This is a genomic window from Methanobrevibacter thaueri (assembly GCF_003111625.1).
GTDB lineage: Archaea > Methanobacteriota > Methanobacteria > Methanobacteriales > Methanobacteriaceae > Methanocatella > Methanocatella thaueri.
Genome location: NZ_MZGS01000028.1, coordinates 1 through 57,671, shown reverse-complemented (window position 1 = coordinate 57,671; position 57,671 = coordinate 1). Strand labels below are relative to the sequence as shown.

The window sequence follows — 57,671 nt, the reverse complement described above, 5'->3', positions numbered from 1 at the left end:
ACTCCATATTAATATCTACAAAAAATATTAAAATAAATGAAATAATTAACGGGACTCCAATTATTTTAGCCTTATCTTCACTATGAAATTTAAAAAAATCTCTAATTATAAATCTGGGAGAAAATTTAGATTTCATAAGTATCACCTGTAGTATAAGTTTTAGAAGTATAATATAATTTTTTATTTATTTAAATCTAACCTTATTTAAATTATACTATTAATTCATTAAACACAATGAATATGACTTATATTAGTATCCTCCTTTCTAAGTTTAATAATATTTATTCTAAATTTTTAACTATATTCTCGCCTTTATCAGTTAATCGGTATAATCTACCTTTTCTAACTTCGGGATTAATACATTCTACTAGTTCATGTGCTTTTAATTCAGACAATACCTTTGAAATATGATTTGTTCTAATCCCAGAATCATTAGCTATGGCAGTAGGTATTTTAACATCACCATCTAAAGACTTCATTACTTTTTCTCTATATTTTGAAATTTGCACATAGCTAATTTCTGTTAACATTTCATCCGACAATTCCATAATATCACTTATGAACTTCTTACAAAATAAATTGTATCATTATCATAGCTACTTAATGCATCATATGCTGCCTGTGTCATGAACCTAAACTTTCCAAAGACGCCATATTCAACACCCATATAGACCGGTCCCGTTGATTTTGCCAAATACATCTGTATGCTTCCAGAATGCTTTAATGGTATCACAGAATACGGATCAAGAGATTCAGTTTCCCAGGAAGTTCCATTATACTCTTTAATGGCCATAACTGAACTTGTACAAATAGCTACACGATAACCTGCACTAACACCTGTCGGTAATGTTGTTGTAGTTAATATCTGATCTACAGGCAGTTTCCATCCTGCTTCCTCATCACTGCCCTGACCAGTAGCTCCAGTTGCACCGGTATCGCCAGTATCCCCTTTAGGCCCAGTTGCACCAATATCTCCTTTAGGTCCAGTGCTTCCAGTATCACCTTTTTCTCCTTTTATGTTTCCTATGTTTTCCCAATCATTCCCATTCCAAACATAAAGAGAGCCGTTGACTATATAGCTGTCTCCTTGATTACCTGTTGGATGTGCAGCAATTAATTCATGGTAAGTGTTATACGAGCCTTTAATAGTAGTAGCAGTACCAGTAGCTCCAGTGTCCCCAGTCGCCCCGGCCGGTCCAGTATCTCCAGTAGCTCCTGTGTTTCCAGTATCTCCCTTAGGTCCTGTGTCTCCTTTTTCTCCAGTTGCTCCAGTCTCACCTTTGTCGCCTTTATCACCTTTCGCACCAGTTTCTCCTTTATCACCTGTATCACCTTTTGGTCCTGCTGGCCCTGTATCACCGGTTTCACCTTTCAATCCTGCCAGTTGCTCTGGTGTGAAATCTTCATATGTAAATGCATCACCAGTATCTCCTTTTTCTCCCGTATCACCTACTACTCTTCCGATTGTTATCCATTCTTTATCTGCCATGTTTATTCCTCCTCATGTGTCCATGGTTCAACTTCTATGCTTTCAAATTGGATGTGTCCTCCAGCATCATAAATCATTACTGCAGGATAGAAAGTGTCAAATGTTATCTTATCGCTTGCATCTCCTTCATAAGTATAGACATTAGTTGTTCCTGCCCTTATTGTTGCTTTGACATATCCGTTGTCATAATACAAGTCAAAATAATAGAGCTGTGAATCCAAAGTCAGTTGCCCTGAACTGACATTCAAATCTCTTACTACATGATCTGATGTTGAATATTTCAATCCTTTATTGCCAGGATATGCTCCCAGTTCCAGGATTTTTGTATCTCTGTAATGGCTTAATGATTTTGAATTGACTAATGCAATGGCATCTCCCCATCCTTGGTTGCTGTCCTTTTTCTGATAAAGTGCTACTTCAATATGGATTCCGTTAGTGCCTCCAATACCGTTGGCATACACTTTTGGTATTGCCATTACAACGCTTGAACTTCCAACGTCCTTTGCAAGATTAAACACTTCAGAATAATTCACCTCGCCTATGTTGAATGTGTGTGAAATGCTTGTTGGATATTTTACAATGTCAAAGTTTTCTGGTTCATAGTTCCATGCGTAATCTGAAAAACTTTCAAATGGAACGCAGGAATAATTAATGTTTATGACTTCCTTTTTTCCAACTTTACAAACAACAGTTCCTGTTGCATCCTGAACATATTGTACTGTAATTGCTGATTTTCCATTAGCATCTGTTCTCACAGTGCTATGAACTCCATTAATCCACCAGTCAACCGGAACTCCATCATCTTCCAATGTTACACTATACTCAAATCCTCCGGGAGTAACTATATTTGACTTTACAGTGCTCAATACTGTCACTGCAAACATCAGAACAAGTCTTTCAACAAGTTCAAATATTGTCAGTGAATTGTCCCACCAGATATTATACTCTGTCAGTTTGTTTCTGATTTTTGTTCTGGTAGTTCCGAGTCTTGTGTTTTCTAAAATAACATTGCTGGCTATGCTCACATTAACATCCTCCTATTCCGGTTCATAATATATTCTGGTTGCCCTTGTATTGCATGTAGTATGGCTGTTTGATTTGTAGCCATCAGATCCGAATGCTCCAAATACTATTTCATCTGAATTCCATGTGTCAAACGGATCCCATGTTCCTGACAGCAGTTCAACACCATTTGTGTTTTTGAAAAGATAGTTCAACTCATAGTCATCACCTTTTTCTAGTATCATTGTTCCTTTGGCGAATGGATGATCCTCATCATATACTGAACTTCTCTCCAATCCCCATCCACTGTCAAGTGAAAAAACTCCCGGATATCCTCCAACTGAACCTATGAATGTTCCTGTATATCCGTCAGCATTGTAATCTTTAACCAAACCGGATTTACTGTAATTTGCATCTATTAGAAAACCTATTCCCATCAATCCGTTCCATCCGTCGGTTATATCATATTCTGATTCGATTCTCCATCCGTTATTGTCACCATAATAGAAAGTTCCTGGTGTTGTTATGAATTTGCCGAATGCTGCTGTATAGTACCACCCATCTTCTTCGAACTGGTCTTGAGTGGTGTCATTTGTATATGCAACATGATATTTTCCGTTGTTGGAACTTGACCATGATGCGGCACTGATGTTTGCCATCTTATATAATGTTCCAAGTTTTCCGGCAGTGTTTGGATTAACATTAACGTCTGTTTTAAATATTGGAAGAATTTCGTACCTGTCTATTAACTGATTAATGGTATCGGATTGGCTATAACTTATTCCGGCACTTGTTAATCCTGCTCTTAAGTTATTTCTTAATGTTGTCAGTCTTGAATTCATTGTCTGTTCATTGGCTAGAATCTGTGAAAAGTCCGGTGGTGTAAAAGTCATTTAGTTAGCTCCCAATAGATTTAAGTTAGCAGTTTGTGTGGATGTTATTGTTCCAATACTTGTTTGTAAGTTTTCAATAGCTGTAGCTACCGGTGCATTTTTAATGGCATTGGTTGTATCAGTAGTATCCAAGCTACTTGCAAGATTGACTGGTCCGGTTGCTCCTGTGGCACCAGTATCGCCTTTAGCCCCAGTATCACCGGTAGCTCCAGTCGCTCCGGTTGCACCAGTGTTTCCTGTATCGCCTTTTGGTCCGGTGATTTCATCGAAATAAATAGTAGCACTTGTATTTACGCCTGAGAATATTATCTGTCTGTGGGCATTGTCTTTGTATACATCAATACTTTCACCATCATCTCCAGTGTCTCCCTTAGCTCCAGTATCGCCGGTTGCTCCTGTATTTCCAGTATCACCTTTTGCTCCGGTTGCACCAGTAGCTCCCGTATTTCCTGTATCTCCTTTCAGACCAGTTTCACCTGTTGCTCCGGTATCTCCTTTTGGTCCTGCAGGTCCTGTGTCTCCGGTGTCACCTTTAGCACCGGTTTCACCTGTACTTCCAGAACTAGCTATTTTAAAACAATTAACGTAATTGTATTCATCTGAATCTGGCACTGGATGTAAAGCTATAAAGTCACCTGAAGAATCTTTAATAGCTCCATTTTCACTTAATTTGATTTTATCTGCTGGTGAAATGTCAGTAATGCCACTGGCTAGTTTGAGTCTGTATAGTTGGCCTAACACTAACACACTAGCTTTTCTCTGGCCATTGTCCATAACTACTGGATCATTAACGATTATGCCTATTGGCACTTCATCATTATCTCCGGTGTATTTTTTCACCATTTCTTTTCCTATCTTTGAATTTGGAGAAATTGCAACTGTATCTTCAGGATAGAGTTTAGCAGTGTATTCATAGCCGATATCTTGACCAGTTTCAGTCACTACTTCCTTTGATGTTATATCTCCATCATCCAGGAGAAAAGTAGTGACTTCTTTTCTTGCTTCCAATAAAACTATTTGATTTGACATTAACATCACCTATTTTACATTAACACTTCGTATATGTGGTCACCTTTTACATTTGGGTTGCATTTGATATTCATTCCGTATTTTCTTGCTTCACTGCAGAAATACAAGTCTTCAGACAATATTGTGTCATTATCATAGATTACATACTTGAAATATGGATATGCCATTTTTCTAAAGACATTAACATTAACGAGACTGATTCCAAGTCCACCACCTTTAACTTCAAACGGATCATTAAGTTCTGACAATGTTTTTGCATAAATCATGTTTTCACCTGTGAAGTCTTTTCCAAAATCAAAGATAACGGATTCATCTGTTCTTGTTCTCTTCTTGAAATACCAACCTAGGGCAATGTCTGTTTCACATTCCAATAGCTTAACAAGAGCATCCTTTGGTACACTAACGTCTGAATCTACCATTAACACATAGTCAAAGTCATGTTTGATTGCAAGTTTTGCTATTTCGTTTCTTGCACGTGCACAGTCATATCCTTTCACATAATCGAAATAAAGATTAAAATCCTTAGGATTTACAAGGCCATAAATACTTTTGAAACATTGCGGTTTGATATTTTCAAATGTTGGGACCGCAATTAGAATCTTACCTTTCACCATCTACATTACCTTCCAACTTTTCGATTCTATCTTCCAGTTCATCCAAATTAACCTTATCCTCTTTTTCACATCTATACTCATAAATGTCAATTAATGCGACAATAACAATGGCTAATGTAAATGGCAATAGTCCTTCAATTAAAGCATACTTTGTTGCATTGGTCATGATAATGTTGATGGCTATTGCTGTTAAAACAGCACTTGAAATTGTTTTGGTAAAGTTACATATGAATATCTTCTTTTTTATTCTGTTCATGATAACAATATCCTCCAAAGAATCTTATTTTTCTTCAAGGAATCCCAATACTCTTTTAGCTTTTTGTTTGGCGTCTTCAACATCTCCTTCACCCCTTATCCTACTTGCGTAATGACTAGCTATTCCTAAGATTATCATGAGAATGCAGTAAGGAATTGTATTTTCAGTAATTCCTAATGCTTCTGAATAGAGCATGACAATTGGAATGGCTGTAACAAGAAATGAAGTTAAAATGTCAATGTCCTTTCTGTTTCGCTCCAAGAATTCATAAATCATTTAAATTTCCTCCTCTTTGTATGTGTGGCTGAGAATTATTCCGTCAACACAAATCTTTTCTTCGCTTTGGTATACCTCTTCAGCGTTTTCTTCTACTTTCATCCAGGACTCGTACTCTTTGATTGTTTCAAAGTATTTTATGTATTTCATTGTGCCTCCCAAGTAATTGAGTAATATAATATTCCATTTTCGATTTTAAATTCAATAATGGGTTTTACAGCGTAAGGATAGCCACTATCAACATATCTAGTGCCGTTCCAGTAAAACCAGTGGCCTGTTGACTGGTCAATGTACGGGCCTTTGTTTTCCAGAGTTCCTACCAGTTTCCTTATGGTCATGTTATAAACCTCATTATGATATTATATTTTTTATTATATATTTTATTATATTATTTATTATTTATTTTATATAAAATATACATTTTGGCCGTCATCACATCCTTCCCATTCCATGTAGAGTTTGTTGTCTTCCCATACGAAACGGACGTTATTGACAATAGCTACATCAGGAAGCTCACAATAGGTGACACCGTCTGCATCCTTGACATAATTGGCCTGCGCCATGATGTTTGACTCTGAAGGCACAATCATATTAACGACATGAGTTATTTCATCCTGTTCAAAATTACAATCGCCAAGATCAATACAGTTCTGAGATTCCGGATACATTTCAACCTCAGACATCTGACGATAAACTCTAATGTAATCAGTATCCTCATTATTTTGAAGATTAACGATTGACAATAACCTTAAGTCATGACCTTCCACAGGATTACATTCACCGTCACTGTCAATGTAGATTCTGGTATTAGGCAATATATCTTCAGCTACTGGCCTTTTGAGTTTCAATCTGAATACATCACCTAACACGGCCACAGCAACTAATGTTAATCCAGATGTTTTAACCTGGACTTTACCTAATAGATAGCCAAAGGCCAGTTCGCCTGCCTGGGCTTTCCTAACTATTGTATGTTCCATAGTTGAGGACATGTCTAAAGTCACCATGTCGCCGACTGCACATTGATTGGAACAAATCCAAGCCGTATGTTCATCATTAACGTATGTCCTTTCGCCCTCATCTAAAAGACAAGCTATTACGTCCATTTTCTCTGTATGTTCAAGGCCTATCGGATATCCACGGCCATGTCCAATTGTTGAATTTACATCATAATCAATAATCATTTTAAAACACCCAATCCCAATTATGGTTAATTATTTTATCTGGAATATGAAGTCCAGTATCGTCCATGTCACTATCATCAGCATTCCACATTAACGTCGAGCCTTTGTAGGCTTTGGTATATTCATGACTTCCTTTATATAATCGAATGCCCATTTTATCCCTTGTTGTTACTGTCACCTGCGGAATTCCATTAGCTGCGAATAATGGTGATGGAAATACCATCATCCATTTCAAATCAACATAATTGAAATCTTCAAAGTCCGTTGTAGCATACAATGTTGGAGAAACTTCAATCTCAGCATAATTGGATTGATAAATTTTAGTTGGATTATTTCTGCTGAATCCTTCAAGATAATCTGATGTATTCGATGTTCCTGTTCCCACACGATCATGAAAATGATATTGTTTCCAGTTTCCCTCTTCATCACTTCCCTGATTGTAAGCATCAAATGAACTGGCTAATACTAAAGTCTTAGCACCAGTGAACATGCAATAATCTTTTTCTCCGCCCCAATAGTTGACGGTAGCTTTTACATTAGGCTCATCAGGTGAAAGAGTTCCATCAATTTGCATCATGATACCTCCAATGGTTGAACCATGATATGTTGCATTATCATTAACAAAAACATTACCGTTAATGTATTTGAATCTGGCTACAACAACACGATTGTTGGCTAATGGTTGACCTGAAGCAAATGTGGTAAACAAATCAGTTGGGGAAGTTCCTTCAAGGTTAGGAACAAATCTGGCTCTTAAGAAATGACCTCCGTCTGTTGAGTCATTGTTTGATGATAAACCTAAGTAATTCATGAAAAATTGTGAGTATGTATCAGAATTTGCATCAAACATTAATACTTCATTACCTGTTGATAAAGTGCTATTGAAGGTTGTTCCTGTATCATAGACGTCCAGCAATAGCTTTGTGGTTTGTGAGATTTGGCCAACAGGAACTCTTGCAAGTATTGCTGCGCCTTGTGATCCATAAGCTGGAAGGTATAATAATTGACATTCAGTACCATTAGTGGTTTTGATCTTCAGGTTTTTCAAATCACTTCTGAAATAATTTGAGTATGAACTGCTTGCTAAATTATCCAGGAAGATATAATCATAGCTTGATGAATAGCTACTGCTCCTCTGGTTGTAATTGCTCATGACAATATTGATTTGTAATTTCTTTTGCAATGTCATGATTAATATTTTATTATCTATTTTATATAAAGTATATAATAAAAAAAGTAATAAAAAAAGATTATTGGTGAATGGTTTATTTTAGTTTTAAACAAAATTAAAGTTAATCAAGCATTGCACTAAATCCAAAATCAAGATAATTTCCACAAATTGGACATTTTATTCCATGAAAATTTCGATATAATCTTTTACCACATTGAGGGCAATTAATTTTGCTATTACTGTCAGAGTCTTCATAGAATGAATTTTCATCAAAAGGCTCATAAAGAACTATTGACAAAATATTTTCATTTTTCATGAATTTTTTAATAAACTTATTTGGTTTTTCCCCTTCAAAACCAGAATAAAACTTAATTTGTTCTTTATCATTAATATCTGAATTTTTAATTATTTCTTCAAGTTTATTTATGGATTCTTCTTCTGAATATTTTGATTCCGCAATTATATATGTTTTAATTAATTTATCACAATCAGGACAATATGTTCTCTCAATATGTCCGGACATTTTATTATCTTCATCAATTCTTGTCATCATTAATAGTATGTATTCTATAAGTTCATCAGTATTATGGTCTACATAGAAGCTATCAATACCTTCAAGAATTATTTTAAAATCACAGTGCGAACATGACATTCCATTAATACTTCCCATAAAAACACCCAATATTCAATTCAATGATAATATCTTGTATATAATAATTATTAACATTAACGATTCAAGATTCGGATTTTGTTCTCTCCTGCACTTCGATACCTAACAAACATTACATTTCAGACAAGATTGACCATAACTAATTACTCCACTTTCGGGACAATGCTTTATCATTGAACACTGTTTTTTCTTGGCATTCAGTTACTTCACTTATATTTTCCTTGAAAAATTTCAAGCAATAATCTTTTTTCGGACTGAAGTTGTCACAGTTCAAGTGAATGTTTTCTTTGCAGTTATCGCAGGTTATGTCTGTGCCCGTTTTGTTCTTACAGTATAATTCATTGTTTTCAGTGAAACGATATTCACAATCTTTAAACACTATGTTATCCATTTTTTTACCTCTTAAAATGCATTTTGAATAATTCTCTACAAAACATTCGATTTAAACTAAATCTTCTTTCTTTTTTTCTTTTTTTTCATTGAAATTTTAATTTATATAATTATTTTTAGAGGGATATTTTTTTTAAAATGAGAGTGTGGTGTTTGAAGAGAGTGAATCTCTTCTAGATTGTTGTAACTGTACAGCCTTCTTTTTCGATGATTACGGTATGCTCTTTTTGACTTACAAAGCAGTCTTGCTTTTCACGTTGCGGAGCATATGGATAAATTGCCATGGCATCTGATAACTGTTTTAATGCTATCGCTCCTTTTCTCTCGCCAAACTCGTCAGTAATCCATCTGCCTGAAAACGGAACGTATTGGTGGTTGTGTTGAATATATTTTAGAACCTTTTGTGTACTCCTCATTCTGAATGGTTTGTTTGCAATATATGAGAAGATATATTGGCCGGGAGCGTCATTTACAATGCCTTCGCCATTTGTTGCAAATGGTTCGATAGCTATTGCTTGACCTTCTTCTAAAATATAGCCATCATTATTGTCATAATTTGGAATAGAGATTCCTGCATGTAAATTATATTGTTCCAGACTGTGTCCTGTTAAATTAAAAATAGGGTTTAATTTGTATTCTGAAATTGCTTCATGAACTGCAGCGCCAATTTTTGATACTTCAATTCCTGCTCTTGCGGTTGCGATTGCAGCTTCAAGACCAGCATCTGATGCCTCGATTATTTCTTCATGCAAGTTAATTTCATCTTGGGTGTAATTTTCATCAATATTTCCACTTGCCACAACAGTGATAGCAGAATCTGCAATATATCCATCAACCATTGCACCTAAATCCAATTTAACCATGTCTCCTGCCTTAAATTTAGTTTCATCACTTGCAGGGGAAGTATAATGTGCTGCAATTTCGTTTATTGACACGTTACATGGGAATGCAATTTCAGCACCGGATTTTAAAATTTCACTTTCTACATAATTTACTAAGTCTATAACCAAAGCCCCATCAGTAATCATTTTTGAAGCTTCGCTGCGAATCTTGGAAACAATTTTCCCAGATTTTATATAAGATTCTATCATAAATTTTTACCTTCTTTACTAAATAATTAATTATTTATTTGATAAAGTTTATATAGTTTTGAATATTACTCTACAAAACATTCGAATCTAAACCAAGTGATACAATCAAACGGTTGATGAATCATACCATCTTCGAGAAGATTCCTCACGAAAATTGTGTGCGAATCCGGAGTAGCGCGGAATACAGAATGGATGACTGTCTCTTATTATTCCTTCATGATATCGACAACTTGTTTTTCAAACTGCATAGCCTCAGCATATAGGTCATTCAGTATGCAAATTACTTCTTCATCTGTTGATTTGCTAACATCGACGAGTTTTGTAGAAAATGGAACCCTCCATTTCCAATTTTTCCTCTTCACCCGTGGAGGATAATGCTCTGTGATTATTTCGCAAATCACCTTTAAATCATCTGGAATATTCTCGGCGCTAAGAGCCATTTTAAGGTACAGTTTTCCTTCATCTGTATTAGCAATTTCATAAAAGTAATGGTTTCTTGTTTCCCAACCGCTTTTGGCATCCTTAGCGTCAGGAAGAATCCCGCTCATAACATCTGTGGTGAATCTGGTGTAAAGTTTAGTGCAGCGGTCTGGATTGAGATGTATTTCTCCAGCCTCATCCTTTACACTAGCCCAACCCATTATAAGTGCAGTCACATGATCTCTTGCATCCATATTCTCGTCGTTTGATGGAATAATAATATCTGTAATGTTCTCCTCAGTTATTTCCGGAGGTATATCCCTTCCATCGTTTACAAAAGAAATATGGAGCAGTTCTTCTTTCTGTTTTGTGTCTTCAAATTTGAAATCCCAGCGAGTTTCCATGAAGGATAGGAGTTTCATTCCCCTGTCATAAATGTGTTTTGCATCCCAGGAATCTTCTTTGGAGATTTCAACTTCACAATGACATCCATTCGAATATCCTCTGGCCTTTTTGTCATCAAAACTGTCATTTTGCAGCTTTGAATTGATGCTCTGAGATAGTGGCAACATATTACCCAATGATGCGGACAGAGTCTTAATTTCTTCTGGTGTGAACTGTCTGAAGTTGTTACGCCAGTATAGTTTTGTTGGTGTCTGAGGCAAAATATGCTCTACCGTAATTTTGTCCTTTACAACCTTTGTCAAATCAGCCCATGACAACTTGTCGAGCTTATACTTTGATGCCAGTGAATACTCATACTCGTATAGGAAATAGCGAAGCTCTCTCCAACTATAAAAACCATCCTGCGAGATAAACCGTTTGTTCATTCTTGTAACGAAAACTCTCACAGCATCCGCCGCATTTTCATTTGTTGTATTTATGAGATCTTCTGTCACATCAGAAAGAGACATATTTTCCATGTACACTTCGCGTGTTTTACGATAATAATCGCTACTCTTATAGCTGGACTGATACATTGCCATACGGAATGCGATAAATATGAATCTTTCTACAGCCTTATAGAATGTGATTCTCTCATCTTTGGAATATCCAAGCTTTGGAATCAAGGAAACAGCAACAATAGGTCTGAAGTATCCGATACCAATACGATTCAATTTCTCTATCCACACTTGCTCTTCTTCTGTTATATCTGAGCATTTTTCCGGATAGAAAGTATAATACCAATACTCTGCAGTCTCTTTGAGACTGTTCACATAATCTATTATTTCTTCAGGTTGTAGGAACTCGTCTGTCACACTTTTCTGTGATGAAACTATTTCCATATCATCATCGTCCTGCTGATTAGAGATTAAAACTGTAGGCTCCTCTTCATCGGGATCAACTTCAATGATGTTCTCGAAAATGGATTTATGCGAGAACTTTCTTAATAGGAATTTGATGTAGTCATCTCCACGCTTTCTGGAATATGAATAATACATAATCCAGTGAGCTCTAAGGAATTCATCATCGGAAAGTAAATTATTCTCATTTCTTCCAAGCTGATAGTATACCTCACTCCATGCTTCGTTAATACGTTGCCTCAAAGCGATTTTGTTTGTTTCGTCAAATATATCGTTTGAGTAGAGTGTGGTCAAATAAATAAGGCGGTTTTTTAAAAGTTCGAGATTAGTCAGTCTCTTACCTCTGTTGTTCATAGTCTCAAAAGCGACAAACACATCATAGTCATCTTTTATTTCATGGATATTGAACATGAGCTTCAATGTGAGTTTCCGATACAAATCATTAATTCCTTCTATTCCTTTTTTCTCGTAATGCGCCTGGAGTTCTTTCCCGAAGAACTCTTTGGCATACTTAAGATTCTTTGTATAATAAGTCTCTTTGATAGTGCCGCCATACTCCTGACCGAGCACTTTGTATTTTAGATATTCTGCGCTCGGATTGTCGTTTTCATAACCGAACATATAGGTGATGATAAGGTTCTCTGGCGGTCGTTTCCTGCTGATGTATTTTGCTTTGATGTCTCTTATATTATCAAATCCAAGATATATCTCATCATCGCTTTTGCCGTTATTGTCCGGCAATTTGCATGTGAATTCGATAATTTCATTAAGCATTATCACAAAGGTTGTAAGCCTCTGTTGCCCATCAACAATGTGGTATGCATCAAATCCACTGTCAAGGAGCCATGAATCATCATTGCCTAGTTTCCTGCTTTCTTCTTGATTCAGTTTCTTTAGTGATAGAAGTCCGGTGTAGTGGTATCTATCAGGCTGAAGGTTAACTATGTCTTCCCAAAAATCACGAAGTTGTTGGCCTTGCCATGCATAGCCTCGTTGATAGTCAGGTATTCTGAATATCCTCTTATTAAATATTTGTGATAGTGATTGTAATTCGTTCATTTTATAACCCAACTCTTACTTCAATTCAAATTCTTCCTATGAAACTTTTAATCCATATACATATTATTTTTTTCTTCTTTTACTTAATTAACTTATGTTTAAGATGATTATATTGTGGGGACATTTACGATGATAGTACAACAGGATTCAACATTAACATTAACGATTACAATAGCTATTTCAGTATATCAATATCACAATAATGTTATTTGTTGATAAGTTCAAATTGATAAATATGAAACGAAGAATAAAATTCCCTGAACATTATAAATTTCCAAAAACACGCAGAACTGATTTTACTAGAGAAGAAAAGTTGGAAATCATAGATTGTTATTTGTACTATAAACCAATGTTTGATGAATATGTTAATAATCGAGAACATTATCCTGAAATGGATCCAAGGGATTTTGCAGCCTTGTTATATGTCTATGACATTATCGATGTCGAGTATCCGGATAATGTACAAATAATCAAGAAAAAGTATGGAATAACTTCTTATGATGTAACTAAAGAAAAATTGGATTTCCTTGAAGTAATAACTGTTTTTACAGAAATTCATAGAATGGCCCGTAATGATTGGGATTTGGAAGATTATTGTGTGAAAAATGACATATATTATAACCTGCTATGCAGATTGGAAGAAATTAAAAGCGAATTAGAACAAGAAGAATAATATTTATTGATTTTCCAGACCAGAGCAACCTTGCCATACCAATGTTATAAGCGAGCCAATTCGCCCAGGCCGACCCGATGCCGACCGAAGGGAGGCATCTGTGGGAGGCCTGGGTGAATAGAATTGGCGAGCAATACTATAGGATGCAATCGACTCTTATATGGGTTGTGTATGTAAACAACTAATAAAAGATTATGTTCCGTCCGAGCGTGAGCGAGGACTGGACGCCTTGAGCGTAAGCGAAAGGCCATACTATAGGCCTGACAATAATTGTTTTGTCAAGTCCGAGGAACAGGGGCTTGTCCCCCTGTTCCGAGTTTATGGATTTGGAATAGATGAATTTGTCAAATTTAAGAACCGACCCTTTAGCGGTCGGTTCGGGGTTAAGTTTGGTAAACTTTATTTTGTTTGCATTGGCATTCGTGGGTAATTAAAAGGGGGCTTGTCCCCCTTTAATTAGGCATTAAGGGTTTCAATGCACGATATTTTAGGAGAAGTGAAAACACCAAACACTTCCCCATTGAATAACGAGTTTTCCTACATATCAAAAATTTTAGCTCCGGTGAAAAGCAATAAAGCACCATCATCGCTAAATTCTGGTACGATTAAAACCCATATCCTTCAATATCTTATTATATTCTTCACGAGTTGTAAAGGATGGTGCATTTTCATCTCCAGTGCTGCCAGTTTCACCACTTTCTCCAACATCACCAGAGTTTGAAGGGTTGCGACCACCAGGAGTTGAACCGTCATTACTAGCTTCAATTTTAATTCTTCTTTCAGCCAATTTTTCCATTAATTCCATATCAACATCACCAGATAATAGCTTATCAATTATCTCTTTATCCTGTGCGTTTTCATTATAGTTAAAGTTGTATTTAGCTTCGTACTCTTTTATTTTCCTTTCATTTTCAGCTTTTCTTAATTCAGATAATTCTTTTAAAATATCGTCTTTAGAATCTATAAATTCCTTATTTTCTTCAATAGCTTTTTTAATCTCATCATATTTTTTAGATTCTTCTTTAAGATTATTTATTTCATCCTGAAGCTTTCCAATCTCTGCATCCTTACCTTGAAGCTTTTCTAAAAGCAAGCTAGTTGCGACATTAGCATCTTTGCTAGGTGCAGGCTGAGGTTGTCCTTGTGGTGCAGGATTTGGATTTCCTGTTGCACCGGTTTCTCCAGTTATTTCAGAATTCAATAAGGTAATTTTTCTAGGGTTTTTAGTTACACCGACGTCTATTAAGCTCATAGTATCAATTCCAAATGAATCTCCTTTATCTTTTAATAAGACATCAACTTTAGGAGATAGGCCTTTTCCTCCCATATCCAGTTCGTCCGGAACTTCAATGAATAGCTTTCCTTCCTCATATTCAATATTATTTCCGATGCCCACATAGATATTGTCATGCTCTGAAGTTAGTGGAATTCCTCCACGGTAGTTTTCAGCTATTAGCTTTAGGTCATCTTCAGTCCATTCAACAGGTTTGTCAAGTCTATCATCCAGGTCGGAGTAGTCATAGGATCCAACTTCAAAAAGTTCATGTCTCATCATTATCACTTTTTATTATATTATTTATTATATATTTTATTACTTATTTTATATAAATATTTATTATACTTCAACACCACTTTCAGTTACAATCCTTTCACCAACAGGCTGTTCCTCTTCAAAGTTACTTAGATAATTCTTATAGATTTCATCACCTTCGGAAGAAAGTTCCATAATGTATCTTAAAACATCATCTCTTGAATAGCTGAAGTAAATATCTAAAGTTTCACTGATGCCCATTAACTCCAATTGCAAGTTCAATAGCTGATTGCAATACTTTAACACCCATTTCTGGTCGTTGGCCACATTAACAATGAACCCTGTAATAGCTGAATCGTTAATGTACTCAGCCACGTTCTGATTAGATTTTTCATTACCTGCCTGTGACTGAGGAGTTACAAAAGTTCTTAAAATATTATTCCTAAATATTTCAGTTTGTCTGGTATAGTCTGATTGGTAGTTATTTCCCCCAAGTATTTTAGATTCAATTCCTGGAGGTACAATAGCTACATTACTTCCAGCAGTAGTTCCATAATCAGCATAAAGATTTTCCTTAGCAGTGGATGAAAGTTCAGTGATATAAGGTTGCCCGTTTGCATCCATTGCAGGTTTAACTTCAATAATATTATCCTTGTTGATACGTTCCACTTGATTTCGTTCCAAATTACACTTGTGGTATATATCATCAAGGCAATTTAGGATAATGCTTTGAGCTTCACAATAAATTTCATTATACATGAAGTTAATAACCTCTTCAGGTTCATATTTCACAGTTAATGTTCCCTCTTCGACACTAACATAATTATCAAACTCTTCTGGAGATCCATTAACAATATCCTTAGGCATTTCATGAAGGTATAGCTGCACTTCATTATCATCATTAAACTCTTTTTTAAGGCCATAACCGTGTGCACCTATTTCTAAAAATACTGGTTTAATGTATTTGCCAATGCCTTTGTCCCAACGCTGCACAGGTTTAATTAGGCCTTCACCATCAACCATTCCACCCTGCAGAATATTTTTAGCTACTTGAGAAATGTCAATTTTTCTGGCCCATAAAATTAAAGTTAATTTCTGCTCTTGAGATAATTTATTTTCCTTATCAACAAGCACCATATTAACATTAGCTTTATCAATTCTGTTTTTTAAGATACCTGAAGTGTAACCGTCAAGTTTAACAGCATAACGAGCATTAGCTATTGTTTTATTAATAACTGGGGGAAGTGCATCTGGCAAGTCAAGGCCAGTATTGATTCCATCAGTTCTAGGTTGTCTTTCATCTTCACCCCAATAGCTGCGCTTGGTGTTGTACTGTTCCACCCTATTATTCAGTAGTCTAGTTTTAATGTAATCAGTAATTCCCATAATAATCATTTCATATATTTTATTATATTATTTATTATATTTTTTATATAAAATAAGTAATAAAATTAATGTGGGTGGAATATGAAAAATGATTTTTATGAACTGTAAGTTTTTTAATGGAATATTCTAACTCTTGTAGAAAAATTAATGATAATGTAAAAATAAATAGGTAATTATGGTTCAAAAAATTCAATTAATAAAATATCCTCCAATAAATAGAGATAATTTTCCAGACATAAAAATTAATCAAATAACTCATTTTGAAGCATTTGATACATTTGATTATAATTTAATTAGTTTAAATGAACCTAGTATATTTAAATATGCCAATAATATGTTTGCAAGAGCTAATGATTTTAGTTCAATAAGCAAACGTCTAAAAAAACCATATTCAAGCGAAGTTATTATCTTATTGCCTCAAAACAAATATATTGACAAGATAGGAATCAAAGATAAAATTAACATGGTTTATAAATTTTTAAATTTATATTTTAATTCACCTCCTTTCGAATTAATATTTGAAAAAAATAAAACAAAAATTGGCAATGTTGAATTAACTGCTGATTTTTATTTAGATATCAATATAGACTCTTGTGAAATAATCACTAAAAATACTAATGATAATGCAACAACAATTAAACATGAAAATATAATTTATACTACTTTAAATTTAGAAAATAATAATAACATTATTCATTTTATCAAAGAAATTGAACCCAAAGAGATTATTGATATCCCCGATTGGTTTGATGAAATTGAAATGTTTGATGATGAAGAAAAAAAATTATTTATAGAACAAAGAAAACAAGAAATACAATTGTTAGAAGAAAAAATTACCACTGCAGAAAATAAACTTGAAGAAAATAATTATTACAAATCAATATTGTATAAACAGGGAAAACCATTAGTAAAAATTGTTTTTAAAATGTTAGAAGAAATGCTTAATTACAATTTATCTGAATTTAAAGATGTTTATAAAGAAGATTTTCTAATAGAATTTAATGATATTACATTTATTGGTGAAATAAAAGGTGTTAATAGCAATGTAAAAAAAGGACATCTTGCACAGTTAGATGATCATGTTACCGATAGGGAGGACTATTTAGATGAAAATAATAAAGAAGAAATAATTAAACCTTTATTAATAATTAACACATTTATTAAAAAGAACCCTTATGAACGTGAGGAAGTTGATGAAACAACTATAAAAAAAGCAGAAGAAAAATATGAAACACTAATTATTACATCCGTAGCTTTTTTAAAATTGTATGAAAAATTTAAAAACAATGAAATAACTACTGAAGAAATAAAAAATAGATTCAAGGATGAAATTGGTTTGTTTAAATATGAAACATAATCCAAAGAAAATTTTTAATTTAAAAATCAAATAAAGTTTTTTGTTTTGGCTCAATATACCTTATTACATTTGTTTCAATTAGTTTATCATTTTCCTTAAGATGTCCAAGCAACAATGGCGATTTCTCATCATGCAATTTTATAACATTTTTTGGAATTTCAGGTTTTCGATTAGCGTAGCAATATTTACATTCACTTAAACAGGAATTATATGCTCCTATATCCCGTGAGGGAATGCAGTGACAGTTTTCTCTAATTCCAGTTCCTTTAACATTTTTATAAACTACATTGTGTGCCTGTTCTAAAATTTCCCGAGTTGTGCAACCTGCTGCATGAATACCATATTTTTCATAGCTTTCATTTGTTGCACATGATTGAGTGTAAAGATTATATCTCTCTGATATCTCACCAATCCCTTTCAATAGCTTCACTTTATCTTTTTCAGTAAGTGGAATTATTTCAGGCATGTTCTCTTCAACTTTCTTATACATATCAACAAAGCTGAATATGCATCTGTAAACAAAAGGTGATATCTTTTCGGCCATATACTCGAATGTTTCCAAATGTTTTTCAACAGGGTATTTTTCAGTAAGAAGTATCGGATCATATCTCCAGAGAATCTTATTGCTACCAACAATATCAGATAATCGTTTCAACGTTTTAATAGAATGATTTATTGATGGGACTTTCGGTTCTATGTCCTTGCCGTATGCAGTAATCGTGTAGTTGCACAATATATTGTACTTTTCATCAATGTCACCTATATGTTTCAGTATAGGTTGGTAGTTTTTGGAGCAGAACAGAAGACAATCCACATCTTCAGGCTTTAAGCTTAACTTGTAAACATTCTCTCTTGCAAATGGATTTCTTGAATATGCATATCCTTCACTAAGCCTGTTCAGTAGCCATGGTGTGTAGTAGTTCACTATATCTGTTCTTCCGCCGACATTTATTATCATGTTATCACTTACTATATCTGGTGACATTAACATTTCTTATTTGTGTTTTGACCAGCCTTATGTAACCAATTCTGATAAACAATAACTGTTCAAGACAACATTTTTAATCCTATACATTCACCAATATTTTTATTTTATATCTGAATATATGTTAAAATTCTACGATTTGAACGAATTTCCAAAACTTTAATTACTGAAGAAAATAAAATTAGTATCTGTAGTGAGAGAAAAGTAGTAGATAATTTCTATACTATTGGTTATTATAATGTAATCACTGAAAAATATCAGACAACTCCGGCTTATGAATTAATAAATAAAGCTGTAAGAAATCTAAATGAACCTTTCTTTTTAATTTTAGATGAAATGAATCTTTCACATGTCGAAAGATACTTCGCAGATTTCCTATCTGCTATTGAAAGTGGGGAGGAAATTCCATTATATGGTAATAAATATCCTTTAAAACTTTCAAGTAATCTTTTTATAATCGGAACTGTTAACGTTGATGAAACAACGTATATGTTTTCACCTAAAGTATTAGATAGGGCAAATACTATTGAATTTGACACAGTCTCTGCTTGGGATTATATGTCATTAAAAGAAGAATATGATGATTTTAAGGGAGATATTGATTACTTACAATCTCCATTGGAAGGTTCAGATATTTCTAAATTAAATATTGATGATTTAAAAGAAATATTGTCTGAAATTACTTGTGGTAATGATTGTTTATGGGAAATTTTAGCAAAAGAACTCACGGAATTACAAGAAATTCTAAAAATTTCAGGATTTGACTTTGGTTTTAGAGTAATTAATGAAATCTTGAGATTTATGATGGTTGCATGGAGATATGAAAACTCTCCAGGGGAATGGGATAACTGGGAGAGGTATTTTGATGCTCAGATCAAACAAAAAATTCTTCCAAAACTGCATGGATCTGAAAAAGCTATTGGGGCTGTTTTAACAAAGTTATTCAATACCTGCCTTGAAGAGAGAAACAATAATGAAAATCCTAAAAACTTTGAAATATCCAAGGAGAACTGCAGATATTATACTTCTGCGTTAAAACTAAAAGACATGGCTAAAGTATTGTCTGATCAAAGATATGTTTCATTCATTAATTAAGATTTAAATGATCGAGCAAAAAATTATTATTCATTTGACTGATGAGGATTCACTGGATATTGGAACATTAACAGTCAGTTCTCTAGACTATAAAGGTGATCTGGAGTCCAACATTAACATTTCACATTCACTAACCCTGGATAATGTTCCAATTGTTGATGAACCGGATAATTTAACTCCGGTTCAGTATTGTCCGGATATTGGAGCCAATTTTGCCAAATTGATGCTTTTGGAAGAAACAGAATATCAGATATTATTCGAATCAAATGATCCTAATGCTAATTTTGAAGTTTTATATTCATTAACTAAGAGGAATGATAATCATTTTAAACCATTCAGATTCAAATTGGGGGACAATAAGCAGTTTAAAATTGTAGGAACACTCAACTTTAGAAGTTATGTTGGAAAATCATTTTTAGATGTTAGAAAGGATGGAATAAACTCAATAAGAATACCAATTGAAGTCAGATCTAAAAAGATAGATTATTTCTCTCAATATTCAGCAATGATTGCGGATTTGTCACAACACTCATTAAGTTTGATATTTGAGGTTAATTCACCGCTGTACCAGGAATTTGAAATTAGCACAAGACAAAAAGAGACTTATTATGAGGATTTCATGTTTTTAGAATACTTATTTAGGGAAGAAAATTTGCCGTCAATATTTGAATACTTGTCTAAAAACCTGCACTCACAACTCAAAAACCACACTGAAACAGTTCCGATTTTATTCGCATCAAATGTTAACCAGAATACTTTAAAAAATATCATATCAAAGCCAAACAAGCTATTTAAAACAGATTCTCATCTTGAAATCGCTGATAAGTTAAATGGATATCTGCCTTATGAAATTGAGCAAACTAAGCATGAAGATGTAATTGACATTCCTGAAAACAGATTTTTCAAATACTTTCTGGAATTAATTCGAGACTTGGTCGAAAAATTACTTGAAAACTCAAAAGAAGGATACATCAAAGATAAACTTAGGTATTTCAGTGATGAAATTGAATATTATCTCTCTAGTAAGTTCTTTAATCATATTTCTGCAATGGAATTTGTCCCGTTCAACTCCCAAATATTGCAGAAAAAAGAGGGTTACAGGGAAATCTTCCAATACTTCTTAATGCTTGAATTTTCATTTAGATTGAGTTGGGATGAAATCAACAATCAATTCAAAGGGTTTGAAAAGAAATTATCCGAATTATATGAATATTGGTGTTATTTCAAGCTATTGAAAGTTTTAAATGATTTAAGTATTAAAAAAGTTAGTTTTGAAGATGTTTTTAAAATTAACAAAGATAATTGGTCAATAAGCATTAAAAAAGGTGTTCAGTCTAGGAAAAGATTTTATTTGAATTTATATGATTATGACATTGAAATTGAATTGTTTTATAATTTAAGATTTTCAGATAAATCTCAATATAGGTCATATTCTCTTGCATTTAAACCTGATTACACATTGCTTGTGACAATTGGCGAGTATAAACATTATATTCATTTTGATGCTAAATATAGGTCTGAATTGGAGATTGTTGACTTTTATGAAAAAATTGATGTTTCTAGCACGGAATTAGATAAAGAAATTGAGGAAAGAGATAATCTCGAAGAAAAGGAATATGTTTTCAAAGATGGAGACATTTATAAAATGCACACTTATAAAGACTCAATTTTAAAAACAGAAGGATCTTATGTTTTATATCCTGGAAATAAAACCAAAAGATTCTATGAATCTGATAAAATCATCCCCTCTGTTGGAGCGTTTTCACTAACTCCTGGAAATGAGGAAGTTGAAGAGGATAAACTTGAGAGATTTATTAAAGATGTTTTAAAAACTTTCTTGTTTAATCATGGTTTAATTACTTTGGATTTTGTTAGCGTGGCATATTAATTATTATTTCTACTTTTATGAATCTTAAAAAAATAATAAGAACGTTAATTAGTCATGATTAAATATTGTCAAATGTCTTTTTAGGAAATTAATTTTTATGTATTATTAATCATTGTTTTGACAAAAATTTTAAGAAAAATAATTATTAAATTATAAATATTATACTCACAAGATATATAACTATTAATAATATTTTTATAAGGAGTGAAATGTATGGATAAAGGTTTGTTACTAGTTATTATTGGAGGATTATTGAGCTGTACTATTTACGGAGTTTTGATTGGTGCACCATTAACATTAATTGGAGCATATTTATTATATAAAAAATTAAAAAATCCCAACAAAGAGATTGAAGATGAATTATCTAAAAAACAAGCAGAATTGGACAGAATTGATGAAAAACTAAAACAAATGGAATTGGATAAAGAAGCTGAAATCAAACAAAAATTGAAAGAAAAACAAAATGAATTAGATAACATTCAACAAACTTTAGATAAACTGGAAGCTGAAAAAACAGTTGAAATAGAAGAAAAACTAAAAAGTAGGAAAGAAGATTTACACAATATTGATGAAGAATATGAGAAAATCGCAAAAGAAAAAGAATCAGAACTTGATGCATCATTAGCTAGTAAAAGAAAAGAGGAAATGAATCTAAAGTATGAAATTAAAAAACTTAAAGATGAATTAATTTTTACCACTGATGAAGTGAATCTTCAAAGTTTTGGATTATACGAACCGAAGTATCCATTTATGGATTCAACTGCTTATAAAGAAAAACTTGATGATATAAGAAAACAACAAAAACAAATGATTAAAAATAAAACCGCAACTACTGACAACCCTAGAATGACTTTAGATGGGGATCTTAAAAAAGGACAAGCTATGATAAGAGACACAATAAAACAAATTCTAAGGAATTTCAATGTAGAATGTGAAAATGTAATTAATAAAGTAAATCATAAAAATTATGAGAATAGTAAAAAAAGAATTAGAAAATCTTATGAGCAGTTAAATAAATTAAATAAACACTTAGGTGTTAATATTAAGCCCCAGTATCTGAATCTTAAATTAGAAGAGTTGCAATTAGCATATGATTATGCAATTAAAAAAGAAGAGGAGAAAGAAATACTAAAAGAGGCTAGAAGAAGAGAAAAAGAAGAAAAACAACTCCAGAAAAAATTAGAAAAAGAAAAGAAGAAATTTGATAAGGAAAATAGTAAAATTACTTCTGAAATTGAAGAAGTTAAGGCGCAATTGACACAAGCAGCGGCTGATGAAAAAGCAAAACTTGAAGCAGAAATAGCAAAACTCCAAGCAGCACTAGATAAAAATAATGAAGAAATTAAAAAAATTGATGAGTGGAGAGAAACTCCCGGCGCAGGATATGTTTACATTATTTCCAACATTGGCAGTTTTGGAGAGGATGTTTTCAAGATTGGTGTAACTCGACGTGATGATCCTGAAGAAAGGGTTCGGGAGTTAAGTAGTGCTTCTGTTCCTTTTAAATTTGATACTCATGTGTTTATTTTTAGTAAAAATGCATATGATTTAGAATCAGAATTACATGAACGTTTTAATAATAAACGAGTTAATAAAGTAAATATGCGTAAAGAATTCTTCCGTATAACTATTGATGATGTAAAACGAATTGTTGAGGAAAATAAGGGCCAAGTCCATAGTTTTGTTGAGCATCCTGATGCTGAGGAATACTATGATACATTGAGATTGGAACAAAGGTAATATTTTATTTACCTTTTCTTTTTTCTGAAAATTTAATTTGATTTAATACTTCTGTTATCCCTTTTTTAATCAGTAATAAATAATTTTTTATTATTTAAATAACATTTATAACGTAAGCTGCCCTATATTTAATCAGGAGAATATTAATCATGAAAACTTTAAACGTAGTTGCAGCCATTATCAAAAAGGACAATCAAATCCTTGCAACCAAGAGGGGCTATGGTGAATTCATAAATATGTGGGAATTTCCAGGTGGAAAGATAGAAAACAATGAAACAAAAGAGGAAGCTCTCATAAGAGAAATCAAGGAAGAATTAGATTGCACAATAGAACCCACAAAATTCGCCTTGGATTTAGAATACCAATATCCTACTTTTTATCTTAAGATGTCATGTTACGAAGCCATCATTAAGGAAGGAACTCCAAAATTATTAGAGCACAACGACGCCAGATGGCTCACCAAACAACAACTAAACGAAGTAAACTGGATTCCTGCTGATTTACAAATCATCGATTATTTAAAGGAAACTATGGAGTAAATAAAATGTCTGACAAACGTTTAGAACTTGCACAGCAAAAGCTTGAAGAGCTTGAAGCCAAACTTGAAAAGGTTAAGGGCACACCAAGAGAGGAAGAATTCCAAATCCAAGTTGACAAGTTAAATCAACTTATTGAACATCTCAAGGAAGAATAGCTATGAACATTGATGAAATCATTAACGGAGCTAGAACAGCATTCATTGACCAGTCCCTAGACTCCAGTTCTGATTTCAGACCAAAACTATTGTACAACAGCCATGACACCAAGGTAATCAACACCATCAAGGATGAGCTGAGAAACTGTGATGAGTTCCTCATATCAACCGCTTTCATCACAATGGGTGGCATCACTCCTCTTCTGGAGGATTTCAAGTACCTTGAGGACCACAACATCAAGGGAAAGATACTCACAACCGATTATCTGAACTTCACTCAACCGAAAGCGTTAAGAAAGCTTCAGGAATTCACCAACATTGAAATCAAGCTTTACTCTCAGGAAAAGGAGGGTTTCCACACTAAAGGTTATCTTTTCAAAAATGGAGATTTCTACAGGGGAATTGTTGGCAGTTCCAACCTGACGCTGAACGCCCTTATGGTCAACAAGGAATGGAACATTGAGTTCACCTCACTCGATGAGGGCGAGATGCTTTTGAAAATCAAGGAGGAGTTCAACAGCTTATGGGACCAGGCCGATGACCTGGAGGATGTATTGTCCGAGTATGAGAAAATCTATGAGGACACCAAACGCTTCACGGATTTAAGGTCAATCACTAAGGAAATCAAGGAGAAAAACATTACCTTGACTCCGAATTACATGCAGGAGGAGTTTCTAAAAAACATCCGGCAACTGATTCAGCATGGTGAGGACAAGGCAATTCTCGTATCAGCAACAGGTACAGGTAAGACCTACGCTTCAGCATTTGCGGTTAATGATTTCAAGCCTAAACGATTTTTATTTTTGGTTCACAGGGAACAGATTGCAAAACAGTCAATTGAGGCCTATAAGCATGTCTTCAAGGACCATGAGAACTTCGGATTATTGTCCGGAAACTCCAAGGATTATGATAAGAACTATCTCTTCTCCACTATTCAGACAATGTCAAAGGATGACGTCTACACCAGGTTTTCAAAGGATTATTTTGACTATATTGTTGTTGATGAGGTTCACAAGGCCGGTGCAACATCATATCTGAAGGTTATAAAGGATTATTTCAAACCGAAATTCCTATTGGGAATGACCGCTTCACCTGAACGTACCGACGGATTTAACATCTATGATCTCTTTGACAATAACATTGCCCATGAGATTAGATTGCAGGAGGCAATGGAGGAGGACCTGCTTTGTCCGTTCCATTACTTCGGAATCACTGATGTTGAGTTTGACAACGGCGAGATTGATGATGATTTTACTGATTTCAATCTTCTGGCCAGTGACAAGCGTGTGGATTACCTAATCGAGAAGGCGGAATTCTACAGCTATTCAGGTGACAGGCGTAAGGCATTGGTGTTCTGCTCAAGAAAGCAGGAAGCCAAGCTATTGTCCGAGAAATTCAACCAAAGGGGTTACAAGTCAACTGTCTTGACCGGTGATGACTCACAGGAAAAAAGATTGGATGCAATCGACAGGCTGACCAATGACGACAACCCGGACAAATTGGAATTCATTTTCACTGTTGACATATTCAATGAAGGGGTGGACATCCCTGAAATCAATCAGGTATTGCTTGTAAGGCCAACAGAGTCTCCAATCATTTTCATCCAGCAATTGGGACGTGGCTTAAGGAAATATCAAAACAAGGAATATGTCGTTATCCTGGACTTCATTGGAAACTACCGGAACAATTTCATGATACCTATTGCCCTTTCAGGGGATAGGTCATATGACAAGGATAAAATCAGGAAATATCTGATGGAGGGAACCAAGGTCATTCCCGGAGCATCTTCCATTAACTTTGATGAGATTTCACGTAAGCGTATATATGAGTCAATAAACAACACTTCATTCAACAGAAAGGCACTGTTTAAGGAAAAGTACAACCAATTAAAATACAAGTTAGGAAGGATCCCATCATTATATGACTTCGCAATTAACGCAGAATTCAATCCGGAACTTATCCTCAATCACAATGATTATCCGACATACCACACATTCCTTAGAGACATTGATGACGACTACAACCGGGAGATATCCGATGAGGAGCTGAACTCACTTAAACTGATTTCAAAAAAACTCCTTAAGGGAATAAGGCCACATGAGCTGATCATTCTAGAATGTCTAAAGTACAACAAGTACTTCACAGTATCCCAAATTGAGCAATGCTTGAGAGATAATTTCGGTTTAGAAAATCAATTCGACTCAATAAGAGGCGCAATCAACTTCTTAAGCCTGAATTTTTACCTGAAGGAAAAGGGCGAAGGCTATCAGGCAAACACAATCACAAACATTGTTGACGAGCCGGAAAACCTATTCTTCAATTATGATGAAAATGTCTTTAAGGACCTGAAAAACAATAGGGATTACAAATTCGAGATATCCAATCACTTTAAAATGTGTTTAACCAATCCCGCATATTATGACCACTTGAATGACGCATTGAAATATGCATTCTACAAGTATGAGGCAGTCTACCGCTCAAAAACTCCATTCAAGCTCTATGAGAAATACTCACGTGAGGACGTGTTGAGAATCCTCAACTGGAAACGCTTCATGAATGGGCAAAACATCGGTGGATATAAGATAAAATACAATACCTGTCCTATATTTGTAACATATCACAAATCAGAGGACATATCAGAGACAATCAACTATGCTGATCAGTTCATTGACAAGAATACATTCTCCTGGATGAGCAGAAACAACCGTAAAACCTCATCACCGGAACTTGAGCCATTGATAAACTACACTGACTTGGATGTTGAACTGTTCATTCAGAAAAACAATGATGAGGGAATAGAGTTTTACTACATTGGCAAGTTGACTCCACTGAAATACAAGCAGGTTTTCAGAAACATCAACGGCAAGGACCAGCCTATTGTCAACTTTACATTTGAAATCTTGAGCGAAGTTAAGGACGAGATGTACAGCTATTTTGTAAACGACTGATTTTTTACGTATTTTTTGTCCCGTAATAAACGGACATGGATGATTAGTTGGCAAGTGTTTTTTCGACGAAGTCTTTGCTTACGTTCACTGTTTCGATTATTTCATCTATAGTAAATCCTTTTTCGTTTAGCTTGATTATGATTTGTTCGTTATTTTTATTTACTCTGTCTTGCGCATATCTTTCTACGTTGTCCATGTTTCCACCTACTATATTTGTTATTTTGACGTTCAATGTTTCATCTTCAACGAACTTGTCGCATAACATCAGCACTATTCCTTTTGCGAATTGTGCCATTTCTTTTCCTAATCCTGGAATGCGAGTTATAAGTTCCGCTGAGTCAAGAATCGTTTCTTCTATATCTCGTGTGCTTTTCATGAAGCAAAACAAGGTTATCATGAGTAACTCTTTTTCAGTGAAGTGCTCTTCATGTGTTATTTTTGTATACATCTTACTAATAAAATTATCTCCATCAATGCTTTTTAGGGAGTGGATATATATCGGGAAGAGTGAATCTGGATTTATTTTGTAGTATTTGGTTTTTTCAAGTTCTGCTGTGCTTAAGACATGCACTTCAATAGGCTTTTTTGATTTCACCTTTACTTGATCTATAATTGCGCTGTAGAAGCGGAATCTTCGCTTATCATTAACGTCCACATAGCTGCTTTGAAATTCAAGGATTACTATTTTGTCTTCCAGTTCAAAAACAAGGTCAGGCTTGTACATTTTAGGGTCAACGATTCCATATTCTGTCTGGTGCACTTTCAGGATTCTTCCTTTAATGTTTATGATTTCTATTAGTTCCTGTCCATATTTTTGACCTTCAATCTTGAAGATTGTATCTTCGTGAAATCTCATTAATTTCACCTCATTAAATTTATTAATTATTCTTTAATTTGAATTTTAATGATTATAAATCTTTTGATATGATTTTAAAGCAATATTATTATTGTAATAGAATAAAATAAGTATAATTGAATATTAATCTTAAAATAAATTAATTTGCATTGAAATAAATATTGCAGTTATTTGTTGAAAATGAGGTGTCACGATCGATGACTAATGTTTAAAATAAGTTACGTATATTTTGCCTCAAAGGATACGTATTATCCATTTAGATATTTATTTATAATTAAAAAACCTATCTTTAACCATGAATGTTAAATATATTCTATTGATTTCAATGCTGATTTTTCTAACCTTGAGCACGGTCAGTGCAGAGGACAATGTCACTAGTGATATTTTAACATCTCCAGACTCAGACGTCAACGTCACTTTCGACGAGCAGATGTGGAAGGAGAACTTAACGGATATCCATGTGGAACTGCCTGAAGACTCAGAAGGGGATTTCTGCATCAAGATAGATGATGAAGTCATGTACAACGAAAGCATCACAAACAGGACATTCGATGTCCCTGTCAAGCTTCCGAAAAGGCTTCATGAGTTTTATATCTCAGTTTATCCTCCGATCGACTGCAGGCCATATAAGATAAGTGCATTTCTAAACGGCGTTGATTTGAACATCAACAAGACATTGAAGGTCATGACATATCCTCCGGACTACAACATTATGCATTTCCCGGAAGAGATTCTCAAGAATGACCCTTACATGCCTTTGATGGTCTTTCCGAGATCCGCCAACGGCACTGTGGAACTCTACATTGATGATAAGCTCTTCAACAGAACCACAGCAAGGCCCGTGTTTTACTGGAAGGACAATCCGTTCTCAACACTGCCTTTGGGAAATCACACCTTCAGGGTGGTTTATTATGGCGACAGCTACTATAAGCCGTTCAATAGGACATTCAATTTCACGGTAACCGATGTCGTAATCCAAATTCCGGAAATAATCAATATCGGCCATGACGATTGCGTGTCTGTTAGAACCTCAGACAAGGCTCAGGGCACAGTCAAGGTCTTCATTGATGGCGCATTGATTAAAACTTCAAAAACAGAGGATGGTGAATTCATACTGTCCCTGGAGCAGTACATCAAATACACCAATCATGAGGTTAAGGTGGTCTACTCCAGCAAAAACCTCTCAAGAACCAAGATCCGAGAGGTCAACATGACCTACGATTTCGATGTATTGTTGGACTATTTCACCTATGGCGATGGGGAGACCCTGGAAATAATGCTTCCGGACACACTGAACAATAAATTGCTTACAGTAACTGTCAACGGAACCAAATACTCATTCAGGCATTCTGCCGGAATCGTCAACAACATCATTGAGATTGACATCTCAAAACTTCTAGCAGGAAATTACACACTGAACATAGATTTCCAAGGTGATGACAAGTTTTACCCTCTAAACAAGTCCTATAATTTCACAATCGACTATAACTTCAAAATCCCATTCTTTGTTGAATATAAGGATACATCAGTAATCTCTTTGAATCTTCCGAAAGACGCAAATGGACAACTGGTCGTTTATGTGAATGGAAAGCTCTTCAAGTCATCAAGAATGAACAATGGCCATGCTGAAGTCAGAATGGATTCATTGGCTCCGGAGTTATATAACATATCCGTAAGATATGACGGCAATGACTACAGTCTCGACAGCGTGGACACTGTGATGTTTGCATCTCCAAAAGTCACAGCGCCATACAAGTTCAGGGCAGGGGAGAACAAGTACGTCCAGCTGGAAGTTCCGAAAACCTGCAAGGGATATGTGATCTTTGACATAGACGGCAAAAAGCATAAGGTCACCATAAAGAACGGAATCGCAAAGTACAGCCTTAAAAACCTGAAACCTGGCGAACATGAAATCTATGCCGATTACTATGGAGCTGACGGCTATGAGGACCTCTCAGGCTGGGTTGATGTAACAGTCAAAAAGCCATTGGTCAAATTGACACTCAATAAGGTCAAAATCAAAAAGTCAGCTAAAAAACTGGTGTTGAAGGCTACATTGAAGGTCAACGGCAAGAAGGTGAAAGGCAAGGTTGTCAAATTCAAGTTCAACAAGAAGACCTACAAGGTAAAGACCAACAAGAAGGGAATTGCCAAGTTAACAATAACCAAAAAGGTTCTCAAGAAACTTAAGGTGGGTAAAAAAGTTACCTACAAGGCATCCTACGGTGGAAAAACAGTCAAAAAAACAGTTAGAGTCAAATAGGGTTTCACAACTCTATTTGCATTTCATTTTTTTTTAACGATAATCCCTGAAATCATCATCAATAATATGTTATCTTAAAATGACGCTTTTATTTGCCACATATCTGTTAATGTTGCTGATGGCCATATGAGGATATCTGATTTAAATTTCCGATTTTAAGCCATTTTACTTGAGTTATTGAATGAAATTTTTATTACAGTAAATCGATTATTTCGATTTGAATTCGATTTTCAATTGAATTATTTCTCATTTTTATCAATGAAAATTGTCATGGGAGTATTTTTTAAAAATCTGAACTTTAAAGGCTTTTTGCAATTGTAATAAATATCATACATTTTCACAAAAATCTCGACGATGTAAGGTAATTTTAACGAATTTTCACAAATCCAAAGGAATTGACGTGATATTGCCTGAGTACTGTTGAGATGGACTATCTTATCAAAGTTGCTTCAATAAATCAACAGGGACATCTTCAGCCCAACCCTTGCCAGTTACTGTAAAAAAATTCATTGTGAGTAAGTCCAATTTTTGACCATGTTTCCAATATAGCCCATTAATCTGTAAATTTTTCCATTGAAACATTCAATTCAAGCAATTTATTAATTTTTGATTATTTTAAGACATATTTTCATTTTTTTTAAATGAATCAGTGAAATCAGGCCTTTACACTTGAAATCCACCTCTCTTTGGGGGAAAATTTTAATAGATATTCAGACATAACATATATTGATGAGTGAAAAGTACATACGTGAAAACAGGAATTCATATGTCATCATCAAGTCCTCCAAAAGCTATGGGAAATTTCAAAGTATGGATGACGCAATATTCGCAAGGGACCTGCTTGTTGAAAATGACTGGGATCTTGATTCAATCGATGAGGTTCAAAAGGTCGATGACACATATGTCATAACCGCAGTCATTGATGAGAAGCTGCATGTCATAGCAAGGTTCAGGAAGAAACCTGATGATGAAACTATTCAAAGGCTGATTAAAAAACGAATGAGAAATCCCAACTACTCAAGGTATGGGCTCAACATCACAAGGGTCTTTGACACCTTCGTCATCAAGAAGAGGATTGCAGGTGATGACTATGTCTTCGGATATTATGACAGTCTCGCCGATGCCGAATTTGTGAGAAACCATCTTCTTGAAAACCAGTGGAACATCAACTCATTTTCACAAATCATGCATGATGCGGAAAATAAAAATTACAAAATCACTGAAATTATATGTGACAGGGTATATGTGTTGGATACATTTACATCAATTGATGAAATCGATTTGGACAGGGTTCATGAGGAATTCCTCACAAAAATTTCAAAACATAAGTTGGGACTTGCATGCTACCCTCACCTTGATGAGCTGACAGGTGAGATTCCCACACTTGAGGAAAGGTTCAACGTCAAGGTTCATGATGACAGCTGGAATCTTGAAGATGCAAGTGACCCCCTCAACGACATAATATTCACACTGACCCCTTGGCAAAAAACAGTCTATGATGCGGTCAATGATTCGACAATTGAGGAGATTGAAAAATCGCTTCAAAGGTACAGGTCAAAAAACTTCACCAGAAAAATAGAGAAAAACCTTGATGAGCTTATCGAGATGAATCTGATTTCAAAAAATCAAGAAGTTTATATTAAACGAAATCCATAAATTATATTGTATTTGACTTGTCAAATACTAGTTCTTTTTTGGTTTGAACTATTCGGGGAGCTTGTCATTCTCCCCACATAATTCAAATTATTCCCTATCGCTCAATAGTTCGCCTGCAACACCGATGCTTTCCTTTTGATATGCTTGAACCAAAACGGTAATTGCTTCAATAGGCAAATCGTATGCTTCAGCTACTGTTTGGGATACTTTTTTAACCATTTCTCTTTTTTTCTCGATACTTATTCCGTCGTTTCCGGCAATTGTTATCACTGGCATTTTATCACCATTTAATTATATTACCTAAGTCAAATATATAGATTATTAAAGGATTTGATAATATGCTTGGTGAAAAAGAACTTGTTAAACTGTTTCCGGATTTTGCAGATTTGGTCCAGCCGTCAGGAATTGACCTGGAACTGGACAGGATTTATGTCCAAAAGACCGGAGGGTCCCTAATCGACAATGAAAAGAACCTTCCAGAAATCGAAGAGCTTGAAGGGGAAATCTTCACATTGAAGCCACATACCGCATACCTTGCAAGCATCAAAAGGAAAATCAAGATTCCAAAGGGATACACAATGCTCTACCTTCCGCGCTCAACACTTTTAAGGTCATTCGTCTCAGTCCAGACAGCAGTGGGAGACCCTGGATTTTATGGAACATTGATGTTCATGATATACAATCACGGCGATTTTGAATATGAAATCAAGTCAGGGGACAGAATCGCACAGGCAGTTGTGTTTCCGGTTGAGGGTTCAGGGGAATACAACGGATCATACCAGGAGGCTGAAGAGTGAACGTTGCGGACAATATTGTGAAAATCCTTGAGGAGGAAGGCATCGACACCGTCTTTGGGATTCCCGGCGAGCAGATAATGCCGTTGTACAAGGCACTGTCCAATTCAAGCATAAATCACGTCCTGACAAGACACGAGCAGGGAGCGGCACATGCTGCAGACGGATACACCCGTTCAAGCGGAAAGATCGGGGTCTGTATCACAACCGCATCACCGGGGGCGCTTAACACCGTAATGGCAGTGGCAACCGCATACAAGGACAATGTCCCGATGCTGGTATTGACAGGCGACAACGATCTGAAGTACAGGGACACGGACCACTTCCAGACAACCCCTCAGCTTGAAATCCTAAAGCACATCACACAGGCATCATACAATCCGCTCAACGGAACCGAGGCGATGTATGTATTGAGAGCAGCGATTTATGAGCTTAAAAACATTCCAAAAGGCCCTATTCACATTAACTTGTCAAAGGATATCCTGCTTCAGGAGGAATTTGATGATTTTGATTTGTGCTACCTATGTGAGGATGACCTCTCAAACATCTCAAAGGCTCAGGAGCTGATCGACTCCGCTGAAAGGCCATTGTTCATATTGGGTGCAGGCGCAATAAGCCAGGCGGAATCAATAAATGAAACAGTTCATAAATACAATATTCCCACAACCACAACATTTCATGGAAAGGGAATAGTTCCAGAAACGGATGAGTTGAGTCTTGGACTTTGCGGAATACGTGCAAAGCCTCAGGCAAGATATGCGTTTGAAAATGCGGACTGCATTATCGGACTTGGAATCAAGGCAAGCGAAAGGACCTTGCCGAGCATGCCCGACAATTTCATTCATGTAAACATCAACAGGGACGTGCTTGTGGGGGACTATCCGATTCATGGAAAGGTTGAGGATTTCATGTCTGAAATAGAGTTCCATAATGTTGACTGGTTAGGCGAAATCCTGGAGCATGATGGAGAGTATGATTTGGAAGGATTGGATGATGATGCAAAGCCACAGTCAGCAATAAAAAGAATCCTTGAGAAATTCTCTGATAACATTATCGTTTCAGATGCGGGTTCGCACACCACCTGGACAACACTGCTTAAAAAATCACTAAGGCCAAGGCAGCTATTGTTCTCAGGTGCGATGGCTCCGATGGGTTACGGCCTGCCTGCGGCAATCGGTGCAAACATTGCAACCGGCGAGAAGGTCATTGTCATAAACGGTGACGGCGACTTTCAGATGAACCTTCAGGAACTGGCGACAGTCAAGGAGAATGACCTGGACGTCATCGTGTTCATCCTGAACAATTCAGAGTTTGCAATCATAAGGCAATGGGAAGAGCAGTTCTATGATATGGAACCTTATCAGGTAAATCTTGCAAATCCAAACTTCATAAAACTGGCCTCAAGTTATGGCATTGATGCGATACGTGTGGATAACCTTGATGATCTGGAAATGATTCTTGAGAAGGACTTAACCGGACCGCTTGTCGTTGAGGTCATTGTCGAAAGTGAGTTCATTCCACTACCTGAATGATTCACCTTTCACAAATTCCTTCACAACTGCCGTAATATCAACAACTTTATCTAGGGGTGCTAGGTAATATTCGCCATTTTCTTCATAGATTATTCCGACAGGTTTTATTTCACTGAAAGTCAATCGATTATCTAGGTAAACTATTTTTCTCATGAAGGCAAATGTGAATCCGTAAATATTGCGAAACTCATATTCCCGTGTCTCATCAATCTTGAGAACCTTTTTTAGTTCATCTTGCATCACGAACACCCCTTATTAACATTCGCACTTCCTTTTTTGAAATAAACCTTATTGTTGGAATCAACAGTTTCAATGGATAGATATCAAATTCATTTTCACCGAAAGCATCAAGTACGCTACCGCTAAAGCGGGGTTCGGCACTTAACTGTAATTTTTTATTAAATGAATTTATGAATGCCATGACTCCCCAGATTATCCCGATGTATTTTCCGGTATCCGCATAGCTGGTCATTCCGAATATGAGATGGTTCTTTATTTTGGTGATTTCAATGCTGTTTAGAATTGATTTCAAATATGCTTTTATGTCTTCAAAACAAGGTTTGGCCAGTTCAAACAGTTCCTTGATGTTCCTGTCCTTTTCCTCGTCTTCCTTTTCATCGTCCTTATCGTCATCGGAAGAGGGAATATTGTATGTGTAAACCTTGATTTTTTTAAAAATGAGTATCTTTAAACATCCTTTGACTTCACTGCCTTTTTTATTATACTCAAATCTGATTTTAATTCCGATTATGAGTAAAATAATAATAAATAAGATGATTATGAGTATAATCATCCCTAGGATGTTTAACATGTAGTAAAGTCCTATTCTTCGATTTGTTCTTCTTCGTTTGTGCTGAATTGAGGTTCAATGAATTCGGATTCATCGTAGTATTCGTCGTTTGATTTCTGTGAATCCAGGAAGCTTTTCACGAGATCGGTGATGATCAATCCGATGTCTGAGATTGCCTTGTTGGTTTCTGATCCTTTACTTAGGTCAAGTACGCGAACTCCTTCTGCGTCATTTCCTTTTTTAGGAATCATTACCATGGAGATTGGTTCCACACCTGCTCCGGCTCCTGCAGCATCGCTGCCTTCGCCACCTAAAATGTTTTCTCCTGCTCCGAATCCTACTCCCATTTTCATTACTGGAATCAGTATCTTATCTTCGGTTTCGATTGGAGTGCCTATTACATTATCAACACTTATTAACTTGCGTAATTCTTCTACGGTTGTTTTAATATTGTTTGACATATTAATCACATCCTATAATATTATTATATATTTATGATTTTTGTAAGTTAAATAAGTTTACTTAAATTTTTGGAGTAATACTTTTTTCACTTATAAGACATAAATTTCAAGTGTAAGTTTTTAGTTATAAGTGCCATTCAAAATTTTTCGAGAGGTCAATTTCAAGTGTAACTTTTAACTTATAACTTCGAAGTCAAAAATGTGAGACATCAATTTCAAGTGTAACTTTTCACTTATAAGTTCTCACCAAAATTTTCATGTCAAAAATATATTACTTATAACTTTTAACATGCATTTCAAGTGTAAAAAAATCCGTTGCTTATAACTTATACTGTAAAAAATATATTACATAAATCAGGATAAAAAAAAGAAAAAAAGAGAATCATAAGTATGATTCTGCTATGGATGCAACACCTGCACCTGCGTCATCAATTGCACCTAAACCTTTTAAGGTCATACCGATGGCGGCAAAGGTTTGTGTCAATTCCTTGTAGGAAATGTTTCCCATGTGTCCGATTCTGAAAATGTTTCCTTTAAGGTGATCTTGACCGCCAGCCAATTCAACGCCATATTTGTCACGGGTTGTGCCTCTAAAGTCAGCATCTGTGATTCCTTCAGGCATTTTTACGGCTGTTACGGTAGCAGATGAAACAGCTTCATCAGCGAATAATTCTAAACCTAAAGCCTTAACCGCTGCCACACTAGCTTTAGCAGCTTTGTGGTGACGTGCAACCCTGTTGTCAAGTCCTTCTTCCATAACCATTTTCAAAGCTTCATTCATTGCGTAGGTGAGTGAAACTGAAGGGGTGTATGGGGTTTCAGGAGGCACTTTGCTTCCACTTTTTCTTGCTGCTTTCAAGTCTAAATAGAAGGTATTGCTTTCTACTTTGTCGACTGCAGCCCATGCGTCGTCACTTAATGTGATTGCAGCCATTCCAGGCGGTGCGGCAATACATTTTTGGGATCCGGTAAGACAGACGTCAATTCCGAACTTGTCAACGTTAACTTCATCCCCTGCAAGTGAGGATACGGTATCCACGATGTATAATGCATCATAGTTTTTCATTACCTTACCGATTGCTTCGATAGGTGCAGCTACACCTGTTGAAGTTTCGTTGTGGATTACACTGACAGCCTTGATGTCTTCGTCAGCTTCAAGAGCTTCTTCTACTGCTTCAGGTGTTACGGCGGTTCCCCATTCGACTGCTAATTCCTGTGCGTCGATTCCATGGGTTTGTGCGATTTTCATGAATCTTTCACCGAATTTTCCACCGACTACATTCAACATTTTTTCACCAGGGGCTACAGTGTTGGCAATTCCTGCTTCCATCGCTGCAGTTCCAGATCCAGTTAATAAATAAGAATCATTTTGGGTTTGGAAAACTTTACTCATCAATTCAGTTGTTTCAGTTAAAATTTCTCCATATTTTGCTCCTCTGTGGTTAACAACAGCTTTTGACATTGCATTGAGTACTCTTGGAGCCACTGTTGTTGGTCCAGGAAGCATTAACAAGATATCATTCATTAAATTTCCTCCAATAAGTAGCTTTATTTAAGCTATGTTTATAATTATGGTTGTTATACTTATTAAATATTTTTGATATGTCTTTTCATTCAGTTAATAGACAATTCCATAGTACATTTTCGTACATTGTTCAATTCGGAATAATTATTCTCAATCATTGTTTAAATGATATCATGTGTCTATGCATGATGGCCAATGGTCAAACCCTTGGATTTAAGAAAGAGATTATATAAATAATATAATATGATTAAGAGGATTTGTTCATTTGTTGTGGGATTATTAATAATGTCATTCGGTGTGGCATTCTCAATCGTATCCACCCTCGGAACAACTCCGATAAGCTCAATTTCCTATTCTTTGACACTGATTACAGACATCAACATCGCAATCACCACCTTTGTCTTCAATGCGGCACTGATTTTAGTCCAATTTCTGATTCTGCGCTCACAGTTCAAAAGGAAAAGGCTACTTCAATTGATAAACTGCGTACTCTTCGGCTATTTCACTGATTTGGCGCTGTATCTGGTATCGTTCGTCCCATTCGACGGATCCATCTTGATGTGTGTAATATTCCTGGTTTTAAGCATTTTCCTCATCGCCTTGGGGATATTCATCTACATGCCCGCAAACATAGCGCCGCTTCCGGGCGAGGGATGCGTGGAGGCCATAGCCATCGTGACAGACTGGAGGTTTTCCACAATCAAGATAGGCTTCGATGCGACAATGGTTACAATATCCCTCATAATGTGCGGATTGTGGTATACAAGCATTTTTGGTGCAGTAAACATCGGAACAATCATTTCAGCGTTTCTTGTGGGATTCACATTAAGGCAAATAGCCAATCTTTACAATCACATCACCGGCGAGAATATAAATGTTGTGAATAGATAATTATTTAATCAATCAGTTCTTAAACTAAATATAGTGAGGTTTAAATATGGAATTTGGACTCTGGGAAAAATATTATACAGAAATTCTTGACGATTTCGGTTTTTCACGTGAAAACGATGAGGAATCCGCAAGGCTGTTGGATGAAATCCTATCTGTTGAAGGATGCCTGACATTGGATGATTTGGGTGAGATTGTTGGCTTTTCAGACAAATACATCGTATTTGGTGCCGGTCCGTCCCTAAAGGAGCATATCCAATTGCTAAAAGAGGATTATGATTTGAAGGATTATGTCCTGGTTGCGGCAGATGGTGCAACAACAGCATTAATTGAGGAAAAAGTAGTGCCTGATATAGTTGCAACAGATCTTGATGGTAAGCTTGATGACATACTTCTTGCAAACATAAGAGGAGCTAACATTATTATACATGCTCATGGCGACAACATCGAAAAAATCGCATCTCTAAGCTCATTCTTTAACAATGTTTTGGGAACCACACAGGCCCAACCTATAGGAAACCTCTACAATTTCGGAGGATTCACAGACGGTGACAGGGCACTCTTCCTGGCCGTGGCACTTGGAGCATCCCAGATAACCCTTGCAGGAATGGATTTTGGAGACATAGTGACAAAATACTCAAGACCAAACCTCGAAAGGGACACTGCCGAAGCCGATGACTTCAAGAAGAAAAAGCTGGTCTATGCAGAGAAGTTCACACAGTGGATAATTGACAACGAAAACGTTGAAGTCATTAATCTAAAGCAATAGTTAATATAATACTTAATATATAATATGATAACATGGGAATAGAAGATATTTTAATGCATGATGAGAGTCTTTTTCAAAACATCAATGCCTTTGATCCTGATTATGTGCCTCCAAACTACAATTTCAGGGACACACAGATGGAAGCAATGGCGATGTCAATAAGACCTGCAATGCGTGGAGGCCAACCATCAAATGCGGTTGTACTGGGCTCTCCGGCAACAGGAAAGACAACTGCAATGAGAAAAGTATTCGAATTAGTTGAAAAAAACACAGAAAAGGTAGTTTGCGTGTACATTAACTGTCAGATACACACAACACGCTTTGGAATCTTTTCACAAATCTACAAGAAGATATTCGGACACACTCCGCCTGAAACAGGAGTTCCTTTCTCAAGGATATATGATCAAATCATGAAGGAACTTCAGAAAAACTCAAAATCATTAATAGTTGCATTCGACGATATCAATTATCTATTCCAATCAAACAATGCTAATAAGGTAGTATATGATTTGTTAAGGGCATATGAGGAATATCCCGGAGTGAAATCCTCTATTTTTGCAATCCTCTCAGACCTTGAGTTCAAGTATGCCTTCGACAAGAATGTGAACACAGTCTTCATCCCTCAGGAAATCATATTCCCATTGTACACTTATTCTGAAATCGAGGCCATCCTTGGAGACCGTGTAAAGGCAGGATTCTTCCCTGGTGTGCTGTCTGATGATATTCTCGAGCAAGTCTCAATGTACACTCTTGAAAATGGTGACTTGAGAGTGGGAATCAATCTTTTGAGAAGCTGCGGTAATATCGCAGAGGCAGACGCAAGCCGTGAAATCACACAGGAACACCTGGACAAGGCAATAGACTCAATCGTTTCCGTCAATATCATGGATACCTTGGGCTCATTGAACGATAACGAAAAGGCAGTTTTAAGAATCGCCGCTGATTATGATGGCATATACACTGCAGGAGAGCTGTTGGAGCTATCCAAAGAAAAAATCGGTATAAGTAAATCCTCTTTCAATCGGGTAATCGACAAGCTTGAATTCGTAAGGCTGATCGATACCAAGTTTACAGGAAAAGGGGTTAAGGGAAATTCCCGTCAAATCATATTGAGATTCAACCCCGACGAATATTCATTCTGATTCCTGCAAATTTAGGGAAATTAGTTTCTGTTGAACATTAGAATATTGCATGATAGGCTCATAGTCTAATGTTTACAACCGTTTAAGGGTTTGGCATTGTAGAATAAGAGCCAGCTTAAATAACTGGCGCTTGTGCGGCCGCAACAGAAATAACAGATAATAGGAATGCTGTTATCACTACAAGCACTACCATGCAAGATTGAAAATCTAAATTACTATATGCTAATTCGTCTTTTATTGAACTTTTTTTTCTTAAGTCCACTTGGACTGTGGTGTCATTATTGCTAAACATTTTAATCACTATATTTAAAATTATCAAAAACATAATATAAACAAAGAGATAGAGAGCATTTGGGAAGTAATATTTTGGAGTAAAAATCATGAAAAATTACGAGTATTTTGACGTAACTGCCGACATTGGATTCAAGGCATATGGTGAAAGCCTGAATGAAGCGTTTGAAAATGCAGGATTGGCAATATTCAACATCATATCCGATACGTCAAACGTTGAACCTAAAAAGGAAATATCATTTAAGGTGCGCTCAGAGGACGAAATATCCCTTCTTTATGATTTCCTTGAGGAGCTGCTCTTCTACCATGAGATAGAATTCATGCTCTTCAGCGAGTTTCACGTTGAAATAGACGACATGCTGCAGTTGAGGGCAACAATAAGGGGCGAGGCCATTGACTGGGACAGGCATGAGAGAAAAACCGAAATCAAGGCCATAACCTACCATAAGATGGACGTCAGGAAAACGGACATCTTTGAGGTCCAGGCGATAGTTGACTTGTAACCATTTAAATAATATATATAATATAATAATAAACATGAAAAGAAATAGGATTGTTTCAAGAAACTTTGAAATGGTGATGGGAATAATAGGGTCCGTCATCGGAATATTTTCAGGATCCTTTCTTATATTTCTGGAAAGCTTGGGAAGTTTTCATACACCATTTTTAGGCTTAGTGGCCATAGCAGCTTCAATATTGGGGCTTGTGTCAGTTTATTATGTTAGTAAAAAACCTGAAGCCGCAGGAGTGGGTTTTGTCATTGCGACAATGTTCGTTATTGTGGGTTCGGAATACATCAATGTGGTGAGCGGAGTGTTCTTGCTCATTGCGGGAATATCAGCTTTATTTAGAAAATAATTGAATACCAAAACCTTATTAAAACACCACTAATATATATTAAAACAGAATATTTTTGTGATTATTATGAGCATTAAAGATGAGATTAAAAAAGTTAGGGACAACGTTTACGAGATTCCGGGCACCCACGACAAGAAAATGAGGGCTTCCGGAAGATTTTACATTGCGGACGAATACATTGACGAGCTTGAGGAAGGAGCCATCGAACAGATAATTAATGTTGCATGCCTTCCGGGCGTTCAAAGGTACTCAATCGGACTGCCGGATATTCATTTCGGATACGGCTTTCCAATAGGTGGGGTTGCAGCATTCAACCTTAGAAACGGTATCGTATCCCCTGGAGGGGTGGGTTTTGACATCAACTGTGGTGTCAGGCTGATCAGGTCCAACCTCACAATGGATGATATAGAGGAACATTTGGATGAGCTCACCGAAAAGCTGTTCAAGAACATTCCGTCAGGAGTGGGCAGCAAAGGCAAAATCAGGCTCGAGAAAAACGAAATCAACGACGTGCTTGACTACGGTGCCGAATGGGCTGTTAAAAACGGCTACGGATGGGATGAAGATTTGGAAGTCTTGGAGGAAAACGGAAGAATGGTCGATGCGGACTCAAGCATAGTGTCAGATAAGGCCAAAAAGAGAGGAATTCCTCAATTGGGCTCTTTAGGTTCTGGAAATCACTTCTTGGAAATCCAGATAGTCGATGAAATATACAACGAGGAAGTCGCAAAGGTATTCGGCCTTGAAAAGGGAATGATTGTCATAATGATTCACACAGGTTCCAGAGGCTGCGGACATCAGATATGCTCAGATTACTTAAGAATAATGGATAAGGCTTATAAAAATTACAAAATAGATATTTCAGACAGGCAACTGGCATGCGCACCTCTAAACTCAAAAGAGGCGCAAAACTATATCCAGGCAATGGCCGCTGCGGCAAACTATGCATGGGCAAACCGTCAGATGATAACCCACTGGATAAGGGAAACATTTGAGGATGTGCTTGGAAAATCCGCAAAAGACATGGAAATGGACATTGTCTATGATGTAGCTCACAATATTGCCAAAATGGAAACTCATAAGGTTTATAATCGTGAACAGGAAGTTCTGGTTCACCGTAAAGGTGCAACAAGAGCATTTGGACCGGGAAGAGAGGAAGTTCCTGAAAAGTACCGTGAAGTCGGACAGCCTGTTTTGATTCCTGGTACTATGGGAACAGCTTCATATATATTGCACGGTACAGAAACCGCAATGGAAGAGACTTTTGGTTCAACAGCACATGGTGCAGGAAGAATCCTTTCCCGTTCAAAGGCCAAAAAGGATTATGATGCGGATGAAATCACACAGGACCTTGAGTCAAAAGGCATCAAAATCAAGGCCACAAGCAAACATGTAATTGAAGAGGAAGCCCCTGGCGCATATAAGGATGTGGATTCCGTTGTAAGAGTATCCGACAGCACAGGCATCGCCAAACTCGTTGCCAAAGTGAAACCGTTATCAGTTTGCAAAGGATAGATAAACATGATCGGCATAATCGGCGGAAGCGGTGTATATGAAATCACCGAAAAGGCAGACAACTGTGAGGAAAAACTGGTCAAAACCGATTACGGAGACGTTACCGTGTCCATTTTGGACATCTTCTCCAAAAAGGTCGCATTCATCCCACGTCATGCCTCAGGACATTCAATTCCACCGCACAAAATCAATTTCCGTGCAAATATTGACGCCTTAAAAAATGTAGGCGTCAGCAAAATCATCGCAACAAACTCTGTAGGGTCAATGAACACCGACATGCCACCGGGTTCCTTTGTGATTCCCGATGACTTTCTGGATTTCTCACAGGACAGAAAGAAAACATTCTATGAGGATAAGGTCGTTCATATAGATGTGACCGAACCTTACTGCCCACAGTTAAGGGATGTTCTGGCCAAATCAGGGGATGTGATTCTTGGAGGAACCTATGTATGTACAGAAGGGCCAAGATTCGAGACTCCCGCTGAAATCAAGATGTTCAAAATGCTTGGAGGGGACCTTGTTGGAATGACTGGCGTTCCTGAAGTGACATTGGCTCGTGAAAGGGAGATTTGCTACAATTCAATCTGCATAGTTTCAAACTACGCTTCAGGAATATCCGAAGAGGAGCTGACCATTGACGAAGTGTTTGAGATGGTGGCACAAAAAGAGGGAGAATTGCTGGAATTGATATACAATTTCATTAAAAACGTCGATGATTCTGAAGAATGCTCATGCAATCATGCATTGGATGGAGCAGAAGTATAGAGGTGATTTAAATGCGTTTGGCTGTTGTATCAAGTGATGGTAAAAATGTGGACCTGCATCTTGGAAGGGGAAACTCCATATATGTTTATGACTATGACGGTGAGCTGACATTCGTTGAGAATAGAAATCTTGAAATCGCTGAGGATTCAAAGCACCAAGGCGGTAAGGTAATCAAGGCATGTGAGGATTGTGACGTTTTATTCTGTGTTCAATACGGTTTCAAATCCAAAATCAAGGCTGAAGATGCAAATATAAAACTTGTAATGGATGAAGGCCCAATCGATGAGGTTCTCCAAAGATATATCGATCATGTCGAATTCATGAAAAGTCTCTAGATTTTCATGCATAAAATATATTGTATATGAAATTTTTTTCTATTATATATTTTTCAGATATGGCTTTTGAATGCTTTGTTTTCAATTTAAAGCCATTAAATTCATTCTTGATTTTCTCATGTATATTTTTTTGAAATTTTTTTATTTTTGAAAAACGGTGAAATTTCCGAAAATTTCCACTATTTCAATAATCTTTATATATCATGAATAAAATAAGTAATTATAACCTTTATGGGCGGGTTTTATAAAATTAAATTTTAATTATAGATATTTCTCGAAAATAAGCGAGGATAACTTACAATAGTCAAATTAACGATTGTAAACTTATAATTGCTTTAAATCATTTTTACAATACAGAGAGTGTGTTAATGACTATTCTATAAAATTTTAATGGCATAAACGCCAACATTACAGATTAAATTTATAAGGTTGATATAATGGCAAAGGCAAAAGCAAGACGTAGAGTACGTGATACATGGAAAGAAAAATCCTGGTATACTATTAAAACACCAGTGAACTTTGAAGACAAAGAGATTGGAGAAACTCCGGCAAAAGATCCAGAACTCCTTATTGGAAGAGGAGTCGAAGTAACCATGAGAGAATTGACCGGTGACTTCTCAAAACAATACATCAAACTCAGATTTGAAATTGACAATGTAGCAGGAAATGTTGCAAACACCAAATTTACAGGTCACAAGACCACTACCGATTATGTAAGAAGCATGATCAGAAGAGGAACTTCCAGAATCGATGCTTCCGCAATCGTAAAAACCAAAGATGACCGCAAATTAAAACTCCAAGTTTTAGCTGTAACAATCAGAAGGGCTAAATCTTCCCAACAAAGATTCATGAGAAAAACCATTGAAGATTTACTCATTGAAGCAGCTGCTGAAAAAACTTTCGATGAGTTAGTTAAAGTTTGCGTAAACGGTAAATTAGCATCCGAGATTTACCACAACGCTAAAAAGATTTACCCTCTCAAAAGAGTGGAAATCATCAAAAGTAAAGTAATCAAATAGATTGCTTTATTCAATTCTTTTTTTTAATTTTCGGATTATTTCTCTATTATTATAATTTTTTTTGTTCATTAATTGAATATACTAATTAATCCATTTTTAATTTTATAGTATATTTATATTATATGTTTAGTATTTATTATCTTATAATGTAAAAATTCTAAATTTTTGTTAAAAATCCATTTATTAAAGTTTATATATTAGTAAATAATAATATAGATATCACGATAGACTCTCCCTGACATGATAAAAAATCATGTTAAGAATATGGGAGGGGGTGTATTATGTTAAGAAAAGAGATATTAATTATATGTTTAATAATATGTTGTCTTTTCTCACTGCAGGCCGTTGCGGCAGCAAGTGATGGAAATTCAACAGATCAAGTTGTTTTAACAACAGACGGTAATGTCTCTGCATATTCACTTCCTAACACAGATGATCAGCTGCGAGATGGAAGTGATGCAGGAACATTTTCAGACTTGCAGAATGATTTGAGCCTTGGAGGCGACATAGTATTAACTAAAAATTATACTTTTGATAGTGATAAAGACACTGGACTGGTTAACGGTATTTCTGTTCCAGATACAGTTAACAGTATAACTGGTATCGGAAACATAGTTATCGATGGTAGCCGGCAGGCTAGAATATTTAATATACACAGCAGTCACAGTATAATACTAACAGGAATTACATTTATTAATGCCAATGCTGATGGAAACGGAGGGTCTATAAATTCCGATGGTACATTAATAATTTCCGATTGTAATTTCATAAACAACACTGCTAGTTGCCATGGTGGTGCGGTATACCTAGGATCCGGTGAAGGAGATACAATTACCAACTGTAACTTTGAAGGCAATATCGCTGGAGGAAATGGTGGTGCTATAGATTGGTATGCCGGTTCATCAAAAGGTCAGATTGCAGGTTCCACTTTCACAGACAATACTGCTAAACGTTCAGGTGGTGCTGTACACTGGAGTGGTCACTATGGTACTATAAGAGATTCTAATTTCACTAACAATATTGCTACCGGTGAAGTGACTGGTGAAATCGGTGGTATCGTTGGTGGTGGAGACGGTGGTGCTGTACTATGGGTAGGTAGTAATGGTACTGTCGACAATTGTATATTTACTAATAACGTTGCTCAAAACCGTGGTGGAGCTATATTCCTACATGGTAACTCTACAGAAAACTGTACTAATACTACATTAAGTCATTCCATATTCATTAACAATAATGCTGGTTTGAATGGTGGTGCAGTTGATTGGCAAGAAGGTGCTCATGATGGTGTTGTAACTTATTGTGATTTCACTAACAATACTGCAAGTAGTACAGGTGGTGCTGTATACTGGAGTGGTCATAATGGTACAATACTACATTCCAACTTTACCAACAATAAGGCATTAGGTACTGTTAATGGAACAGGTCCAGATGGTTCTATTATTCCTGGTGGTAATGGTGGTGCTATTGTATGGAAAGGTGCTGAGGGTGATATTATAAACACTACCTTTAGATTGAATAATGCTTCACGTAATGGTGGTGCTATATTCATGCAAGCTGGTTCTAATGAAGATTGTAGTAATATTACTGTTGATGGTGGTTTGTTTATTGAGAACTATGCTGGTGTTAATGGTGGTGCTCTAGATTGGTATGAAGGTGCTCATGATGCGGATCTCTATAATTCTGTATTTATTAACAATACTGCTGAGAGGTCTGGTGGTGCTGTATACTGGTTTGGTCATGATGGTACTATTGCAAATTCCACATTTGAGAATAACCGTGCTTTAGGTAATGTTAATGCTACTGACTCTTATGGTAGGATTACTCCTGGTGGTCATGGTGGTGCTATTATGTGGACTGGTGCTAATGGTACAGTTTTAAACAGTACCTTTAGATTGAATAATGCTTCACGTAATGGTGGTGCTATATATATGCAAGGTAGTACTGAAGGTGATTGTAGTAATATTACAGTTGATGATTGTGACTTTATTGAGAATTATGCAGGTATTAATGGTGGTGCTCTAGATTGGTATGAAGGTGCACACGACTCAACACTTTCAAATTCATATTTCTTTAACAATACTGCTGAGAGGTCTGGTGGTGCTGTATACTGGTTTGGTCATGATGGTACTATTGCAAATTCCACATTTGAGAATAACCGTGCTTTAGGTAATGTTAATGCTACTGACTCTTATGGTAGGATTACTCCTGGTGGTCATGGTGGTGCTATTATGTGGACTGGTGCTAATGGTACAGTTTTAAACAGTACCTTTAGATTAAATAATGCTTCACGTAATGGTGGTGCTATCTACATGCAAGGTAGTACTGAAGGTGATTGTGATAATATTCTTGTTGATGGCAGTGAATTTGTTGAGAATTATGCTGGTATTAATGGTGGTGCAGTAGATTGGTATGAAGGGTCCCATGATTCAACACTTTCAAATTCATATTTCTTTAACAACACTGCTAAGAGGTCTGGTGGTGCTGTATACTGGTACGGTCATAGGGGTACAATCAGAAATTCAACATTCACTGACAACCAAGCATTAGGTCTTGTAAACGCATCAAGTCCATACGGTTACAATACCACTGGTGGAGACGGTGGAGCAGTCATTTGGACTGGATCCGATGGTCTTATGGACAATTGTACCTTTACAAACAACCACGCTGCAAAACGTGGTGGAGCTATGTACCTACAAGGCGGTGAATTTGAGAATTGTACAAATGTAACAATCAATAATGGAATATTTAAAGATAATCGTGCTGAAACTAATGGTGGTGCTATAGACTTCCACGAAGGAGCAACTGACGGATACATTATTGGATCAACATTTGACAACAACACTGCAGTGACTGGTTTTGGAGGAGCTTTAGTATGGAGAGGTCATAATGGTGAAGTTGAAGGTTCATCATTTACCAATAACTATGCTAGAGGTGATGGTGGAGCTGCTTATATTGAAGGAGAATCATGTAGCTTATATAATTCAACATTTAATAATAACATTGCTGGAGACGACGGTGGTGCTGTATACTGGACTGGAGACCATGGTGAAATATTCAATGTAACCGCTAATAATAATAAAGGTATTAGTGAGGGTGCTTCTCACTCCAAAGGAGGAACCATAATCATAACAGGTTCCCACATGACTGTCGATACCCTTGTTGTATCAAATAGTTTTGCCGAAGAGGAAGCAGGAGGACTTTTCCTTACAGGTAATTATGTAAATGTAACTAATGCCAAATTCACCAAATGTTATGCAAGTATGGATCGTACTGCGCAAAATATTACCCGAGGTGGTGGAGCTGTTATTATTGGAAATAACACTCGCCTCATAAATGTTACTATTGAAGATTCCCAAGCCGAAAGAGGTGGAGCAATCTACTGGCAAGGTAATGACGGTTATGCTTATAACGTTACAGCCACTAGAAACTTTGCACCTGAGGAAGGTGGAGCATTATACATTGCTGGTGAAGACTGTCAAATATACGAATCAGAGTTCACTGACAATATCGCTGGTGATGATGGTGGAGCAATCTACTGGGAAGGAGATAACGGTCATATTGAAGAATGTAACTTTGAAAACAACACAGGTTTAAGTATGTGGAATCAATATGATGGCAAATCCCATACTTCCAAAGGTGGTACAGTTTCAATCATCGGTGACAATCTAAAATTATTAAATTCCAACTTCACAGGTTCTTCCACCCATAACAATGGAAATAATAACAACTTTGGTGGTACATTATTCATTACAGGTGAAGATGTAAAAATTGATGGTTGTGACTTTAATGACAGTAGTTCTCAAGGTTCAGATGGTGGAACAATATATATAATTGGTAATCGTACTGAAATTTCAGACTCCACTTTTTCCAATTCTACTGCAAGATCTGGTGGTGCAATATACGTGGACGGTACCTATACCGTAATCAAGGGTTCCGAATTCGATACTTGTACTGCTAACAGTCCAGGAGCTCAAGGTGGTGCTATTTATATCCATGGTCAACAAACTGTTGTTGAAGAATCTAACTTTGTCAATTCTTCTGCCGCATTCCGTGGTGGAGCTATTTATATTGATGGTTTGAATGCTATTATAAGAAATTCCAACTTCACAGATTCTTCCGTTTCTGGTGAAAAATATTATAATCAAAACCCTCGTGGTGGAGCAGTTTACATTAAAGAGAACTATGCTACAATTGAAGGTTCTATTTTCAATCATTCCACTGTGTCAAGCGATGTTGGTGAGGGTGGAGCTATTTTCGTTCAAGGTAATTATGCTAATGTTAGCGGTTCTGAATTTGAATCTTCAAGTGCAAAGACCGGTGGAGCAGTATATCTTGAAGGTAATAGTGCTACAGTAAGTGACTCTACATTCACCTCTTCTCATGCTAATGAAAATGGTGGTGCAATGTACTCTACAGGTTCAAACTCTCTTGTATTAAATTCTAACTTTAATGATAACTTGGCAGAGTTGAGTGGAGGAGCTATATATTGGTATGGTGGAGCCAATTCTAGATATAATACTGTTAATGGTTGTACATTCACAAATAACATTGCACATGGTAATACTACTGGAACTATTACAAGAGGTGGAGGTGCTATTTATTGGTCTGAAGGTGGATACTACGGCACTATTAAAGATTCCAAGTTCTATAATAATTCCGTTCAATCCACTATTAGTAAAAAAGTGGATGGTGGAGCTGTTTTATGGGATAAAAGTTATCATGCATTGGTTGATAATTGTATTTTTGTAGGCAATTTCGTCACCACTGACGGTGATACATCAGGTACATCAGCTTCAGATGTTTGGGCTCAAGGAGGAGCTATGTATTTAAGACCAAATGCTAATTATACTATACGTAATTGTCTATTTGAGAATTGTTCTTCATCTAAGGAAGCTGGTGCATTGTATATACAAGGACTTGCATCTAGTAGTGCCCGTATGATTACACTTGAAGATTCAGTATTCATAAATAACGTTGCTCAAGCTAATGGTAAATATAACATTAATGGTGGAGGTGCGATTCAGATTAAAGAATGTCCTCATGCTGTATTTAATAATATTACATTTATAAACAATACCGCTAATAAAGGTGGGGGTTTATGTGTCTATAATAGTGTATCTGATTTAGTAGTAACTGGTGTTAATTTCACAGGAAATAAAGCAAATAGGGGATCTGCAATTTCTGCATCAGTATTTTTCACATTAAATGATGCTGTACTTCTTGATAATAGGGCAGATACCACCAAATTCGACTTAGATTTTAATCAAAATTCAGGTAGCGTCGACATAGTATTGGAAGGAGCAGATACTCACTTAAATTCAATGTATATTAAACATGGAAATAAAGGATTTACTATATCTTGTAATAATGTTACATATTGGACTGATAATAACATAACAACTGGTCAGACAGCTGTTCAAACCGGCACTATATCTTCTATAAAAGACGGTTTCGCTCGTGAAGCAGGTATACCTGTACTCGTTGAAATATTTGATGGGGACAATAATAAATTATATGAAGGTGTTTATGCAACAGATGCAGATGGTAAAATCCACTTGGAAGTTGCAAATGTCCTAACTGAACCATATCAATTAGATGATATTTATGTGAATGCAAGACTTCTAAATGAAGATTACTATACCAGGGCAGCAGATACCTCAAGAGATAAAGATGTTTTCATTGACGCTTCTGCATTGGACACCATATTCCATAGAAACACAACAGTCACTGCAAACATCACTGGTAAGACCGGAAGTATTCTACAAAGTGCAAGAGGTATCATTTCTGTTTATATTGACGATGTATTTAAAGGAAACATGACTATTGAAAACGGTAAAGGATCTTTGGAAAACATTCTCACCAATTTCACTGCAGATAAGTTCTTTGAAGTTGGCAATCACACAGTATTCTTAAAATACTGGGGTGACGCAAAATACAATGAAGTTAACACAACAGTTTCATTCAACATAACTAAAGCACAATCCAATTTAACAGTCAATATGGATGATATGGGATATAACCTTTACATGAATTTCACAATTTTCGATGATTGGGATGGCAAAGCATATGAGGATGCTAATGGAATAGCAACCGTTAACTTTTATAGTGAAGAGGATCCATCAACTGTTGTTAGATTTGTGGATGTTAAAATTGTTGATGGTTTCGGTTCTGTAGTGATTCGCGATTTGCTTCCTAGAAATTACACTATAAGGACAATTTATCATGATGACAATAACTATAACGGTTCATCCTATGAAGCAAATTATACTTTGCATCAAAAAGAATTTGCTGCTGTTTTCATTGAGGTAAATGCGTATGACATTATGGTGAATGATACAGTTTACATCAATGTCACAATCGTTCCGCCTGAAGGATATGATGTACCGGGTAATGTAACCTTGTATCTTGATAATATAGGTTATAATTTAACATTAACTATGGGAGCTACCAATGCAACAGCTACATTCAACGCAACTAATCTGACTGCAGGAATTAAGAAGGTAATAGTATTCTATGAAGGTAGTAAACTTTTAGGACCTGCTAAAGGTGAAGCTGATTTCAGGGTACTTAAATATGACACTCCACTTTCAGCAGATGTCACAAACATTACTGTCATTCAAAATGAAATAATCAATATCACCCTTTCAAATGACACTACTGGTGTCGTTTCAGTGATCGTTGACGGAAAAGAATACTTCGGCAGAGTTAAGAATGGTACTGTATCAATTGAACTTCCAAAATTGCCTGTAGGTAAATATAATGTAACCCTATACTATGAGGGAGATAATAAATATAATAATGCTACCAATTACACAGTATTCTATGTAGTCCCAATGGCACCTGAAATTATTATTGATGTTGACAATGTAACTTATGGAAATGAAACCTTAATTGTCGTAACACTTCCTGAAGACGCTACAGGAAATGTAACTGTCAAAATTAATGATACCTATTATGTATTTGACACACAAAACCTCACCGACGGCAAAGCAATCTTGCCTGGTGTCGTATTGTCTGCCGGCAACTACACAGTTGAGGTTACATATAACGGTGATGAAAACTACGCAGCAAATACAAACAGCGCCAATTTCACAGTATTTAAAGCAACACCAATGCTCAATATTACTGCTGAAGACATATACTATGGTGAAGAAGCAAATATTACTGTGACAGTTCCTGATGGAGTAACAGGAAATATAACAATTAAGATTAATGGAACTGATAAGAATATTACCTTGCCGATTGTTGACGGTAAGGTCAATTGGACTGTCGGAGGTTTGGCTGTTGGAAATTATGTAGTCATTGCTACCTATAGTGGAAATGCAAACTACACTGACGCTGTAGTAACCGATGACTTTAACGTATTGCAAATCGGCACAGTCTTAGATGTTGATGTGCATAACATCCCGGTATGGGATACAGAATATGTAAATGTTACAATTAAAGACGCTGCCGGCAACATTATCACTAATGCAACCGGTAACGTAACCATGAACATTGACGGTGTTGACTACACTGCAGAAATCAAAGACGGTGTTGCAAGATTCAACATTTCCAGCTTGACTGTCGGACACAAAGTCGCTTGGGTATTCTATGATGGAGATAGAAACATTACCGGCAACAGATCAAAGGCTGAATTTGATGTTACCCAAAGAGTTCCTGAAGTAAACGTAACTGCCTTGAACATTACTGTTGACCAGGAAGGAAAAATCACAATCAACATTCCTGCCAATGCAACTGGTTTCGTAATCTTAAGCGGAAACTTCACTAAAAGTCCAATATATGTAGACAAGTTCACAAATGGTGTAGCCGAAATCACTGTAAATGATTTGGCTGTTGGAAACTACAGTGTACACATCAAATACTATGGGGGTACACTTGACAATTACACAGTTGCTGAAAATGACACAACTTTCAGAGTGGATTCCATAAACACTACAATATCTATTGATGTCGAATCTATTGATTATGGAAATAAAGCAAATATCACTGTAACTGTTAATAATAATGCAACTGGTTATATAACTATTAGAATTAATGAAACTAGAACAATTACTTTACCTATTGTTGACGGTAAAGTCAATTGGATTGTAGAAGACCTCGCTGCTGGTAACTACACAGTTTACGCTAATTACAGCGGTGATGGCAAATATAATGTAAATGAAACTAATAAAACATTTGAAGTAAGACAAATCTCACCTAATGTTGAAATTATTCATGTTGATTCCATATCCGGTGAAAATGCAACCATTATTGTCAGAGCAGATCCTAGAGTAACCGAGAATGTGACTATTGAAGTTCGAGGTAAACAATATTCAATGGCTGTTGATGAGGATGGCGTTGCCCTATTCACTACTGATGTTCTTGAAAACGGCACTTACACAATTGTTGCATCCTATCCTGGTGACAGAAACTTCACAGTTAACTCTACTGAATACACATTCACTACTAACCGGACTTCTGATTATGTAATGAATATTACTGCATCCGATATTTATGTTGGAAACAACACCAACATTACTGTCTATGTTCCTGTTGATGCAACCGGTAACGTAATCATTGAATTGAACGGAACCAATTACACTGTTGCTATCAGTCAAGGAAAAGCTGTATTGAATAACGTTTCAACACTTAAAGAAGGTGTTTACATTGTTACTGCTTACTTCGGTAATGATAAATATGTAAATAAAACAGCATCTACCAGATTCACTGTATCTAAAGTTGGTAGTCCGATTAAAGTTGATGTTGAAAACATCCTTTACGTTGATGATACTGCATATATCAATGTTACTGTACCTGATGATAATGCCGGTAATGTAACTATTGAAATCAACGGTAAAGTTTATGGTCCTGAAAGCGTCACTGATGGCGTTGCAAGATTCGTTGTTCCTAATGTAACCTACGGCAATAAGACTGTAGCTATAACTTACTCAGGAACCGATAAGTATGTATCCAATTTCACTACCGCTAACTTCGCCGTATCTAAACGCACTCCTATTGTAAATGTTACCAATATCACTATTATTGTCGGTAATGATGCTGTAATCAATATTTCAGGTCCTAGTGACCGCAATGGTACTTTAATCGTTTCTGTTGATGGTGCCAATTATGCAGTCAAAATGACTGGAGGCAATGCTACTTTAACCGTTAATGGATTAAGTGTTGGCAATTACACTGTATCTGTAACTTATGTTGAGAATGATAAGTATGTTGAAGGTACTGCTAGTGGTTGGGTGAATGTCACAGCTAAAGGAACATCCGCTATCAATATCACTGTAGAGGATGTTTATTATGTCGGTGAAGAGATTGTAATTGCCCTAACTCCTGTTAATTCCACTGGTAATATTAGTGTTACTATAAACGGTGAAAAGTATAATATTACTAATAATAAAGTGACAATCGAAAATGGATTGCCTATGGGCACCTATGAAATAGTTGCTGTCTTGGATGAAGACGAATATTATTATGGATCTACCGCAAATGCAACATTCCAAGTTGTTAAAAAGAATATGACAATTAGTGTCAACACAACCACCGTTCCTGCAACTATTTATGTTGGCAGTCCGGTAACTATCACTGCTAACTTGAATGAGTCAGTTACAGGTGATGTTGTATTTACAATCAACGGCGCTAACTACACTGTACATGTTGCAGATTCTAATGTTGCTACTATCGCGTACACTCCTGTTAATAATGATACAATTACTGTTGTCGCCACATTCATGGGCAATGATAAATATAAAGGTAACGTATCTGATCCTCAGAAATTCAATGTCAATCGTGTTCCTACTGATATCAGTGTGACAGTTAAAACTCCAATCACTTATGGTGATGTGGCTGTCATTACTGTTGAATTGAATGAGACTATAAACGCTACTGTCAAATTGACTGTTGATGGTAAGGAATATGATGTTGCCATTATCAATGGTAAAGGCGGATTAAATGTTTCAGGATTGAATAGTGGTGACCATAAAGTCAATGTAACTTATGCTGGTGACGATAAGTATGTCGGAAGTGAAAACTCTACAAGCTTCACTGTGGATAATGCTACTTTAGTTGCTGATGTGACCGCATTAAATGTCACTGTTGAGCAAAACACTACATTCGTCATAAATGTCACTGATGACTTTAATGGAAATGTTTCAATCAAAGTTGGAGATAAAGTACTGTACAACGGAAGTGCAAAAACCTTAATCCTTGCTGATGTATTGCCTGCCGGAGATAAGACCGCTACTGTTGTATTCTATGGCGACAGCAATTATGATGAACTAACATTAAATGATGTTAAATTCACTGTTTCAAGAGTTGATCCATCTATCGATGTGGTTATTGATGATGTGACTTATCCTGATAAGGCTGTTGCATTTATTTATGTTGGCAATGATGCTAACGGTACTGTCAATATCACTGTAGACGGTAAAGTATTCAGCGGCACCGTATCTAAAGGTGTTGCTCAAGTTGATTTAACCGGTTTATCTGCAGGAAGTAAAGTCGCTAGTGTCGAATTCTTCGCAACAGATGATTATAATGATAACGCTACTGCTAGCGCTAAATTCACAGTTTTAAAAGCAAATACAACATTGGATGTTGAATTCAAACCTATTATCTATGTAAATGAAACTCAAGTCATAAATATTACAGTTAACAATACAAACGCAACTGGTAATGTCACCATCATGATTGGTGGCAAAAACTATACTGCACCTTTAATAAACGGTCGTGCTAACTTCACAACCGATTTACTGCCTTATGGAAACCATACATTGACTGTAATCTATGAAGGAGATAAGAACTTAACAGGTAGCTTGATTTCCAAAACAATTGAAGTAATTAAATTACCATCCGATTTAACAATCAGCGTCACTAATATCACTACCGCTTCAGATGAAACCATTAAAGTAAATGTAACTACTGGTGCTACTGGTTCCGTAGTGATTACAGTAGATGGCAAAGATTACTATGTAGATCTTGATAACGGCGTTGCAACATTAGCATTAAGTAATTTAGCTAATAAAACATACACAGTTCATGCTAAATACCTTGGTGATGATAACTACACAACCTGTGAAGGTGACGCAAGCTTTAATGTGGCTAAAGTCAATTCCACAGTAAGTGTCAAAGTTGAAAACATCACTGTCGGTGATGTTGCTGTGGTCAACATTACTGTACCGGCTGATGCTACAGGCAACGTGACTGTTGAAATAGATGGTGTTGGAACTTACACTGTTCCTGTTGCTGGCGGAACTGGCTTATGGGTCGTAAAAGACTTAGAAGTTGGTACCTACACTGTTAAAGTAACTTATAATGGTGATGATAACTACTTGCCAAGCAACAATGAGACAACATTCAAAGTATCTAAAGCCGAATCTGGTGACATTAAAGTGGTTGATCAAGGTAACCGTACTGTTGTAATTACAGTTCCTGGTAAAGACGGTAATGTGACAGTCAAAGTTGGAAATAACACTTACAATGCAACAGTTGTAGATGGTGTGGCTACCGTTGATTTAGTCAATGAAACTCCTGGACCTAAAGATATAACTGTATTCTACTCCGGTGATGAAAACAATCCAAATGCAACTGCAAACGCTACTGTTAACATTCCTAAATATGATACTCCAATGAGCATTGAAGTTGCCAATTCAACTGTTGGAAATGTTACCACAGTTATTGTCAATGTTCCTAAAGATGTTAAAGGTAATGTGACTGTTGCCATTGACGGTAAAACTTACTCTGTAAAACCGGTTGATGGTAAAGCAGTATTTGAAATTGAAGGTTTAATCGCTGGTAATAAGACAGTTGCTGCAAGTTATGCTGGCGATGACTGGTTTGTAGCTAATTCCACTGTCGCTCACTTTAAAGTCGATAAAGTTGCTTCAAGCGTAAATGTCACTGGCGATGTGATTAATGTTGGTGAAAATGCAACAATCACTATAACAGGTCCTAAAGACTACAACGGAACAGCTGTTGTTAATGTTGACGGTAAAAACTACACTGTATCAATTAGCAATGGTGCTGGTCAGTTAGAAATTACCGGACTTGCAAATGGCACTTATGATGTAAAAGTGACACTTCTTGAAACTGATAAATATCTTGGAAGTGAAAATGACACTGCTAAAGTCCTAGTTAATAAGGTTGAATCATTCGTCACTGTTAATGTTGATGATATCACTGTCGGTGATGTTGCTGTGGTCAATATTACTGTGCCTGCTGATGCTACTGGCAATGTGACTGTTGAAATAGTCGGTGTTGGAACTTACACTGTTCCTGTTGCCGGTGGAGCTGGCGTATTGGTCGTAAAAGACTTGAAGGTTGATAACTACACTGTTAAAGTGACTTATAATGGTGATGGTAAATACTTGCCTAACAACAATGAGACAACATTCAAAGTATCTAAAGCTGACTCTGATGACATTAAAGTTATTGATCAAGGCAATGGAACTGTTGTTATAACTGTTCCTGGTGAAGATGGTAATGTAACCGTTAAAGTTGGAAATGAAACTTATAATGTTACTGTTGTTAATGGTACTGCAGTTGTAACCTTGAATAATGTAACTCCTGGCGAACATGAAATCGAAGTGATTTACTCCGGTGATGAAAACCATAACGGCACTTCAACTAACTCTACTGTAAGCATTCCTAAATATGATACTCCAATGAGCATTGAAGTTGCCAATTCAACTGTTGGAAATGTTACCACAGTTACCGTCAATGTTCCTAAAGATGTTAAAGATAATGTGACTGTTGCTATTGATGGTAAAACTTACTCTGTAAAACCGGTTGATGGTAAAGCAGTATTTGAAATTGAAGGTTTAATCGCTGGTAATAAGACAGTTGCTGCAAGTTATGCTGGTGATGACTGGTTTGTAGCTAATTCCACTGTCGCTCACTTTAAAGTCGATAAAGTTGCTTCAAGCGTAAATGTCACTGGCGATGTGATTAATGTTGGTGAAAATGCAACAATCACTATAACAGGTCCTAAAGACTACAACGGAACAGCTGTTGTTAATGTTGACGGTAAAAACTACACTGTATCAATTAGCAATGGTGCTGGTCAGTTAGAAATTACCGGA

The 57,671-nt window shown here is 36.1% G+C and carries 48 protein-coding genes (1 of these 48 running past the window's edge); 22 read left to right on the top strand and 26 right to left on the bottom strand.

The genetic code is table 11. From position 1 onward, the window contains the following. The 17 genes from MBBTH_RS09140 to MBBTH_RS09055 all read right to left on the bottom strand — a co-directional run. A protein-coding gene (locus tag MBBTH_RS09140) for a hypothetical protein (protein ID WP_116592741.1) crosses the window boundary here: on the bottom strand, positions 1–136 show its beginning. 380 nt of this gene lie to the left of the window's left edge; the window shows 136 of its 516 coding nt (coding positions 1–136); the start codon lies at positions 134–136; the stop codon falls past the left edge of the window. Between the two features lie 145 nt (positions 137–281). Further along, entirely contained in the window at positions 282–551 is a 270-nt protein-coding gene (locus MBBTH_RS09135; RefSeq protein WP_116592740.1) for a transcriptional regulator, read from the bottom strand. A 5-nt stretch (positions 552–556) separates the two neighbouring features. Beyond that, positions 557–1,489, bottom strand: a complete 933-nt coding sequence (locus MBBTH_RS11110; protein ID WP_133241956.1) for a phage upper tail fiber protein — start codon at positions 1,487–1,489, stop codon at positions 557–559. Positions 1,490–1,491: 2 nt separating this feature from the next. After that, on the bottom strand, positions 1,492–2,514 hold the full coding sequence (locus MBBTH_RS11105) for a hypothetical protein (protein ID WP_243409790.1): 1,023 nt from the start codon (positions 2,512–2,514) through the stop codon (positions 1,492–1,494). A 12-nt stretch (positions 2,515–2,526) separates the two neighbouring features. Next, on the bottom strand, positions 2,527–3,384 hold the full coding sequence (locus tag MBBTH_RS09110) for a hypothetical protein (RefSeq protein ID WP_116592739.1): 858 nt from the start codon (positions 3,382–3,384) through the stop codon (positions 2,527–2,529). Continuing rightward, positions 3,385–4,413: a hypothetical protein gene (locus MBBTH_RS11205; protein ID WP_279305950.1), complete on the bottom strand. Its 1,029-nt coding sequence runs from the start codon at positions 4,411–4,413 to the stop codon at positions 3,385–3,387. Between the two features lie 14 nt (positions 4,414–4,427). Beyond that, positions 4,428–5,027, bottom strand: a complete 600-nt coding sequence (locus MBBTH_RS09100; RefSeq protein WP_116592738.1) for a glycosyltransferase family protein — start codon at positions 5,025–5,027, stop codon at positions 4,428–4,430. Continuing rightward, a complete protein-coding gene (locus MBBTH_RS09095; RefSeq protein WP_116592737.1) occupies positions 5,014–5,283 on the bottom strand; it encodes a hypothetical protein in 270 nt (89 codons plus the stop codon). The genes MBBTH_RS09100 and MBBTH_RS09095 overlap by 14 nt, the downstream gene beginning before the upstream one ends. A 24-nt stretch (positions 5,284–5,307) precedes the next feature. Further along, positions 5,308–5,559, bottom strand: coding sequence for a hypothetical protein (locus tag MBBTH_RS09090; protein WP_116592736.1), 252 nt, complete (start codon positions 5,557–5,559; stop codon positions 5,308–5,310). Continuing rightward, a complete protein-coding gene (locus tag MBBTH_RS10925) occupies positions 5,560–5,709 on the bottom strand; it encodes a hypothetical protein (RefSeq protein ID WP_165814060.1) in 150 nt (49 codons plus the stop codon). After that, positions 5,706–5,897, bottom strand: coding sequence for a hypothetical protein (locus MBBTH_RS09085; RefSeq protein WP_067040517.1), 192 nt, complete (start codon positions 5,895–5,897; stop codon positions 5,706–5,708). The genes MBBTH_RS10925 and MBBTH_RS09085 overlap by 4 nt, the downstream gene beginning before the upstream one ends. A 66-nt stretch (positions 5,898–5,963) precedes the next feature. Then, positions 5,964–6,740, bottom strand: coding sequence for a hypothetical protein (locus tag MBBTH_RS09080; RefSeq protein ID WP_116592735.1), 777 nt, complete (start codon positions 6,738–6,740; stop codon positions 5,964–5,966). A 1-nt stretch (position 6,741) separates the two neighbouring features. Further along, entirely contained in the window at positions 6,742–7,929 is a 1,188-nt protein-coding gene (locus MBBTH_RS09075; RefSeq protein ID WP_165814059.1) for a hypothetical protein, read from the bottom strand. 103 nt (positions 7,930–8,032) lie between these two features. Then, the gene (locus MBBTH_RS09070) at positions 8,033–8,581 is read right to left on the bottom strand and encodes a hypothetical protein (protein WP_116592733.1); all 549 of its coding nucleotides are present in this window, start codon (positions 8,579–8,581) and stop codon (positions 8,033–8,035) included. 139 nt (positions 8,582–8,720) lie between these two features. After that, positions 8,721–8,972 (bottom strand): hypothetical protein, encoded by a 252-nt coding sequence (locus tag MBBTH_RS09065; RefSeq protein WP_116592732.1) that lies wholly within the window; start codon positions 8,970–8,972, stop codon positions 8,721–8,723. Positions 8,973–9,144: 172 nt separating this feature from the next. Then, entirely contained in the window at positions 9,145–10,062 is a 918-nt protein-coding gene (gene map, locus MBBTH_RS09060) for a type II methionyl aminopeptidase (RefSeq protein WP_116592731.1), read from the bottom strand. A 206-nt stretch (positions 10,063–10,268) separates the two neighbouring features. Next, complete coding sequence (locus MBBTH_RS09055) at positions 10,269–12,845, bottom strand: DUF262 domain-containing protein (protein WP_116592730.1); 2,577 nt, start codon at positions 12,843–12,845, stop codon at positions 10,269–10,271. Between the two features lie 235 nt (positions 12,846–13,080). On the opposite strand from MBBTH_RS09055, the gene MBBTH_RS09050 reads away from it, so the two are divergent. Continuing rightward, entirely contained in the window at positions 13,081–13,518 is a 438-nt protein-coding gene (locus tag MBBTH_RS09050) for a hypothetical protein (protein WP_116592729.1), read from the top strand. Positions 13,519–14,107: 589 nt separating this feature from the next. On the opposite strand, the gene MBBTH_RS09045 is transcribed toward MBBTH_RS09050, so the two are convergent. Together MBBTH_RS09045 and MBBTH_RS09040 are read right to left on the bottom strand one after the other, a co-directional pair. Further along, positions 14,108–15,070 (bottom strand): hypothetical protein, encoded by a 963-nt coding sequence (locus tag MBBTH_RS09045; protein WP_116592728.1) that lies wholly within the window; start codon positions 15,068–15,070, stop codon positions 14,108–14,110. 63 nt (positions 15,071–15,133) lie between these two features. Beyond that, the gene (locus MBBTH_RS09040) at positions 15,134–16,435 is read right to left on the bottom strand and encodes a hypothetical protein (protein ID WP_116592727.1); all 1,302 of its coding nucleotides are present in this window, start codon (positions 16,433–16,435) and stop codon (positions 15,134–15,136) included. A 175-nt stretch (positions 16,436–16,610) separates the two neighbouring features. Between MBBTH_RS09040 and MBBTH_RS09035 the strand changes: the two genes are divergently transcribed. Then, positions 16,611–17,792 carry a hypothetical protein gene (locus MBBTH_RS09035; protein WP_116592726.1) on the top strand — a complete coding sequence of 394 codons (1,182 nt, stop codon included), beginning with the start codon at positions 16,611–16,613 and terminating at the stop codon, positions 17,790–17,792. 19 nt (positions 17,793–17,811) lie between these two features. Here the strand turns inward: MBBTH_RS09035 and MBBTH_RS09030 are convergent, their stop codons facing one another. After that, positions 17,812–18,750: a DUF1848 domain-containing protein gene (locus MBBTH_RS09030; protein WP_116592725.1), complete on the bottom strand. Its 939-nt coding sequence runs from the start codon at positions 18,748–18,750 to the stop codon at positions 17,812–17,814. Positions 18,751–19,113: 363 nt separating this feature from the next. Between MBBTH_RS09030 and MBBTH_RS09025 the strand changes: the two genes are divergently transcribed. The 6 genes from MBBTH_RS09025 (at position 19,114) to MBBTH_RS09005 (ending at position 27,142) form a co-directional block, all read left to right on the top strand. Further along, a complete protein-coding gene (locus MBBTH_RS09025; RefSeq protein ID WP_116592724.1) occupies positions 19,114–19,872 on the top strand; it encodes a hypothetical protein in 759 nt (252 codons plus the stop codon). A gap of 7 nt (positions 19,873–19,879) precedes the next feature. Further along, on the top strand, positions 19,880–21,760 hold the full coding sequence (locus tag MBBTH_RS09020; RefSeq protein WP_116592723.1) for a DUF2357 domain-containing protein: 1,881 nt from the start codon (positions 19,880–19,882) through the stop codon (positions 21,758–21,760). Between the two features lie 213 nt (positions 21,761–21,973). Then, positions 21,974–23,500, top strand: coding sequence for a DUF4041 domain-containing protein (locus MBBTH_RS09015; RefSeq protein WP_116592722.1), 1,527 nt, complete (start codon positions 21,974–21,976; stop codon positions 23,498–23,500). 149 nt (positions 23,501–23,649) lie between these two features. Next, positions 23,650–24,039, top strand: a complete 390-nt coding sequence (locus tag MBBTH_RS09010; RefSeq protein ID WP_116592721.1) for a (deoxy)nucleoside triphosphate pyrophosphohydrolase — start codon at positions 23,650–23,652, stop codon at positions 24,037–24,039. A gap of 5 nt (positions 24,040–24,044) precedes the next feature. Beyond that, on the top strand, positions 24,045–24,194 hold the full coding sequence (locus MBBTH_RS10920) for a hypothetical protein (protein WP_165814058.1): 150 nt from the start codon (positions 24,045–24,047) through the stop codon (positions 24,192–24,194). Between the two features lie 2 nt (positions 24,195–24,196). Next, a complete protein-coding gene (locus MBBTH_RS09005; RefSeq protein ID WP_116592720.1) occupies positions 24,197–27,142 on the top strand; it encodes a DEAD/DEAH box helicase in 2,946 nt (981 codons plus the stop codon). A gap of 43 nt (positions 27,143–27,185) precedes the next feature. Here MBBTH_RS09005 and MBBTH_RS09000 read toward each other — a convergent pair whose 3' ends face one another. After that, positions 27,186–27,998: a hypothetical protein gene (locus tag MBBTH_RS09000; RefSeq protein ID WP_116592719.1), complete on the bottom strand. Its 813-nt coding sequence runs from the start codon at positions 27,996–27,998 to the stop codon at positions 27,186–27,188. A gap of 295 nt (positions 27,999–28,293) precedes the next feature. On the opposite strand from MBBTH_RS09000, the gene MBBTH_RS08995 reads away from it, so the two are divergent. Both MBBTH_RS08995 and MBBTH_RS08990 read left to right on the top strand, forming a co-directional pair. Continuing rightward, positions 28,294–30,261, top strand: a complete 1,968-nt coding sequence (locus tag MBBTH_RS08995; protein WP_116592718.1) for an Ig-like domain repeat protein — start codon at positions 28,294–28,296, stop codon at positions 30,259–30,261. A gap of 729 nt (positions 30,262–30,990) precedes the next feature. Next, positions 30,991–31,917, top strand: a complete 927-nt coding sequence (locus MBBTH_RS08990; protein WP_116592717.1) for a hypothetical protein — start codon at positions 30,991–30,993, stop codon at positions 31,915–31,917. An 87-nt stretch (positions 31,918–32,004) separates the two neighbouring features. Here the strand turns inward: MBBTH_RS08990 and dmpI are convergent, their stop codons facing one another. Beyond that, a complete protein-coding gene (gene dmpI / locus MBBTH_RS08985; protein ID WP_116592716.1) occupies positions 32,005–32,193 on the bottom strand; it encodes a 4-oxalocrotonate tautomerase DmpI in 189 nt (62 codons plus the stop codon). Positions 32,194–32,255: 62 nt separating this feature from the next. Here dmpI and MBBTH_RS08980 point away from each other — a divergent pair, with 62 nt between their 5' ends. After that, positions 32,256–32,714: a dCTP deaminase gene (locus MBBTH_RS08980; protein WP_116592715.1), complete on the top strand. Its 459-nt coding sequence runs from the start codon at positions 32,256–32,258 to the stop codon at positions 32,712–32,714. After that, on the top strand, positions 32,711–34,243 hold the full coding sequence (locus tag MBBTH_RS08975) for a thiamine pyrophosphate-binding protein (RefSeq protein ID WP_116592714.1): 1,533 nt from the start codon (positions 32,711–32,713) through the stop codon (positions 34,241–34,243). The genes MBBTH_RS08980 and MBBTH_RS08975 overlap by 4 nt, the downstream gene beginning before the upstream one ends. Here the strand turns inward: MBBTH_RS08975 and MBBTH_RS08970 are convergent. From MBBTH_RS08970 to MBBTH_RS08955, 4 genes are all read right to left on the bottom strand, one after another. Beyond that, positions 34,232–34,483: a hypothetical protein gene (locus MBBTH_RS08970; protein ID WP_116592713.1), complete on the bottom strand. Its 252-nt coding sequence runs from the start codon at positions 34,481–34,483 to the stop codon at positions 34,232–34,234. The two genes, MBBTH_RS08975 and MBBTH_RS08970, sit on opposite strands and share 12 nt — an antisense overlap. Beyond that, on the bottom strand, positions 34,473–35,036 hold the full coding sequence (locus MBBTH_RS08965) for a DUF2953 domain-containing protein (RefSeq protein ID WP_165814057.1): 564 nt from the start codon (positions 35,034–35,036) through the stop codon (positions 34,473–34,475). The genes MBBTH_RS08970 and MBBTH_RS08965 overlap by 11 nt, the downstream gene beginning before the upstream one ends. A gap of 29 nt (positions 35,037–35,065) precedes the next feature. Then, entirely contained in the window at positions 35,066–35,494 is a 429-nt protein-coding gene (locus tag MBBTH_RS08960) for a GerW family sporulation protein (RefSeq protein ID WP_116592711.1), read from the bottom strand. A gap of 382 nt (positions 35,495–35,876) precedes the next feature. After that, positions 35,877–37,019 (bottom strand): pyridoxal-phosphate-dependent aminotransferase family protein, encoded by a 1,143-nt coding sequence (locus MBBTH_RS08955; RefSeq protein WP_116592710.1) that lies wholly within the window; start codon positions 37,017–37,019, stop codon positions 35,877–35,879. A 243-nt stretch (positions 37,020–37,262) separates the two neighbouring features. Between MBBTH_RS08955 and MBBTH_RS08950 the strand changes: the two genes are divergently transcribed. The 10 genes from MBBTH_RS08950 to MBBTH_RS08905 all read left to right on the top strand — a co-directional run. After that, positions 37,263–37,910 (top strand): YczE/YyaS/YitT family protein, encoded by a 648-nt coding sequence (locus tag MBBTH_RS08950; protein ID WP_116592709.1) that lies wholly within the window; start codon positions 37,263–37,265, stop codon positions 37,908–37,910. A gap of 46 nt (positions 37,911–37,956) precedes the next feature. Beyond that, entirely contained in the window at positions 37,957–38,676 is a 720-nt protein-coding gene (locus MBBTH_RS08945) for a 6-hydroxymethylpterin diphosphokinase MptE-like protein (protein ID WP_116592708.1), read from the top strand. A 32-nt stretch (positions 38,677–38,708) separates the two neighbouring features. Continuing rightward, complete coding sequence (locus MBBTH_RS08940; protein ID WP_116592707.1) at positions 38,709–39,818, top strand: ORC1-type DNA replication protein; 1,110 nt, start codon at positions 38,709–38,711, stop codon at positions 39,816–39,818. A 380-nt stretch (positions 39,819–40,198) separates the two neighbouring features. Next, positions 40,199–40,612: an archease gene (locus tag MBBTH_RS08935; protein WP_116592706.1), complete on the top strand. Its 414-nt coding sequence runs from the start codon at positions 40,199–40,201 to the stop codon at positions 40,610–40,612. Positions 40,613–40,751: 139 nt separating this feature from the next. Then, positions 40,752–40,967, top strand: a complete 216-nt coding sequence (locus MBBTH_RS08930) for a hypothetical protein (protein WP_133241953.1) — start codon at positions 40,752–40,754, stop codon at positions 40,965–40,967. Between the two features lie 66 nt (positions 40,968–41,033). After that, on the top strand, positions 41,034–42,482 hold the full coding sequence (locus MBBTH_RS08925; RefSeq protein ID WP_116592704.1) for an RtcB family protein: 1,449 nt from the start codon (positions 41,034–41,036) through the stop codon (positions 42,480–42,482). Between the two features lie 6 nt (positions 42,483–42,488). Continuing rightward, on the top strand, positions 42,489–43,247 hold the full coding sequence (gene mtnP, locus MBBTH_RS08920) for an S-methyl-5'-thioadenosine phosphorylase (RefSeq protein WP_116592703.1): 759 nt from the start codon (positions 42,489–42,491) through the stop codon (positions 43,245–43,247). An 11-nt stretch (positions 43,248–43,258) separates the two neighbouring features. Then, a complete protein-coding gene (locus MBBTH_RS08915; protein ID WP_116592702.1) occupies positions 43,259–43,582 on the top strand; it encodes a NifB/NifX family molybdenum-iron cluster-binding protein in 324 nt (107 codons plus the stop codon). A gap of 437 nt (positions 43,583–44,019) precedes the next feature. Then, positions 44,020–44,601 (top strand): 30S ribosomal protein S3ae, encoded by a 582-nt coding sequence (locus MBBTH_RS08910; RefSeq protein WP_116592701.1) that lies wholly within the window; start codon positions 44,020–44,022, stop codon positions 44,599–44,601. Between the two features lie 281 nt (positions 44,602–44,882). Next, on the top strand, positions 44,883–57,671 hold a 12,789-nt coding region (locus MBBTH_RS08905), incomplete at its 3' end, for an Ig-like domain-containing protein (protein ID WP_133241952.1).

Excerpts from the sequence above, each read along its gene's own strand:
- MBBTH_RS08950 (WP_116592709.1), top strand. The coding sequence starts at position 37,263 with ATGATTAAGAGGATTTGTTCATTTGTTGTGGGATTATTAATAATGTCA.
- MBBTH_RS08980 (WP_116592715.1), top strand. The coding sequence starts at position 32,256 with ATGCTTGGTGAAAAAGAACTTGTTAAACTGTTTCCGGATTTTGCAGAT.
- MBBTH_RS09080 (WP_116592735.1), bottom strand. The coding sequence starts at position 6,740 with ATGATTATTGATTATGATGTAAATTCAACAATTGGACATGGCCGTGGA.
- MBBTH_RS09040 (WP_116592727.1), bottom strand. The coding sequence starts at position 16,435 with ATGGGAATTACTGATTACATTAAAACTAGACTACTGAATAATAGGGTG.
- MBBTH_RS11205 (WP_279305950.1), bottom strand. The coding sequence starts at position 4,413 with ATGTCAAATCAAATAGTTTTATTGGAAGCAAGAAAAGAAGTCACTACT.
- MBBTH_RS10920 (WP_165814058.1), top strand. The coding sequence starts at position 24,045 with ATGTCTGACAAACGTTTAGAACTTGCACAGCAAAAGCTTGAAGAGCTT.
- MBBTH_RS08935 (WP_116592706.1), top strand. The coding sequence starts at position 40,199 with ATGAAAAATTACGAGTATTTTGACGTAACTGCCGACATTGGATTCAAG.
- MBBTH_RS08970 (WP_116592713.1), bottom strand. The coding sequence starts at position 34,483 with ATGCAAGATGAACTAAAAAAGGTTCTCAAGATTGATGAGACACGGGAA.
- MBBTH_RS10925 (WP_165814060.1), bottom strand. The coding sequence starts at position 5,709 with ATGAAATACATAAAATACTTTGAAACAATCAAAGAGTACGAGTCCTGG.
- MBBTH_RS09030 (WP_116592725.1), bottom strand. The coding sequence starts at position 18,750 with ATGATAATAAATGTCGGCGGAAGAACAGATATAGTGAACTACTACACA.
- MBBTH_RS08955 (WP_116592710.1), bottom strand. The coding sequence starts at position 37,019 with ATGAATGATATCTTGTTAATGCTTCCTGGACCAACAACAGTGGCTCCA.
- MBBTH_RS08990 (WP_116592717.1), top strand. The coding sequence starts at position 30,991 with ATGAGTGAAAAGTACATACGTGAAAACAGGAATTCATATGTCATCATC.
- MBBTH_RS09025 (WP_116592724.1), top strand. The coding sequence starts at position 19,114 with ATGAATCTTTCACATGTCGAAAGATACTTCGCAGATTTCCTATCTGCT.
- MBBTH_RS09100 (WP_116592738.1), bottom strand. The coding sequence starts at position 5,027 with ATGGTGAAAGGTAAGATTCTAATTGCGGTCCCAACATTTGAAAATATC.
- MBBTH_RS09110 (WP_116592739.1), bottom strand. The coding sequence starts at position 3,384 with ATGACTTTTACACCACCGGACTTTTCACAGATTCTAGCCAATGAACAG.
- MBBTH_RS09050 (WP_116592729.1), top strand. The coding sequence starts at position 13,081 with ATGAAACGAAGAATAAAATTCCCTGAACATTATAAATTTCCAAAAACA.
- MBBTH_RS08945 (WP_116592708.1), top strand. The coding sequence starts at position 37,957 with ATGGAATTTGGACTCTGGGAAAAATATTATACAGAAATTCTTGACGAT.
- MBBTH_RS09000 (WP_116592719.1), bottom strand. The coding sequence starts at position 27,998 with ATGAGATTTCACGAAGATACAATCTTCAAGATTGAAGGTCAAAAATAT.
- MBBTH_RS09070 (WP_116592733.1), bottom strand. The coding sequence starts at position 8,581 with ATGGGAAGTATTAATGGAATGTCATGTTCGCACTGTGATTTTAAAATA.
- MBBTH_RS09020 (WP_116592723.1), top strand. The coding sequence starts at position 19,880 with ATGATCGAGCAAAAAATTATTATTCATTTGACTGATGAGGATTCACTG.
- MBBTH_RS08915 (WP_116592702.1), top strand. The coding sequence starts at position 43,259 with ATGCGTTTGGCTGTTGTATCAAGTGATGGTAAAAATGTGGACCTGCAT.
- MBBTH_RS11110 (WP_133241956.1), bottom strand. The coding sequence starts at position 1,489 with ATGGCAGATAAAGAATGGATAACAATCGGAAGAGTAGTAGGTGATACG.
- MBBTH_RS09045 (WP_116592728.1), bottom strand. The coding sequence starts at position 15,070 with ATGAGACATGAACTTTTTGAAGTTGGATCCTATGACTACTCCGACCTG.
- MBBTH_RS08995 (WP_116592718.1), top strand. The coding sequence starts at position 28,294 with ATGAATGTTAAATATATTCTATTGATTTCAATGCTGATTTTTCTAACC.
- MBBTH_RS09085 (WP_067040517.1), bottom strand. The coding sequence starts at position 5,897 with ATGACCATAAGGAAACTGGTAGGAACTCTGGAAAACAAAGGCCCGTAC.
- map (WP_116592731.1), bottom strand. The coding sequence starts at position 10,062 with ATGATAGAATCTTATATAAAATCTGGGAAAATTGTTTCCAAGATTCGC.
- MBBTH_RS08925 (WP_116592704.1), top strand. The coding sequence starts at position 41,034 with ATGAGCATTAAAGATGAGATTAAAAAAGTTAGGGACAACGTTTACGAG.
- MBBTH_RS08960 (WP_116592711.1), bottom strand. The coding sequence starts at position 35,494 with ATGTCAAACAATATTAAAACAACCGTAGAAGAATTACGCAAGTTAATA.
- MBBTH_RS09035 (WP_116592726.1), top strand. The coding sequence starts at position 16,611 with ATGGTTCAAAAAATTCAATTAATAAAATATCCTCCAATAAATAGAGAT.
- MBBTH_RS08940 (WP_116592707.1), top strand. The coding sequence starts at position 38,709 with ATGGGAATAGAAGATATTTTAATGCATGATGAGAGTCTTTTTCAAAAC.
- MBBTH_RS08965 (WP_165814057.1), bottom strand. The coding sequence starts at position 35,036 with ATGATTATACTCATAATCATCTTATTTATTATTATTTTACTCATAATC.
- MBBTH_RS09055 (WP_116592730.1), bottom strand. The coding sequence starts at position 12,845 with ATGAACGAATTACAATCACTATCACAAATATTTAATAAGAGGATATTC.
- MBBTH_RS09015 (WP_116592722.1), top strand. The coding sequence starts at position 21,974 with ATGGATAAAGGTTTGTTACTAGTTATTATTGGAGGATTATTGAGCTGT.
- MBBTH_RS09090 (WP_116592736.1), bottom strand. The coding sequence starts at position 5,559 with ATGATTTATGAATTCTTGGAGCGAAACAGAAAGGACATTGACATTTTA.
- MBBTH_RS08910 (WP_116592701.1), top strand. The coding sequence starts at position 44,020 with ATGGCAAAGGCAAAAGCAAGACGTAGAGTACGTGATACATGGAAAGAA.
- mtnP (WP_116592703.1), top strand. The coding sequence starts at position 42,489 with ATGATCGGCATAATCGGCGGAAGCGGTGTATATGAAATCACCGAAAAG.
- MBBTH_RS09005 (WP_116592720.1), top strand. The coding sequence starts at position 24,197 with ATGAACATTGATGAAATCATTAACGGAGCTAGAACAGCATTCATTGAC.
- MBBTH_RS09065 (WP_116592732.1), bottom strand. The coding sequence starts at position 8,972 with ATGGATAACATAGTGTTTAAAGATTGTGAATATCGTTTCACTGAAAAC.
- MBBTH_RS09075 (WP_165814059.1), bottom strand. The coding sequence starts at position 7,929 with ATGACATTGCAAAAGAAATTACAAATCAATATTGTCATGAGCAATTAC.
- dmpI (WP_116592716.1), bottom strand. The coding sequence starts at position 32,193 with ATGCCAGTGATAACAATTGCCGGAAACGACGGAATAAGTATCGAGAAA.
- MBBTH_RS09010 (WP_116592721.1), top strand. The coding sequence starts at position 23,650 with ATGAAAACTTTAAACGTAGTTGCAGCCATTATCAAAAAGGACAATCAA.
- MBBTH_RS09095 (WP_116592737.1), bottom strand. The coding sequence starts at position 5,283 with ATGAACAGAATAAAAAAGAAGATATTCATATGTAACTTTACCAAAACA.